Origin of the sequence: Dyadobacter sp. 3J3 (assembly GCF_009801115.1) — a bacterium.
Taxonomy (GTDB): domain Bacteria; phylum Bacteroidota; class Bacteroidia; order Cytophagales; family Spirosomataceae; genus Dyadobacter.
The window spans coordinates 1-57671 of record NZ_VTOL01000024.1; the positions used below are offsets into that span (position 1 = coordinate 1).

A 57671-nucleotide genomic window follows, 5' to 3' on the forward strand; every position below is an offset into this window, starting at 1 on the left:
CAGAAATAAGGTACGGTTAAAGTGTTCCAAAGCCAGACACTTAATCATGATGTTGGCTGTTGGATTGCACAACCTTAGAAATAAATTCAGAAAGCCAATAATAAATCATTCGTGATATTGTCTAATAAACTATAAAAAATAAAAATGAGGAAAAAGTATCAATTATCTTAATTATTTTAGCTGCGATAGTTTCAGCTATAAGTTTCAGATAAAGCACAAAAGTGTACGCTCAATTTGTACTTCAAAATTCTGTAATTCTTTGGGCTGACAATCCGGCAATGACATTTGCATAACCAGAGGTCCCGGATACGATATTTAGGAAACAATTTCAAAAAGAAAACAATGAATAAAAGCAGATTAGAAGCTTTTAGCGATGGTGTACTTGCTATCATTATTACCATCATGGTTTTAGACATAAAAGTACCCGGGCAATCCGATTGGGATGGATTAATGCATCTGTTACCAACCTTAACCAGCTATGTATTAAGTTTTGCATTGGTGGGTGTATATTGGAACAACCACCATCATTTACTAAATTCTTTAAAAAAAATTTCTTCTAATATCATGTGGTCGAATTTGAATTTGCTGTTTTGGTTGTCTTTAATTCCTTTTGGTACAAAATGGATGGGAGAAACACATTTCAATAAATTCACATTGATCCTTTATGCTATTTTATTGGTCATTTGCGGTTTGTCTTACAGCTTACTCCAAAATCAGATCGTTATCAGTCTAAAAGGTACAAAATCCGACTTGCCAGCCATTATTAAGAAACAAAATTTCAAAGTTTTAATATCAGGCGCAGCAGCGTTATTGGCCATTCCAGCGGCTTATGTAGATACCAAAATTTCTTTGGCACTTTTTGCCACTTCTTCTATTATTTGGATCATTCCAAGTAAGGCAATTGAGAACGAACTTTCTAAAAAAGACAAAAATGATACAGATACAAAAGAAACCAGAGCAATTTAATACTACCTTTTTTAATGGAAAATTTGTTGTAAACAAACCTGTGGCTCCGTATTCAAATCATTGAAAAACTTACGTTTAACAAGGGAACCTGAACAAGTCTAATGTTGGATGATGATAGCAGTTACACATTTTATGTTTTAAGTGGTAGCGATTTTGGCTGACAATCAGCCTATTGAAAATATGATGCAGTTAGACTTTCTTACACAATAGAACTTGATATAGATTTGAAAGGCAAGCTTTTATCTTTCAGACGCTTACAAAATTTGATTGACAAACGGTATGGACTATGTAGTAAAGAGAAAAAAAATTTATGTCCTATCCGCATAGTGCAAGAAATACTGTCCTCGTTTTTGCGCTTTAATCATTTTTAATGAAATGGAAGTTGGCAGGCTGAAACTTGCTGCGCCTATCCTTGCTTTCTCGTTCTGGCTTTGAAATTCCTCAATTAGGCTACTTACTGCCATGGGCATCTGCTGACATTTGTATTGTCAATGATGACAAGGAATTTTAAAAAAATAAGTTAAAATGAAAAATGCATTCATTACAGGAGCCAACAAAAGCATTGGTTTTGAAATCGCCAGACAATTGTTGCAAAAAGGATATCATGTATATCTCGGTACCCGGAATTTAGAAAATGGGCAGGAAGCCGTAGAAAAGCTTAAAGCGGAGGGTTTGACCGAGGTGGAAGTCGTAGAAATCAATGTAAGCGATAGTGAATCTGTAAAAGCCGCCAGAGCGGAAATTGGTACGAAGACCGACGTTTTGGATGTCTTGATCAACAATGCAGGCATCAACGGCGGAATGCCGCAAACTGCTTTAACAGCGAACGTGGAGGTGATGAACGAGGTATATAACGTAAATGTTTTCGGCGTTGTAAGGGTTACCCAGGCATTTATTGATCTTTTGAAAAAGGCGGATGAGCCTCGTATTGTAAATGTTTCTTCGAGCCAGGCTTCGCTCACCATGCACAGCGACCCGACTTCGAAATACTATAACCATAAAGGCGCTACCTATCATCCGTCAAAGGCGGCATTGAATATGTATACCATTAATCTGGCTTACGAGTTGCGCGACACGGCATTTAAAGTGAATGCAGTTGATCCGGGTTTTACTTCCACGGATTTCAACAATCACAGGGGAACGGGTACGGTTGAAGAGGCCGGCGCTCGTATCGTAAAATATGCGGTTATTGACGCCAACGGCCCAACGGGTAAGTTTTTTAGTGAAGAAATTAATCCTGCCACAGGCATAATTCCCTGGTAAAAACGGACTGTTTTTAATTATATTCGTAAGATGAAAAAAGATGAACATATTCCGCAAAAATTCAATTCCTTGTCTGATTTTCATCGGGTGCTTGGCTTACCAAAGCCAATGCACCCACTGGTGAGTCTGATCGAAATCGAGACGGTCAATAACGCAGCGGAGGAAGTTGGCAATACTTTTACGCCGAACTTTTACAAGATTGTATACAAAACTAATCTTTGCGGCAAAGCAAAATACGGACAAAGTTATTACGACTTCGGTGAAGGTGGTCTTATATTTACGGCCCCTAATCAGGTTTTTGAAACACCCAGAAAAGGTGATAGTTCAGGTTTTGCCCTGCTGATCCATCCGGATTTTTTTCTGACCTATCCTTTGGCTGTTAAAATCAAACAATTTGGCTTCTTTTCGTATGCGACCAACGAGGCTTTGCATTTGTCGGATCAGGAAAAAGAAACCATTATGTCAATTTTTAAAATCATTGGGGATGAATTAAAAAGCAGAATCGATGATTTCAGCCAGGATGTGATGATTTCCCAGATTGAGTTGCTTTTGAATTATTCCAATCGTTTCTACAAGCGGCAATTCATCACGCGGAAAGCAATAAACAGCGACTTGCTACAAAAACTGGAAGAAATTCTGGATAATTATTTCAACCACGAAAAATCATTGATGCAGGGAATTCCGACGGTTCAATACCTTTCGGAACGCCTGAATGTATCGCCCAGTTATCTGAGCGATATGCTCCGTTCGCTGACCGGGCAGAATGCGCAGCATCACATTCATAATAAACTCATTGAAACGGCAAAGGAAAAATTATCGGCCAGGGACTTATCCGTCAGTGAAATTGCCTACGCACTGGGCTTTGAACATCCACAGTCTTTTAGCAAACTTTTTAAGACCAAAACGAACTTGACACCGCTGGAATTCAGGAATTCATTTAATTGACGGGAAGTATTGCCGGAAATAGTAGCGTTGCTCCCTATTGTAAATCTGACGACGAATTTTGAAAATAGCTTGTTGATTTTATCATATTAAGCGGTCGTTTGATTGATGGTAAATGTAGTGGATTTGGGTGTTTTGGCTGATAATTGATTTTATGTATAACGGAAGTAGTAGTCACGGTAGATCGACAACCCGTAAAAATTCGGCTACAAAATTTACCAACCTCACTACTTTTCCAAACCAGAAAAACAGGAATTTTGCATTATCATTAAATAAAAAAGTATGCAAGATCTGATTAAAGGAAAAGTAGTTGCTATCACAGGAGCAAGTAGTGGAATTGGAAAAGCGATTGCCAAAGCATTAGCTAAAAATGGCGTTAAAGTCGTATTAGGTGCACGAAGAAAGGACCAGCTGTCCAAGATTGTTGAAGAAATCAGGAATGATGGCGGCGACGCTGTTTTTACAATAACAGACGTCAAAAAGAAGTCTGATCTGGTTCGTTTGGTTAGCGTATCCATTGAACAATACGGAAAGTTAGACGTGATCATAAATAATGCAGGCATAAGCCAACTGAGCCGGATCGATGATCTGGATGTAGACGGTTGGGAAGAAATGATCGATATTAACTTTAAAGCTGTTCTATATGGAATGGCGGCTGCAATTCCTGTTTTCAAACAACAGCAATCAGGTCATATTATTAATATCATTTCCACGTCAGGAATAAAAATTGTTCCGATGCAAGGAGTTTATTCGGCGACTAAAAATGCAGTTCGCACAATCACAGAAGCGTTTCGCCAGGAGTCGGATGGAAAGATAAGAATTACCGGAATTTCACCTGGATTTGTAAAAACAGGTTTAGCCGATGAGATGAAAAATCAGGAAATTAAAACAGCCATCCTGAAAAATATGGACGCATTGGCGATAAGTCCGGAAGCCATTGCCAGTGCTGTTATTTATGCTATTAGCCAACCTAAAGAGGTGGAAATTGGGGATTTGGTTATTCGTCCCGCAGCACAAAATTGATTAATTTAGGTATATTAAAATGGGAGCGTGGATATTAAACAAAACATATATCATTTCGATAATATTTCGCAGTTACTGCGTTATCTGGGGCTTCCGGCGCCTTCGCATCCTTTGGTCACCCTGGTAGATTACAACACCGTTTCGATGAATGCTATCGAAAAGGGAATGAAAATCAGCCTTGATTTTTATAAAATCTCATTCAAAAATAAATTCAGCGGACAGCTAAAATACGGACAAGGGTATTATGATTTTGAAGAAGGTGGATTGGCTTTTTTGAAACCAAAACAAATTGTTGTTGCTTCCCAAAATGCAGATAGCTATGAGGGTTATGTATTATATTTTCACCCCGACTTTATAAGAAATTATCCCTTGGGTAATTCTATAAACCAATTTGGTTTTTTTTCGTATTCCGTTTCCGAAGCTCTTTTTTTGTCGGCAACAGAAAAAAATATTATTGGTAATTTGTTCAGTACAATAGCACATGAATTGGGAAATAATATCGACCAATTCAGTCAGGACGTTTTGGTATCACAAATGGAATTATTATTAAATTACAGCAATCGTTTCTATAATCGTCAGTTTATTACCCGAAAGATGATCAGCCACGAAATCATAGTTTCGTTGGATAAATTGTTAGAAGAATACTTTAAAAAAGAGGATGGTTTAAAGTATGGTTTGCCTTCTGTACAATATATCAGCACGGAATTAAATTTATCCCAACGCTATTTAAGCGATATGTTGCGTTCACTCACCGGGCAAAACACACAACAGTACATTCAAAATAAAGTAATTGAAGTTTCCAAAGATTTATTGAGTGCAACTTTACTTTCGGTTTCAGAAATCGCTTTTAAATTAGGCTTTGAACATCCGCAGTCGTTTAGTAAATTATTTAAAATTAAAACTGATTTGACACCTTTGGAGTACAGACACAATTTCAACTAAAAAGTTCTACCGCCAACAAGGTTTGCAAAACGGTCGGCTTATACGATGTTGAATTGACCATTGGAATTTTATTCTGCATTTCTCTAAATGGAATCGCTCGGAAACTACGATTTTACTGGTAATTTCGCCACAACCTGAAAATTCCGAAAACATTCTCACCCTGAAATTTTAACCGCTTTCTTGTTTAGACTACAAGATTCCTCAATTAGCCTACATGCGCCAGTATTCACCTGACGACATTTGTATTTCAAATTTAAAAATAGCAATATGAATATCGTACTTACAGGTTCTTTAGGGAATATTGGAAAATTACTCACACAAGCGTTGGTGCATAAGGGGCATATTGTCACCGTTATCAGCAGTAATACCGACAGAATCAAAGACATTGAATCGCTTGGTGCAGAAGCAGCCATAGGCACAATGCAAGACACTGAATTTTTATCAGCAACTTTCAAAGGTGCCGATATAGTTTATACGATGGTAACTCTTGATCATCGAAGTTTCTTTGATCCAAATGTTGATATGCTGGCGGATATAGCCCGGATCACCGAAAATTACAAACTGGCTATTGAGACGTCGGGAGTAAAAAAAATTGTACATCTTAGTAGCGTTGGAGCGCATACAGACAAAGGAAATGGCAGTTTGCTGATGCATTTCAATGCAGAAAATTCTATGAATCAATTGCCGGATGACGTTTCTATAAAATTTATGCGTCCTACGGGTTTTTTTACCAATTTGTTCAGGTCATTACAATCCATAAGAACAAAAGGTGCCATCATCACAAACTATGGAGGCGACACGAAAGAGCCATGGGTGTCACCCATGGATATTGCTGCGGTCATTACCGAAGAGATGGAAATGCCTTTTGAAGGCAGAATGGTTCGCTACATAGCCAGCGATGAAGTTTCACCAAACGAAATTGTAAAAGTTTTAGGCGAAGCGATTGGAAATCCTGACTTAAAATGGCTGGCCATTCCTGATGAAGAATTGCTAAATGGTATGTTATACGCCGGGATGAATCCGCAGATAGCAAACGGTTTGGTGGAGATGCAGGCCGCACAGGGAAATGGTACTTTATATGAGGATTTTTACCGTAACAAACCCTTTTTGGGAAAAGTGAAACTGACTGATTTTGTCAATGAATTTGCAATAGTTTATCATCAATTGGTTTGAAAAAGCATTGGGTATTGGTGCAAATAAAAGTATTTGATTTGAAACGAAAAATGAAACAGTGTAAACGCGGAAGCGACAAATAGCTCAGTCCTCATTTAGAACACAAATAACTTCATTTTGCACACAGGCAGCATTTATTAACGCATCACCTTTGTGTTACATTAATAAATAAACCAATAAGATGAAGTACAAGATACTGGGAAATACAGGTTTGAAAGTTTCTACCCTTTGTCTGGGGACAATGAATTATGGCGGAAAAGGGTTTTTTGGCTATATGGGCAATCTTGACCAAGACGAAGTCGACGAACAAATCAGAACAGTGACCGAGGCAGGTGTCAATTTTATTGACACGGCAAACATTTATTCCGAAGGACTTTCAGAAGTCATGATCGGCAAGGCCATCAAAAATCTTTCTATAAACAGGGACGACCTGGTGTTGGCGACCAAGGTGAGAGGGTCAATGGGAAAGGGTGAAAATGACAGAGGTCTCTCTAAAAAACATATCATCCAGCAAGTTGAAGGTAGTTTGGAAAGGCTCGGGACCGATTATATTGATCTCTATCAGATTCATACCGCGGATCCGTTAACCCCGATTGAAGAAACCATCCGGACTCTGGACGATTTGGTACGAAGTGGGAAAATCAGGTATTTCGGTGCAAGTAACATGGCTGCCTGGCAGTTGATGAAGGGCCTTGCTTATTCGCAATACAATCATTTGGACAGGTTTGCTTCCCTGCAAGCGAATTATTCCCTGGATGTCAGAGATGCAGAACGGGAAATTGTACCGTTACTGCTGGACCAAAAAGTGGGTATGATGATCTGGAGCCCTTTGAGCGGTGGCTTACTCACGGGAAAATATAAAAGAGGCGGGCAAAAAGAAGCGGGCAGGCTTAGCAGTTTTCCATTTCCCCCTTTTCACGAGGAAAGAGCTTATGATGTTTTGGATGTGCTTGCGCCCATGGCCGAACAAAAACAGATTTCCATTTCGCAGCTGGCACTGGCCTGGTTATTACATCAGCCCGTTGTGAGCAGTGTTATTATCGGTGCCACAAAATTACATCAGCTTCATGATAATTTGAAAGCGGTTGACGTTACATTTACTGCGGAGGAATTATTGCAATTACAGGAAGCAAGTAAGCTGCCGGTTGAATACCCGGCAAACGTTTTGGAAGTGATGACCATGGACAGAGGCGCAGGAATTGATTTTTTAAATGCTTAACTTTTATAACGGCCTTGCAGACAGTATAAATTTACTGTCTGCTTACCTTTGGATATGAAACCGATAACGCCCAATATCAAAAAGATAACTTCGGTAAAAGAACTGCATTCTTTTGCGGGTTTGCCAAGCCCTCTGAATCCCTTGATTACCATCATCGACCATGCGCTCACAAAAAATGCCAGTCAACCGGCCGACCAAAAAATGCTTTTGGATTTTTATAACATTTCGATAAAAAGAAGTTTTAAAGATGAATTAAGGTATGGCAAAAATCATTATGACTTCGATGACGGCACCATGTCCTTTATTGCCCCTAACCAGCTCATTTCCATTGATGGGGATGATGACAGAAATAAGGATGGCTGGTCTTTATTGTTTCATCCAGATTTGATCAGAGCATATCCATTGGGACAGGCCATTAAAAATTATGGATTTTTCTCCTATGCAATTAACGAGGCATTGCACCTTTCAGACGATGAAGAAAAGACAATTGAGGCCATTGTCCAAAACATTCAAAAAGAAATAAATGCAAGGTTGGATCATTTCAGCCAAGATGTTATTGTATCGAATCTGGATCTGCTTTTGAGTTATTGCAACCGGTTTTACAGCCGTCAGTTTATTACCAGAAAAATGGCATCCAGTGACTTACTCACCAACTTTGATCATTTGCTGAACAGCTATTTCTCCGGAAATGCGGATTTACCATTACCAACGGTTGAAAAACTGGCAAGCCAACTCCATGTTTCATCGGCCTATTTAAGTGATATGCTGAGAAGCCTCACCGGGCGGAACACACAGCATCACATTCATAACCGGCTGATTGAAAGGGCAAAAGAGGTTTTAATAACCACAGACCTGAGCGTCAGTGAAATCGCCTATCAACTAGGCTTTGAATATCCGCAGTCATTTAGTAAACTTTTTAAGACTAAAACAAATTTCACACCGCTGGAATTCAGGAATTCGTTTAATTGAAGCAAATTAGTACAGTGTAATGAATTTATCCGGAGATTTTCTTTATGAATCTGAACGGTTCGGGATTGCTTTTCATGGTAGAGCGGGCATTGGGGTTAAGCTTTTTCTTTCGCCCTGTTTTCGTTTTTCCTGTGGTTATAGCGGGGAAAAAGTGTTGATGGTAGCAGTTTTGATGTGTTGGATTTTGTATATTGAAATCGTTAGTCTATAACATTGACTGACAACTGACAGACACAATAATAACTAAACACGCTAAATGAAAATAAAAACGGGTAGCATACAGAATTTCCAACGAAACATTGGCTGACTTTTAAACAAAGAAATCGAGAACGACTAATATGAAGCTTTGGTCATTTATGTTTTATTTTCATAATAAAGCTAAATACACAAATCTGCAAACCTTATATTTTCATAAGATAAAAGTAGATTTGGTTAAACCTGTTTATTATTTGTTGCTGACTTTTGCAGTAAATAAAAACGGAAAAAATGAAAATAATTATCACCGGTTCATTAGGGAACGTCAGCAAGCCACTTGCAACAGAATTAGTACAAAATGGGCATACTGTTAGTGTTATCAGTAGTAATCCTGCAAAACAAAAGGAAATTGAAGCATTGGGAGCAGAAGCAGCCATTGGTTCAATTGAAGATGTAGCCTTTTTGACGCAAACTTTTGCAGGTGCAGATGTTGTATACTGTATGTTACCTCCATTCAAATTCAGAGAAGACCCAAATCTTGACGCAAGAGCTGAGGCTTTTCGACTTGCCACAAATTACACTCAAGCTATAAGGCAGGCAGGCGTCAAACGTGTGGTTCATTTGAGCAGTATCGGGGCGCATTTAGAAAAAGGCAATGGGCTTCTTGCATTTCATTTTATTGCCGAAAAAGTATTCAGGGCACTACCTTCGGATGTTGCCATCACACATATGCGGCCGGTTGGCTTTTACTATAATTTATTCGACTTCATAGAAACCATTAAAGGCGAAGGCTTTCTCGACAGTTTTATTGGGAAAATATTGACAATTAAGTACTATGGTTTAGTGGGTTTTATACAAGGTAAAAGAGGACTTATCATGTCAAACTATGGTGCCGGCGACAAAATGCCCTGGGTTTCCCCAGTTGATATTGCTGCTGCCGTTGCAGAAGAAATTACTAATCCAGTCAAAAATAGAAAAGTGCGCTATGTCGCAAGCGAAGATTTAACTTGCCGCGAAATTGCAGGTATTTTGGGAAATGCCATTGGAAAACCCTATTTGAAATGGGAAACAATTAGCGACAAACAAATGCTCAGTGCTTTACAGCAATATGGTGTTCCTTTTAGCCTTGCCAAAGACATTACCGAAATGAATGCAAGTATGCACAACGGTTTGATTTTTGAGGATTATTATAAAAACGTTCCAACTTTGGGAAAAGTAAAACTGAAAGAATTTGCCAAAGAATTCTCGATCAACTACAACAAAAAATAATTATTTTAAAATTAACCGTAGTATAAAGAGTATAAAACTTAAAATGACCCTCATCGTGAATGATCTTTTCGCATACTTCAAGGATAAAAATGAGCCTTTATTGCTTTTCACACTGCTCTGCTTTATCGGAGGCTTTATTTGTTTTATACTAAGCAGATATAGTACCATTCAGGTTATAGGAATGAGTGCCTGGACAAAGCCATTGAAGTTTTTTATTTCTATAGGAATTTTTGCTTTTACCATGGCTCTGTATTTGGTTTATTTAGACAATCAACGGCTGGTCAATATTTATTGCCGGAATTTTATGGTGTGTTTTTCCGCTGAGTTGATATTTATTACACTTCAGGCAGCACGTGGCAGAAAATCGCATTACAATACAGAAACGCCAATTGACAGAGTGATTTTTGCATTAATGGGATTGGCTCTCATGGTCATATTGATTCATACTATTTTTATTATCACGTTGTTCTTTACTCAAAAACATTTTAATGCCAGTGATGAGATGATTTTAGCAATTCGATTAAGTTTAATAATCACGGTTTTATTTATGTTGCAGGGTTTCACCATGATAAGCCTTTTTAAACACACCATAGGTGCCGAAGACGGTACACAAGGAATACCCGTTTTAAACTGGAGTAAAAACTATGGCGATTTAAGAGTGGCTCATTTTCTAGGTATGCACGCATTGCAAGTCATTCCATTTCTTACATTAATTCTGGCAAGCTCTAAAAGAGACGTATATATTATAAGTATAATCTATTTTTCATTCGTAATATTTACATTGGTTCAGGCTTATCAGGGAAAATCATTTATTAACCAACAGGCACCATGGAAGGTATAAAACCCTATAGAATTAAGACAATCAGTGAATATAATTCGATTTTAGGAGTCGCTAAACCTGCCCACCCACTGATTAGCCTGATCAATCTGGACAATTTTAAGCCCGTCAAAAGCAACATAAAAATCAGCGTAGTATTTGATTTTTATGTTATTTCTTTAAAAAGAAAATCTCAAGGTGCTATCAGCTACTTTTATGGGCAGCAGCCATACGATTTTGACCAGGGAATTCTTTTTTTCATTGCTCCCAATCAGGTTTTTTCGTTTGAAGCGGATGATGACTTTACATCCAGCGGATGGATGTTACTCATCCATCCCGATTTTTTGTGGAATACACCATTAGCCAAATCCATCAAACGGTATGAGTATTTCAGCTATTCTGTAAATGAAGCTTTGCATCTTTCAGAAAAAGAAGAAAACATCATTAATGGAATAATGCAAAATATTGAACTGGAATATCAGGGTAACATTGATGGATTCAGTGAACCACTGATCGTAACACAAATTGAAACGTTTTTAATTTATTCTGACCGGTTTTACAATCGTCAATTCATTACCCGAAAAAAGATAAATCATCAAATTCTGAATCGTTTAGAAGATATTCTTGATGAGTATCTGAACACTGAGGTTATGCAAGGTAAAAGACTTCCCACAGTAAACGATATTGCTGAAATATTAAATATGTCACCTAATTATTTAAGTGGATTGCTCAAAGTGCTGACAGGAAAAAGTACACAAGAGCATATACAAGATAAAGTTATCGAGAAAGCAAAAGAGAAACTATCAACCACCAACTTGTCTGTGAGTGAAATTGCCTACGAGCTGGGTTTTGAATATCCACAGACATTTGGAAACTTATTCAAGAAGAAAACAAACGTTTCACCATTGGAGTTTAGACAATCATTTAATTAGATTTGCAGACTGGGATATTTGTATAGTCCACTTTTTTAACCATATTACTATTCTGATGATTTCGATTATAGTCAGAATGCTAACCGAGTTAATGATAACTTTTGGAACTTTTTTTACCGCAAAAGCGTGCGCCGGAAATTAACCATGTCATCATGATTATGTTTAAATTGAAAACGATATCAATTCGGGAAAAGGTTTATTACAAACAATTTCAAACCAGCCATATTTCCAAAGAATATTCAATATGAATTCGGTAAAAATAATTTTAGAAGTTAGTGGGATCCTCCTCATCATTTTTTCTCTCATTCCCTTGATAAGAAACGATTACTGGATATTTAGAGTCTTTGAATACCCTAGACTTCAGAAGCTTTTCTTAAACCTTGTGGTCATTATAGTTTACCTCTCTCTATTTGTTGTAAGATCCCCGTATGAATTTTCATTTCTGGTACTGCTTACAGGCAACATATTGTACCTGATCTATCAGATTTTTCCGTTTACAATTTTTTCAGAGAAAGCAATACATAATATATCTTCGCGGGATGTTGAAAATCAGATAACAATAATTTCGTCCAATGTTTTTCAGGACAATAAAAATACAGGCGGATGTTTAAAAATGCTTTATAAGCACGACCCGGATGTTATTCTTCTTTTAGAAACAGATCATTTTTGGTATGAACAGACAAAAGAATTGCAGGATAAATATCCCTATAAAATCCTTTCTCCTCAGGAAAATACTTATGGCATGCTGCTATATTCTAAACTGGAATTGATCGACCCGCAGATCAGGTTTCTTGTCGATGATCAGATTCCGTCAATCAAAACCAAAATTAAACTGCCATCCGAAACACAGGTAGTATTTTACTGTGTCCATCCTACACCACCGGTACCAGGTGAAAATAGTCATTCAACCGAAAGAGACAAGGAGCTGTTGACCGTAGCAAAAGAGATAAAAAAAAATAATAAATCCACTATCGTCGTAGGCGATTTAAATGACGTTGCCTGGTCCTATACAACAGCCCTGTTTACAAAAATAAGTGGTCTTCTTGATCCCCGTATTGGCAGGGGTTTTTATAATACTTTCCACGCCAGGCTGCCTTTTCTGCGATTTCCTTTGGACCACGTTTTTTGTTCGACAGATTTTAAATTAGTAAGACTCGCACGTTTGGAGAATTTTTCTTCGGATCACTTTCCGATACTTATTTCTCTGCAATATGAACTTGGTGCAAGCGTTGAACAGGACGAGCCCGTTGCAGATGCCGAGGATATTGAAATGGCAGAGGAAAAAATAAATAAAGATACCTGATTCACTGTGTACCATTCATTCCATAGCATTAGATACAGGCTTACGATCTACTGACGTTGCGTCAAAACTGTTTTTTACCAAAGGATTAAAGTATCACTTGTGATTTTTTTGATAAACAGTATGGCCACCTTTCATCACCATTTTTACATCCAAAAGGGCCTTTGGGAAATCCTTTTCCATATCACCGTTAAAAAATGTCAGGTCGGCCCGCATTCCTTTTCTTATTTCACCGGTATGGTCAGCAATGCCAAGAGCCTTGGCTGCATTGAAAGTAGCATATCTAAGTAATTCATTTGCAGGAATTCCGGCCTCGTAGTAGGAAAGCAGTACGTCAACTGCACCCCTGCCACGCCCAACTTTTAGATCAAGATAAAAATCGGATCCTGCAACAATGGTTACACCCTGGTCGACTGCACGTCTCAGCCGGTCATGTACCCCCTTCAAAAAGTCAGTCGCGTAGTCATCTGCTTCTTTGCCAGTCATACCTACGCCGGCTACCAAAATCATGGCCAAGTCACGAGATACGTCAGTTGGTACCAGATAAGTTCCACGCTGCTTCATCAGAATTAAGGTGGTATCTGATAGGCTATAGCCATGTTCAATCCCATTTACACCGGCTAGTACAGCATCCCGTGCAGCTTTATCAAATGTTGCGTGCGCCGTGACCGACAGTCCGTTTTCATGAGCAGTTTGTGTGATAGCGGAGATTTCTTCTGGCGCCAAAACCCTGTTGTCTGTATTTATACAAACTTTAATCACGTTTACGCCATGTTTGATATGATCAAGAACGGCAGCCCGGGCATCCTCAGCTCCACGTATTTCTCTGTATTCCTGAGTAATCAGAAAACTATCAGCAGGAGCCAGCTTGCCAAACTGGCCACCTGGCGGGCTCAATATAGGTCCCGAACCAAACAGTGTTAGCGAGCCATCTTTTTTTTCTGCCAGTTGTTTTTGTAGTGCTATATCCAGAAACTGACCAGAATTTCCCAAGTCACGTGCTGTGGTTATACCCGAATTCAAAAGTTCCCCGGCAAAAGTTACGCCACGTTTTATCCGCTCGTCAGCAGGCATTTTCGATGCTTGTTCAAATCCATTCTTATCTTGCTTTTGATGAAATAGCAGATGGGTATGCATGTCGATAAGGCCTGGCGTAACCGTACAATTACTTAAATCGATTGTTTTTATACCTGTCGGCTTTTTAAGTCGTGAACCAACATGCTCAATAACTCCATCAACAACCAGAATTTGCTGGTTTTTTAAGAAAGTCTTTTTTTGAACGTCATAAAGCTTGCCAACTTTTATTAAATATCCTTTGGAATTCTGCCCTGAAACAATTGTAGAAATAAAGAATAGCGCAAAAGAAATTATTAATCGCATGGCAAAAAAAGGTGAATTACTGGTAGTAAAGAATTTTCGAAACTGGCAACGCCTCTCAGTAATGTCACTTACTCCCGAACAGGCTAAAAGATCTTTTATTCCCTGACTTTTTTCTGCAATTCCCTTATTTTCGGACCTCCAACAGTAGTATCACAAAAACTTACACCACTAATTTACTCTCAGAAAAAACGATGACCGTGTTGAAGGAATTATTTTTTAACCAGAGATAGTACTTTTTTGAAACTTATGACCATCAAAAAAGCAATCAAGCCCACAATCAAACCGAGCGCCAAGTCCTTTATTGTTGAAGGGAGCTTTGGGAAAAGTTCGTGAAGGTAATGGATGTTGTGTACAAAAATTCCACCTGAAACCAAAAGTAAAGCAACGGTACCAACAGCACCTAAAACCTTGATGATAACAGGCAGCGCATTGACAAGCAAGTGTCCCAATTTTGAAAAGAAACCTTTGTCTTTTGATTTTTTAATCAGTTTATAACCGGCATCATCGGTCCTTACAATAAGCGCAACGATACCATAAACGCCAACCGTTGCCAGAAAAGCAACCACGGAAACCGTTAATATCTGTATGGTTAAAGTATCATCCAAAACACTGCCCAAGGCAATAATGACAATCTCTATTGACAGTATAAAGTCGGTCGTTACCGCAGATTTTATTTTCGCCTTTTCATTATCAGCATTTAAAGCATCACTTTTCGGTGTGTTATCCGGAATTACGGCATGTCCTTTTTCGGCCGCATGAAAGAAGTATTCTATTATTTTTTCAACGCCTTCGTAAGCCAGATAAATTCCTCCTAAAAGTAAAATATAGGTGATAGCTACTGGAAAAAATACATTCAGCAGTAAAGCTATGGGGACAATGATAAGTTTGTTAATCAGGGATCCTTTGGTGATGGCCCATAATACCGGCAATTCCCTTTCTGACAAAAAACCTGTTGCTTTCTCCGCATTTACTGCCAGATCATCACCCAGGATACCCGCGGTTTTTTGCGTTGCCACTTTTGTTGCCAACGCAACATCATCCATTAAAAATGCTATATCATCTAAAATCGCAAAAAATCCTGATGCCATATTTTTATTTTACTTGTAAGAAAATTTTCTGGAATTTGGTCCAAACAAGGTGAGCTAACATTAATCGCATGCCAGGTTTGAATACGAAGGTAATAAATGGATAGTATACAAATTAACGAAAACAGAAGATTCATCATGATTTTGTACAAAACTGCTATCCGGGGTTTGATTTAAGATGGTCTAATTTTTAAATTTCTATTTGAAAATCTAAAAAAAGCATGGATTAGTTGGATAGACTTGTACGGCGTTTGACAAAGTGCCTGCGTAAAGCTTATCACAACATATACGTTGTTGAAAAATGAAAGGATGATTCGACAATAGTTGTCTCAGAAATAACTACGACTATTACATTAACCTAAAAAAATCAGCTCCTCTTTTGAAAGTAAAATGTCAGCTGCTTTAATATTTTCTTACAAATGTTCAATGGATGTTGTTCCTGGAATTGGCAATATGCATTCGGATTGATGAAGCAGCCATGCAATATTGAGCTGAGCAACGGTGATTCCTTTGGCCTCTGCGAGCTCATTCATTTTGTCCTGTCCGGTTGGCAAAGACGTTGAAGTGAAAAGAAAGGAATAAAGGCGATATGATATTTTTCGAACAAAGGAAGTAATTCGCCACCTTGAAATCCGTAAAGACTGTTTGGATCAGTAACCCGCTGGGTATAACTATACATATTCTCTACACTGGCAATTTTACCCATGTCTTTCATCATTTTTACTGTTGTAAAAGTAAATAGTAAGGTCAAGACAAAATTGTGAAGAGTCAAGTAGTTGATTTAATTCATTTTCGGCATTCCGGCTAAAACAAAACGCCTTTCGACTAAATCTGTTTTTGGGCAAGTAATGACCTTTGTATCAACAAAAACAGAAAAATAATTTACTATGAAAGCGATAAGAATTCATGAATTTGGCGGCACGGAAGTACTGAAATTAGAGGATACTGAACGCCCGGTTCCTGCAAAAGATGAGGTTTTAGTAAAAGTATTTGCCAGCGGAATAAATCCTGCCGACTGGGTAATCCGAGAAGGTGGAAATGATTTTTTAAAGCCGTTATTGAGGTTGCCTTTGACATTAGGTTGGGATGCCGCCGGCATTGTGGAAGAAACAGGCAGCGAGGTGACTGGTCTTAATATAGGAGATGAAGTATACGGAGCTCCCAACTTTCCGGGTGACGGAAGTTATGCCGAATATTGTGTAGGGAAAGCCAGTCAGTTTGCTTTAAAACCTAAAAATATTAGCTTCAACGAAGCTTCTGGTGTGCCTTTGGCGGGCCTTACTGCCTGGACTGGTATTTTTGAATTTGGGAAATTACAGGCTGGTCAGCGTATCCTCATCCATGGTGCATCCGGTGGGGTTGGCAGCCTTGCGGTTCAGTTTGCAAAAGCGAAAGGTGCATATGTCATTGGAGTTGCTTCAATTCAGAATCTTGATTATATCCGGCAACTTGGTGCGGATGAGGTTATCGATTATAAAAATCAAAAGTTTGAGGATCTGATTCACGATATTGACGTTGTATTTGACGCGGCACCACATCGGGACAATAATGAGCGGCTCAGATCTGTTAAAGTTTTGAAGGAAGGCGGTATATTGGTAAGCGTAAATGTTGACTTTCCGTTTAATGATGAAGTTACACAAGCACTGGAAAAAATAAATGCGAAAGGTGAATTGATAGCTGTACAGGTTAGGGGAGAGTGGTTACAGGAAATGGCGCAGTTGATTGAGGAGGGCAAAGTAAAGGTTTTTGTGAGTAAAGTTTATCCGATGGAGCAAGTGGCCGAAGCGCATCGTGAAAGTGAAACCTGGCATGTGCGCGGTAAATTGATATTGGAAATAAGAAAAGAAAGTAACCGGATATGAAGCATTTTAAAACGATCAGCGAGTTTCATCAGTTCAGGGATTTGCCCAAACCGCAGCATCCGCTGATCAGCATTATTAATGTTGATACTGTCAGGCATTTACGTGCCGATGAACCGATGAGCCTCGCGTTCGATTTTTATAGTATTGCCATAAAACGGGTGCATAATGCCAAAGTGAAATACGGCCAGCAGCCCTTTGATTTCAATGAGGGTATCATGTCTTTTATGGCACCTAATCAGGTGATTAGCATTGCGATTGAGAATAAGGATGAAGATTTAGTACAATCAGGTTGGGTGATATACATCCATCCTGATTTTCTGTGGAATACCAGTTTGGCAAAAGTTATAAAACGATATGATTTTTGGAGTTATTCCTTTCATGAGGCGTTGTTTCTTTCTGAAAAAGAAGAAGCGGTTATCAATAATATCGTGCTAAATATTGAACAGGAATATCATGCTAACATTGATAAATTCAGCAAGCAGATCATCATTTCACAAATTGAAACTTTGCTGAATTATGCTGAACGTTTTTACAACCGTCAGTTTATTACCCGTGAAAAATCCAATCACCATTTACTGGATCGGCTGGAAAAACTGGTTAGCGACTATTTTAACAATGATGATTTAATAAGCAGAGGCCTGCCAACGGTTCATTACATTGCCGAGCAACTAAATCTTTCTCCCAAATATTTAAGTAGCTTATTAGGAGTGCTCACAGGACAAAGTACGCAGCAATTCATTCACGATAAACTGATAGAAAAAGCAAAGGAAAAGTTGTCAACCACTGATTTGTCGGTTAGTGAAATTGCTTATGCATTGGGCTTTGAACATTTACAATCGTTCAGCAAATTGTTTAAAACAAAAACCAGCCAGTCGCCTTTGGAGTTTCGGCAATCGTTCAACTGACATTTAAATTTCTTTTAATGCAACACTGACTGCGGAAGTATCTCCATCAAACCTGGTTGATCCAGTATCTTTTGGAAGTTTTCTGAATTTGGATAGGGTATATGCATCCGGGGTTTTTCAAGATGTTGTCTGTCCCGCGTTTTTAAATACAACCGCACATTTTGGGTTTGTATCAATCGCATCGCACGATCGTTTTTCATTGTTTCAATATCATTTGGAAATCTTTTCTTGTAGCTAAAAAACAAAGCTGCAAAAAACAGAAATCCAACAATCTTGACTGCAAAGTTAAATTTTTGCCCGATGAAAAATACTTCGGTTGCGCGTATCACAAACCAGGCATTCCCGGCCAATCCCGGCAGAAGAATATCGGTATACTGCGACGAAACTTCAAAAAGGTCGTGTCCTCTTCCAAAAGCCAGAGCCAAAACCTGCGCACCGGTCCAGATAAAGCAACCGAACATCAATAGGTCACACCTTGTAAAACGGCGCGTAAATAACAGCAATGGCATGGTAATCAGGGTGGGCAACCATAGCAAGCCCATATGCAATTTATGATCTGCAAGTGGCCAGTCCATGATCCGAATTGTTGTTTTAAGCATTTCCGTCATGTTTTGGGCATGTAGGAAATTATGCCCTGGAACGTAAGGCATCGTAAAATATCCGGCTGCGGCAGTTATAAGGAGAACAAAAATGACAAGCAGGTTTTTCGGTGACCAGTTCTTTTGGACATATCCGTCGGTAGCGTAAACCATGGCTACTGCAATGGGTGTGATAAGGCCAGAGGCCATGGTGATGACACTTAACACACAAAGTCCGGCTATGCTTAGCATGGACCATGTATTTCGAGGGCGGAATACGGCCAGTGCAAGCGCGGATAGTGTAAAAAGATTTAAAAAGTAAAACTGACTTTGAAAACCTATCAATAAATTTTCCCACGAAAAAGGAAGTACGGCACCTGCAACAATCACTGCCACGACCAGCCATCTGAGCCCATATAGCGCGCGCCCTTTGTAAAGCAGCCATATCAGCAGAAGTGGTGTTGACGCTCCCAACAAAATGTTTAGCCTCGCTTCCGCCAGGTTGCTCCAGATACCTGTAAGTTCAAAACTGAGCAGAGTTACAAGTCTTGTGGGAAAGATTCTGTGCTCGTTGTGACGGCTCCAAAGATCCGAAAAAATAAGTGTTCCTTCCGTCCAGGGTTTTAGCAATCGGACCCATTCAGCGTCCCATTAATCCCAGAAAGGTAGTGCAACCGCAAAGTTTTCTACATAATACCATCTTGGAGCAATAATGACAATACAAAGAACAAAAAATGGCAGTTTTGAGTCAATTTTAGATTTACCAATCTTTGCGTTGGGCTTTAATCCAGGTGCCCGCTCAAACATTTTTATTCGAAATCAAAATGAAAACGGTTTGTTTAGTAAACCTTGTATTAAAAAAAGTAACTTTTAATCGAAAATTTATATGCGGAGTAAAAAACATCGTAAGTAAAAATTTGTTAGGGATATGGTAATTTTTGGAAAAAAATGCCTGTAAATATTGGGGTATAATTACTCCTGTTGAATTAAGAGTTCAAAACTATCAAAAGGGTTGCAAGCAGACGAGATTTTTAACGAAGTTTTGAAAATTTCAAGAATACTTACAATTTAAACCAAAGCTCATCCAATAAATCTCAATTGTTATAAAAATTCCAGTCAGCATTCACGTTTATAGGTAAGCGTTGTATTGGATGGAATCAAATATCATTACGTATCTTTATTTTTTTCGTACATAAATTTCGACAATTTCCTGATTGATATTCAGGCTGTCGATTTTTTCAATTCCGGTCTGGATTAAGGAGTCGTTTTGTATACGTAGTTTGAATTTGAAATCCCGGTTTTCCCAGTCGCGGTAATTGCAATAGTCCAGATGTTCCGAGTAATCTCCATCTTTCAGTTCATAAGTCCCGGCACCTGAATCAAATATTGCAGCCTCGCCTTTGCCTCCATTAAGATCATGTTTGAAAAACGCAAAAGTATTATCATTAAAGATTTTGATCATTTCCTGGCCTTTGACGGGGAAGGTCGAAGCGGTATCTCCTTTGGTGATGACTTTGCTCGAAACCAGTGCCCAGGTTCCTGCAATCGACGGAGCGGTTTCTAATTTTGAATCAGATTTTTCATTGCAACTGACCAGACTGAAAACCAATGCTGAGGCGAGTAATGTAATTTTCATTTGAATTAAGGATGAGCGTTTGAGAAATGGAATTGAAAGTTGGTAGTGACGTCCGCAATTTACTTTTGTTTCAATAAAGTTTTAGAAAATTAGAGAATCTTCCCTTTTGCGAATATGATTTCTTTTACAAAATGTATATTGAATTTTCAGGTTGATAAGTATTTTTCAGTGGTTGGAGGTTTATGTTATTGTTTTAAATTTAATATTTGAAGATTAACGCATAGCTGTCCATTTTCCATGAAGAAGTTTTTTCTGCTGACCATTTTAATCCTGATATCGATTGCTTCCACGCCCCGGAAAATTACCTGGGTTGCCATCGGAGATTCTATTACTTACCTAAATGACCATAAGGATGAGACGGGAAATCGTGTCACAAAAGGTTATATGACGTTAATTACTGAAAAACATCCAAATATTGAATACATCAATCAGGGCCACAACGGCTGGACGGCTGTAAATATCGCCGATAGAGTTGATTCGCTCGGACTTGTAAAAGCGGACGTATACAGCGTGTTTCTGGGTACGAACGACTGGTGGCAGGGGAAAGCCTTGGGTGCAATTTCGGACTATGAGCAAAATACAGGAACAGGCACCGTATATGGTTCATTCCGGATCATCAATACTAAATTGAAAAGCCTGAACAAAAAGGCAAAAGTCATCCTGATCACACCAATGCAACGAGGTGATTTCGTTTATATCAACAGCTTCAAAAACAATGCTTACGGCTCGTACAGGAAAAAAAATAAGCAGGAACTGGAACAGTTCGTCAATGCGATAGTCGAGATAGGGAAACTGGAAAAGTTTCCTGTTGTGGATTTATACCACGATAGCGGCATTACGCTGGATAATGTGGTGAACTTCAAAAGACTGAAAGATCCGCAAACGGGCAAATACGAAAATTACGGATATCCTGCCTATACGGCCGTTCCCTACGATGCCGTGAATGATGAATATCCGTATCCGGTTGAGGCTATAAATATGACTTATGATGGTTTGCATCCTTCGGATAAAGGGTATGAGGTGATTGCGGGGATGGTGGAGAAGGCTTGGAATATTAAGGAATAGAATTTAATGGCTGAAAATACCAGGGCTAAACCCCAGACCAAACCCTAATACCAAACCCCAGGGTTAAAACCCTGCGCAACAAGATTGGCCATGCCTACGGCACTTAGGATATAGCCTGGTGCCAGAGGCTGTGTTATAGCGGATTTTAATCCGTTGATGTGACATGACTAAGGATATAATGTCTTACAAATATAGTTGTAGCACATTAAATCCACAAACTTCATGGCAAACACTTATCATCAAATCTACATCCAAGCCGTTTTTGCCGTTAAATACCGTGATGCTGTGATTGGAAAAGAATGGCAGTCAGAGTTATTTGCGAATATTGGAAACTTGATCAATGAAACCGGTTGTAAGAATATCATTGTCAATGGCGTGGCGGATCATGTGCATTGTTTCTTTGGTTTGAAGCCATCGCAGTCTATTTCAGATGTCATGCAAATTGCCAAAGGCAGATCATCCAAATGGATAAATGATAGTAAATTACTGCCGCACAGATTTGAATGGCAGGAGGGATATGGTGCGTTCAGTTACAGCAAATCCCATATTGATAGCGTTTTGAAATATATTAAAAATCAGGAGGCCCATCACCGAAAACAGATTTTCAGAGAAGAGTATATAGAAATGCTGGATAAGTTTGGAGTAGTTTATGATGAAAGATATATTTTTGAGGGTTTGATTTGACATTTGCTTCTTTCCAGGGCTGAGGCCCTGCGTTAAAAGATTGGCCGTGCCTCTGGCACTATTCCCTAATGCCGTAGGCATGACCAGTTTTGTCGCGCAGGGTTTTAACCCTGGGAAAAGAAAGTTAGCCGTGGGAACAAAGCTGTTAGCCAAGCCAAAAAACAAAGTGCCGTAGGTACGACCAATATAAAACCGATATCGTAGTACCTAACCCAAAGTTTTTAACCATCCACCTAAGCAGAAATCCCTCAAAAATTCTTTACTTGTTGCTACGTAAAAACAAATCCAAGTCTGCGTAATACAAACGAATGAAGAATTTTAAAGAGACTGCAAATTTTATCTGGTCCATAGCGGATTTACTGAGAGGCGATTACAAACAAAGTGACTACGGAAAGGTAGTATTGCCGCTGACCGTACTGCGCCGCCTGGACTGTGTGCTGGAAAAATCCAAAGAAGAAGTTTTGACAAAATATGAGCAGGTCAAAACGATGAATGTGCAAAATGTTGATCCTTTGCTGAATAAAGTATCGGGTTATAAATTCCATAACAGAAGTCCCTACACCTTTGATAAACTGATTGCCGATCCTGAAAACATCGCGGCCAATCTCAGGAATTACATCAACGGTTTCTCGGAAGATGCGCGTGAAATTATTGAGCAGTTTGAATTTGATAACCAGATTACCAAAATGGATGACAATAACCTGTTGTTCATGATCGTGAAACGTTTTCAGGAAGTAGACTTGCATCCCGATAAGGTGAGCAGTATGGAAATGGGTTATCTGTTTGAAGAACTGATCCGGAAATTTGCGGAGATCAGTAATGAAACGGCCGGAGAACATTTTACACCGCGTGAAGTGATCCGGCTGATGATTGACCTGCTTTTCCTGAACGACCGGGAAATCCTGACAAAAAAGGGAATTGTAAAAACGATCTACGATTGCTGCGCGGGAACGGGCGGAATGTTGAGCGTGGCCGAAGAATATCTGAATGAGCTGAATCCGGATGCGCGGCTGGAAGTCTTCGGACAGGAACTAAACCCGGAATCTTATGCGATCTGTAAATCGGATATGATCATCAAGGGACAAAGCGCTGCCAATATCAAAAAAGGAAATAGTATTTCAGAAGATAAATTGCCCGGTGAGCATTTTGATTACCTGATCACCAATCCGCCTTTTGGGGTGAAATGGCAGAAGATTGAAAAATCCGTGAAAGCGGAACATGAAAGCAAAGGCCACGGCGGACGGTTTGGTGCTGGATTACCTTCTGTTTCCGACGGGTCGTTTTTGTTCCTAATGCATTTGATGTCCAAAATGAAGCCGGTTAGTGAGGGCGGTTCTCGTTTGGCGATTGTGTTTAATGGTTCTCCGCTTTTTTCCGGAAGCCCGAGCACGACCAAAAATGAAAGCAGTATCCGGCAATGGATTATTGAAAACGATATGCTTGAAGCCGTAGTGGCTTTGCCAAACCAGCTTTTTTACAACACCGGCATCAGCACCTACATCTGGATCATTTCCAACCATAAGCCCGATTACAGAAAAGGAAAAGTGCAGCTGATTAATGCCGTTGATTTTTCCAAAAAAATGAGCAAATCATTGGGCGACAAACGGAATGAATTATCTGCTGATCATATCAAGGAAATTACCAAACTGTACGGAGAATTTACAACCAGCGATTATTGCAAGATATTTGACAATACCGATTTTGGTTATGCCAAAGTAACCGTGGAAAGACCGGAACGCGACAAAAATGGCAAACCAAAACTGGACAAAAACGGCAAGCCCAAAGCAGACAGCAGTTTGCGTGATACCGAAAACATCCCGTTGAAAGAAGATATCCAAACTTACATGAAACGCGAAGTGCTGCCGCATGTACCGGACGCCTATGTAGACGAAACCAAAACCAAAGTGGGTTACGAAATTAACTTCACCAAATATTTTTACCAATACAAACCGCTCCGTTCCCTGGCCGATATCCGTGCCGATATTTTCGCGCTTGAAACAGAAACAATGGGATTGATTAAAGAGGTAATTGAATAGTTATGGAGAAGTACGAAAAATATAAGGATTCGGGGGTTGAGTGGATTGGTAAAATCCCTAACAATTGGGGTGTCACTAAATTAAAATTTCACACTAATAAAATAATTGATGGAGCTCATTTTACTCCAACGTATATTGACAATGTCAATGGTGTTCCGTTTCTAAGAGTTTCTGACATCCATGAGGTAAATATTGATCTGGATACTGTAAAAAGAATTCCGTTGGAGGAACACAAAGAACTTAGCAAAAGATGTAATCCCAAAAAAGGAGATTTACTATTATCAAAGAATGGAACAATTGGTCTGATGAAAATTATAGACTGGGACTGGGAGTTTAGTATCTTCGTTAGTCTTTGTTTAATTAAGTTTGAGGAATCTCTAACAAACTCATTTTTCTATTACTTTTTTCAAAGTAATATTGTTGAACGCCAAATATTTGAAAGTAGTCAAAAAACTTCGGTAACGAATTTACATCTTGAAAAGATCAAGGAGTTACGCTTGACACTCCCATCATTGATGGAACAAACCGCCATCGCCAATTACCTTGATAAAAAAACAACCGAACTCGACACGCTAATCTCCAAAAAAGAAAACCTGATTGAGCTGCTCAAAGAAGAACGCACCGCCATCATTAACCAGGCCGTTACCAAAGGACTTGATCCGGATGTGGAGATGAAAGATAGTGGAGTGGAATGGTTGGGGGAGATTCCGGCGCATTGGGGAGTGAAGAAGTTGAAATATATTTTTGATAGCAAAAACACAATTCGCGTTCCTCTGAATGCAGAAGAAAGAGGCAATATGGAAAATAAAATTTATGATTACTACGGAGCATCAGGAGTCATAGATTTTGTAGACAATTATTTGTTTGATGAAGAAACTATTCTAATTGGAGAAGATGGCGCCAATTTGTTAACTAGATCAAAAAGATTGGCATTCATAGCAAAAGGAAAATACTGGGTCAACAATCATGCGCATATTCTTAAACCTAAAAATGGAAATATAGAATATTTGTGCGAATTGTTAGAGTTAATCGATTATACAGAATATGTAAGTGGTTCAGCACAACCCAAATTAACCCAGGAAGCTCTTATGTCAATCAATATATTTGAACCTCCGATTGAAGAACAAAATTTAATTTTTAAGTTTCTAAAAACGGAATTTAATAGAATTGATACTATTATTTCCAAAGCAGAGCAAGAAATCACCCTTTTAGAAGAATACAAAACAGCCTTAATCAGCGAAGTGGTTACGGGGAAAGTGAAAGTAGTATAAACATCAAAGATGTCCATAGAAGATTTTTATCAGTTCAAGGACAAGTTGTCAAAGGAACTTACGCAGTTTCATGGAAGATCGGTTTCTGATGGTGATGTAATGACGGCGTTATTTTTGCTGTATGCGGATCACGAGGATATGGAATGGATTGGCGATGTTTGGGATATTGATATCTCCTTTGAACAGTCATTAGCAGCACTTAGTAACTTTGATTTTGCGATGCTAACGCAACAGCAAATTGCAGTTGCTGATGAAGGTATACCTGCTGAATTTGTAATGAACAAAAAGGTTCGTTTCAAAGTAAACGGTTCTATATGGATCATTCATAAGAACGACGCTGATCCATTTCCATCTAATCCACACGCGCACCATGCCGAGCTTAATCAAAAACTGGATCTGAGCAACGGAAACTGTTATGATAAAAAACGCCTCATTTTCAAGATTCCAAAGAAGGAGTTTTTGGTTATCAGAAAAAAGGCGGAAGAAGTGTTCAAAGGCAAATTACCGGATTTAGGATTGTAGATGCCCAAAAATCGAACTGTCTGCGAATCTCCGGGTCTTAGGTTGTGCTACTCCACGATTCAGAGATAATTTCGTATATTTGAATTAAAACAAATCAATAGAATATGGGAAGGGAAATGGCAATGGTTCGTAGTCAAACTGATCTTAAATCAAGTAACCAGGCTACTGATGATTTTGACTATTGGATGAATAAAACCGCCATTGAACGCCTGTCTGCGGTTACCTATCTGGTAAATCAAAACCTGAAACCTTTTCAACGAATGGATAAGAGTCTGGTTTTCAAGAAAACGATGAAATAATGACACTTGAACCAGACTTTGAAGATTTCATATCCCTTCTCAACAAACATAACGTAGAATATCTGATTGTAGGAGGTTACGCTATGGCTTTTCATGGAAGGCCCCGGTACACAGGAGATCTGGATAAATATTTCACAATCAAACGCTGAAAAAATGTTAACGGTTTTAGCCGAGTTTGGTTTTTCTTCACTCATGTTTAGTAGGGAAGATTTTTTAAAGGAAAATATAATTAACCAGATTGGTTATCCTCCATTAAGAATTGATATACTAACCTCCATTGACGGAGTTACTTTCAATGAGGCTTTTTTACAAAAAAAGATGATTCAAATTGATAAGCTTGAAGTAGCGTTCATCGGTCTGAGTCAATTGATTGAGAATAAAAAAGCTAGTAACAGAGCCCAGGACATAGCCGACATTGAGTCTTTAAAAAAGAAAAAATAATGGCAGGCACTATTTAATCATCTTAGTATCTATGTAACTAAATTTTGATTAAATAATATTAATTCTCTTATTTGGGATAACAGTACCCGTTTTGCATACCGTAAGATCTGCTAACGGGTCATTTTTTTAAACAACCTCCCTTTTTCCTGAAAATTTGATTCATGTCTATCCATACTGAACGTACCTTCGAAGCCGCCATTGAAGCAGAATTGTTACAAAACGGAGGTTATATAAAAGGTCATTCCAATGATTTTAATGCAGAGCTTGGCTTGTTTCCGGCTCATGTTTTTACTTTTCTGCAAGAATCCCAGCCCAAAGAATGGGAGAAAATTAGCAACATCCATAAAGCGGATGTGCAGCAAAAAGTCCTGACCCGTTTGCTTAAAGAACTGGATCTGCGGGGAACCCTGGATGTGGTACGAAATGGTTTTACGGATTATGGTGTGAAATTTAAAATGGCATATTTCAAACCGGAGAGTACGCTTAATGCCCAGTCGCAGGAATTATATAAACTCAAACAGCTTACCGTAACGCGCCAGTTGTATTACGAGCGGCAAGGCAGGAATTCCCTGGATATGGTCTTGTCGCTGAACGGACTTCCGATTGCGACCATAGAATTGAAAAACCAGTTTACCGGACAAAATAATCAGGATGCACAAAATCAGTATGTGTATGACCGCGAGCCATCCGAACCGATTTTTCAATTCAAAAAAAGAAGTCTTGTTCATTTTGCCGTAGATGCGGACGAATGTTACATGACAACCAAACTGGCCGGGAAAAATACACGTTATCTTCCTTTCAATCTCGGCCATAATAACGGAGCCGGAAATCCGCTCAATCCGGACGGTTACCGGACGTCCTATTTGTGGGAAAAAGTTTGGGTGAAGGATAGCTTCATGGATATCATCGGTAAATTTATGCACATCAGTTCTGACGAGTATGAATTGAATGGTGTCAAAAAAATAAAGGAAACGATTATTTTTCCACGTTTCCACCAGATGGAAGTAGTTCGAAAACTGACAAGGGACGCGCGTGAAAATGGTGCCGGAAAAAATTATCTGATCCAGCATTCGGCAGGTTCGGGAAAATCGAACTCCATCGCCTGGCTTTCTTATCGTTTGTCGAGTTTGCATAATGCCGCCAATGAGCGCATTTTTGATTCAGTCATCGTCATCACCGATCGGAAAGTACTGGATAATCAGCTGCAAAATACAATCTATCAGTTTGATCATAAAGAAGGCGTTGTCCAAAAAATTGATAAAGATTCGCAGCAACTGGCCGACGCCATCAGTTCGGGCTCACATATCATCATCACGACGTTACAGAAGTTTCCTTTTATTCTGGATAAAGTCGGCGAAATGCCCAACCGGAAATATGCCGTAATTATCGACGAAGCGCACTCGTCACAGGGCGGAGAAGCGACCAAGAAAATGAAGGAGGTATTGTCGGACAAAACGCTCGAACAAGCTGAAAAAGACGAAAGTTATTCTGGCCTGGATGAAGATGCAGAAGATGAGATCAGGAAATCCATGCAAGCCCGCGGCAAACAAACCAACCTGAGTTTCTTTGGATTTACGGCCACGCCAAAACCCAAAACGATAGAAGTTTTCGGAACAGTTTCATTAGATGGAAAACCACGTCCGTTCCATGTTTACTCTATGAAACAGGCCATTGAGGAAGGTTTCATTCTGGATGTTTTGAAAAATTACACGACTTACAAAACCTATTTCAAGCTTTCTAAACAAATAGAAGACGATCCTGACATCAACAAAAAACAGGGAGCAAGAGCCATTGCACGGTTTCTAAGTCTGCATCCGCATAATCTGTCTCAGAAAACGGAAGTGATCGTCGAACATTTCAGGCAAATTGTTGCCAAAAAAATCGGAGGGAAAGCCAAAGCAATGGTTGTTACCGGATCAAGACTTCATGCGGTTCGTTACAAGGAAGAATTCGATAAATACATTCGCGAGCAGCATTACACCGATATAAAAACGATCGTTGCTTTTTCTGGAAAAGTGGTTTATGATGAATATCCCAATGGCGTTACCGAAGTAGAATTAAACGGATTTAAGGAAAATGAATTGCCTAAAAAGTTTGGAACAGACGAATACCAGATTTTGCTGGTTGCAGATAAATACCAAACAGGTTTTGATCAGCCACTGCTGCATACTATGTATGTGGATAAAAAGCTGTCGGGCGTAAAAGCAGTACAAACTTTGTCGAGGCTGAATCGCATGGCAGCCGGAAAGGATGATACCTTCGTGCTCGACTTTGCTAACGAAACGGATGATATTCTGGCTTCATTTCAACCATACTACGAACTGACAACTGTTGATTCCGCTACTGATCCCAACCATTTGTATGATTTAAAAAACGAGCTTGAAAAAGCGCAGATCATCTGGCAGACCGAGGTTGATAATTTTTGCAATGTATTTTTCAAATCAAGAAAAAAGTTATCGGAGAGTGAACAAAAGAAATTATATGCCTTTGTTAATCCCGCTTGTGATCGTTTCAAAGCTTTGCCCGAAACAGCGACAATTGAAAACAGCGAAGCAGCTTCACAGGAAAATTTCAAACATGCCTTACAATCTTTTACCAGATTATATTCTTTCCTGAGCCAGATCATGCCTTTCTCGGATATTGATCTCGAAAAGCTGTTTACTTATGGCAAGTTTTTACTTAAAACGCTCCCCAAAAACAGCAAAGACAGATTTCAGCTTGGCGATGAAGTTTCACTGGAATACTATCGTTTACAGCATATCGGTCAGGTAAATATTTTAATGGAAGACCAGCCCGAATACGGTCTGGACGGAGGAAATGTGTCGGGAATCAGAATGAGCAAAGAAGAGAAGGCGGCATTGTCTGAGATTATTGATGTGTTGAACAAACGGTTTCACACAGAGTTTAATGATGCGGATAAACTATTTTTTGATCAGATAGTTGCAGAAATGAAAACGAATGACAAATTGGCCTTGCAGGCCAGAACTAACTCAATGGACAATTTTGCTTATGCGTTTGATGAACTTCATATCGATGCATGGATAAAAAGGTTTGATCAAAATGGTGACCTTTTCACGAAGGTTATGGATCATAAGGAGTTCGGCAAAGTAGTAAGAGACTATATGCTGAAAAGGGTTTATAATGAGTTAAGAGCATAGTAAAAAAATAAATTAAAAGAAATATGGCTCTTTGGCTTGTGCGTGCCGGGAAATCCGGAGAATATGAACAGAAGTTTTTAAATGAAGATAAAGTCTATCTTACCTGGGATGGGCTTAAAGTGAATTTAGAAAAGGTCGAAACTAGTGACAACCTAATTGAGAATCTAAATGGGATTTACAGTGGCCAAAATCCTAATACTATAAGAAACTGGTCGAATCAAATTTGGGCATTTGCAAAATCGATTCAAAAAGAGGACTGGGTTATTTTACCCAGCAAGTTCGAGCGTACAGTTCATTTTGGTAAAGTTACCGGCCCTTATGTGTATGATGGCAAAGGAAAAAATCCCTATTACCATAGTTTGGGGGTAAACTGGTTTGCACGGGGTGTTCCCAGAACGGCATTCGATCAAGATATTTTGAATTCTTTTGGAGCTTTTTTGACCATTTGTCGTATAAGCAGAAATAATGCAGAGGATAGAATAATTGCGCTATCTAAAAATGGATGGAGAGGATCTCATTCAACAACCATTAGCACAGGTAATATTCCCAATGACTCTGAGGTTATGATCGAGTCTGGAATTATAAATCTCGAAGAAACTGCTAACGACCAGATTGCTGAATTTATTGAACGACGTTTCGCCGGTCATGGTCTTCCCAGAATCATTGAAGGCATTTTAAAAGCCAAGGGTTTTACTGTTTATCGGTCACCGGAAGGCCCTGACAACGGTGTTGATCTTTTGGCAGCTCCGGAACCCTATGGTTTTGGTTCTCCCAGAATTTGTATACAGGTTAAAAGTGGAAATGTGGTAGTAGACCGCCCGACTTTGGATCAACTTGTTGGAGTGATGACTAATGTACATGCCGAGCAAGGGATATTAGTTTCGTGGGGTGGTTTTAAACAGACTGTAAAAAAGGAAGAACGTGATAAATTCTTTAAGGTACGATTTTGGGGACAGAAAGAAATAATATCCGAGTTACTCGAAAATTATTCCAGGCTAAATGAGGATCTAAAAGCTGAAATTCCTTTAAAGCAGGTTTGGACTTTGGTTTTGAAGGATTGAAACTTTAAGAAATGCTCGAATTATATGCTATTAAATATAATTCAATCAAATATCTTATTTCTATATGCAATAACATATAATTCATATATTTTTGTATATAATCGATGCAAAAGCATATAATGAAACCACTATCCGAATTTGTTAAGGCGAAGCGAAAAGAGGTAAACCTCACACAGGAAGCCTTTGCTGAACGTGCAGGCGTTGCGCTTACGGTGGTCAGGAAAATTGAGCAGGGGAAAGAAAATCTCAATCTGGAAAAGGTAAATCAGGTTTTGGCGATGTTTGGACATACGCTGGTGCCGGTTAGTAATAAAGAATTATCCCTGACAAAAGGTAAAATGGATTCATGAGACAAGCTGCCATTTATTATAAGGATATAAGGGCGGGCATTCTGACGGAAACGGATGATGGTGACTATACTTATGCATACAATCATAAAATATGAAAACCCTCAACCAACAACTTCAAGAAATTTACCAGACTTACCTTAACGGCATTTATAGTCAGCCTGAATCTTGGGATGACGGTGTCTCCGCACCGTTGCTTATGAACGTTTTCAGCGACTACGAAAAAATGGAAAGGAAAATTCTATTTGTAGGCCAGGAAACACATAGTTGGGAACAGATGAATTTGAAACCTACTTTACAGGAGTTACAGACAAAGTATTTGAATTTTAACCTGGGCAAATCTGCTGATTACAAAGATGGCAGCCGTTTAAGATATTTAACCAGTCCATTCTGGAATTTTTCGAGAACGCTTTTTCATAACTTGAACAAGGCAAATTTAGAGGTCACAAGAAAAACCAACGGATTTCTATGGACAAATATTTCCAAATTTGATTGCGGCAGTACCACGCCAGATTTCAAACTGCAAAAAGACAACCCAGCGGGATTTCATCTGTTGAAAGAGGAGGTTTCAATTTTGAAACCGGATATCGTAGTTTTCCTTACCGGAACGAAGTATGATTGCTGGATTGATACTGTATTTAATCCTAAAAGGGAGGTTATTATTTCGGAAGGATTTTTGACAAAATTTTCTGTTGGCGATGGTTCTCTTCCTGAGCTTACCTTTCAAACAAAGCACCCACGTACTTTAATCGGTTCAAAAAAAAAGAATATTGCCAATAGATATAAAGAAGTTATTGATAAATTGACAAACTCGGTTATGTATCCTTAATGGCTAACCTCAATTTATAGGAATGAAAATAAAGATAATCTGGATTGCGATTGCGTTATTAGTTTTAATACATTTTGTGATAGAGCTTAAGTATTTCAAAGTTCACAACGAGACTAATGTTGACGATAAAATAATTTTTTTGATCGAAATAGCCGGTAACATAGTAACTACTGCCTTATTTGGATTGATACCTGCCGGACTGATATCACTGATTCCTTTTAAACAAAAGTCGTTCAGTGAAAAATTTAAAATGATACTTCCTTTTTGTCTTTTAGCAGTCATTCTAGTTCTGGTTGTGAGTACTGGTTATATAGCTTATTTAAAAGATGTAAAAGGAATCCAGCTTGGACCGTATCGAAATTAAGTCTTGCTTTTTAACGCATATTATAATGGAAACAGCCTCTGATTTACAAATTCAGAAGAGAGGATTTCAACATAGCAACATTATGAAAGTAGCCTTGTTAATTTTCCTGGTAATCCAAACCCTACACCTCCAAGCCCAAACCCCAACCCAAAAAATCTACCACCAAACCTTCGCCGATCCATCCAACTTCACTATCATGAGTGAAATGGAGAACAAACAGCCGGAGTATATTTTTGTAATAGATAGTACGCTAAGTTGGCCGGCGAATATATTTTGGTCGGGGTGGACGGGAGATGAAACGCTTTTGGAAATCATGACGCAGCCGGGAGAGGTACATGAAAGTTACGATCCCGATTATCTTTACCGGGATCCGGTGATTTACCGATTGTTTTCGGCAAAAGAGCGGGTTGCTTTACGGAAAAGAGCCGGAGCAATGGAGTCAAAGAAAATCAGCTTGAAAGGTAAAAATTACTCCACCGTAAATTCAGGTAAAGATATAAAGCGGTTTTATGTCATGACTTCCGAGCCTGTTTTTACCACGGGCGGAAATTACGCTTTTATTTTTTTCGAAACATTTGATAATGATGATCAGCCTTACGTCTCCCCGGATGATGGGCCGCCATATGATTCGGGCATTTTTGGTCTGACCACCATCATTTTCAAAAAACAACCAGATCAATCCTGGAAGAAGATCAAACTAATCAATCATTTATTGTAATTCTTTTTAATCAATTTGTAATCTTAAAATCCTGATTCACCTTTTCTTCTCCATTCACAATAATTGAAAGTTGATGAAGTCCCGGATAAAACGTTCGCGTGGTAATCAGTTTGAAAGATTGTTTTCGGAAAATATTGACTTTTGCACCGGCTTCGTAGTCCTTCTCACTGATCTTGAATACTTTTCTGGCCAGATGTCCTTTGGATTTTTGATAGTAAATGCCAGATTCCAGCCGCACCATTCTTTTGCTATCATTTTCGTTGGTAATTGTGAAAGAAAATTCTAGGCTATCACCGATTTTTACTTCCGGCGTAGCAATTTTCAGATTGGTTACCGCAATGTTTTTTCCATCCAAACCATACACTTCCAAAATCTCTGCGTGGCCTTGTTTTAACAAAGTCCGGCTGCCGTGTTTGATGATCGCCTCGGTTTCTTTGCTGCCGCCTCTCCATTTCTTTGCAATCGAAAGCACAACATCCGGATGATCTTTGGCGATATCGTTCAGGTTGTTCGCGACGCTTCTTCTTACATATTCCGATGGATCATTTTTGAGATTTTCCAGAATAGGAAACAAAGGTGACGGATCTTTTTTTAATGCCGGAATCGCCATAGCCCAGGGTAATCTCGGCCGGCTTCCTTCGCTTGCAAAACGCCTTACTTGCACATTTTCGTGTTTTGACCAAATCACCATCTGATCAATCATCTTATCGCCATACTTCAAAATAAAAGGCCGCACACCAAATTCACAGCTTATGAATTGCGTAATAAATTCGAGTGGTTTTACAGAGGTTTTGAAATCATCAAGCCCGTAGGTTTCTACATAATCCGCGAAGAAAATGTATTCCAAACCACCACCGATATTTTCTTTCCTTAGTATTGTAATGATTTTTTTAATGAGCTTGGTCGCTTTCGGGTAGTCTTCTGGAAGAAAAACATGGAAAACCCGGGTGGTATGTTTCATCCGTTCTTTCCATTCCATGGCCTTGAATTCTTCGACGAAAATTTGTTTGATGAACTCTTTTTTTTCAAAATCAGGAATAGCTTGTTTCAATATATCAGCAAATTGGTTGTAAAAGGCTGGTGAATAAATATCCTTGATTGCGCTCATGAAATGCGTTTTTAATTGTTTGGATTGGTAAAGTTAAGATTTGAATCCCGGAATCAAGCGTTCAGCGAAATTACGAGGATGGCAAATATGAACAAATTGTGAAGATGTCAGGAGCGTATCAGGATTTGCTATTTTTGCAGTCGCAATTATAAAATCACCTTATGAAAAAATTTATTACTTCCTGTTTCCTTGTAACACTGGCAATTTCAGGATGCCAGACCTCGAAAGTTGGGAATACTTCATCAACAAATAACGACAAAATTACTACCATCGCTTTCGGTTCATGCAGCGATCAAAAACGTCCACAGCCACTTTGGGATGATATCGTAGCCCAAAAACCGGATGTCTGGATTTGGCTGGGCGACAATATTTATGGCGATTCCGAAAGTATGGATACATTGAAAGCGAAATATGACAAGCAAAAATCAAATCTTATATACCAGCAGCTTCGCAGCCAGACAAAAATAATAGGCGTGTGGGATGATCATGATTATGGGGTAAATGACGGCGGAAAAGAATATCCGAAAAGAAAGGAAAGTCAGCAGCTTATGCTTGATTTTCTGGACGTGCCCGCTGCCAGTCCGTTGCGTACGCAGGAAGGCGGTTATTCCTCAAATACTTACGGCCCTAAGGGTGAGCGTGTCAAGGTGATTTTGCTCGACGGCCGTTATTTTCGCGATCCTTTGATGAAAGATGGAAAAGATAATATTCCAAATCCGTCAGGCGATATGTTGGGTGAGGCACAATGGGCCTGGCTGGAAAAACAGCTGACAAATTCAAATGCGGATGTACATATCATTGGTTGCGGTGTTCAGTTTATCGTCGATGAACATCCCTATGAAAAATGGGCAAACTTCCCGACAGCCCGGAAACGCTTTCTGGACTTGATTGGAAAAACAAAACCAAAAGGCGCTATAATGATCAGCGGCGACAGACATATTGCTGAAATTTCAAAAGTAAAAGTGCCGGGTCTGAATTATGATCTTTATGATGTGACAAGCAGCGGACTAACACACGTTTCAAAACCGCATGAAGAACCAAACAAATATCGCGTGGGCGAAATGATAGCAAAGCTGAACTACGGCCTGATCACGATTGACTGGAAGGCAAAACCGTTGAAAGCTGAGGTGAAGATCAATGGTGATAATTCAGAAACGTATCTGGTTCAGGAGATTAAGTTTTAAATTGATAAAGTCGATCGTCCTGAAAACCGCAAATATATGTCGGGTTTTCAGGACGATTTTTTTGTAATCACAAAAAAATGTTGCCGTTAAATAACTAATTCAGTTATTTAATCTTATAAAAATTCTATATCCTATAAATGTATTTACATTGAGCGAATATCTTCCTCGTTGTGAAAAAATTTGTAGTATTATCTTTCCTGGGCATCGCTTTGTCCGCTTTTGCCTTATTTGAAGTCAATGTTTTTGATTTTCATCATTTATTTGAAAGATGTGAAGGCAGTGACCATTGTAGAATCTGCACCAATTGCGCCAGATGCGCATATTGCAAGGGTTCTGGCACCTGCGGTGTTTGTTACACACCTCGCGCCGTTGTAAGAAGAAGTGCTCCTTCGAGAAGAAACCGGTCAGAAAGTTCAGTTTCTTCAAACCCTGTTCATTCATTTGATTCACGGACTCCTTCTCTAAAGCGCTATTATTTACGAAAATCATCAGCCAGGAAATATTCTTCTACCAAAGTATCTACAAACCTTGATCAGCCCGAACCTGAATCCTTTTCTACGGAAGAGGAAAAGGAATCAAGTGTAAAATCCAGTTCTTTACTAACGAATAAAAAGGAATTGGCTGAAAACTCCCAATCAATTTATGATACGCCAACGATACCGGCAGAAAAAGAATCTTTCACCCTGGATATTCCAGAAAATGCGGATTTTGTGCGTATAACGGCTTCCTCTGCCCATTTACGGGAACAATCCAATACGAAATCCAGTATTCTTCAAACGCTTAATCACGGAGATTTATTGATAAAATTGAAATCGGTCAAAGGCTGGGTGAAAGTTCAGGCGCTGGATTCAGGAGAAATTGGATATGTCTTTGGGGGTTTGTTGAAATAATCAGCGTTTCCGTTCGTACTAATTCTGAAAATTCGTTGCGAAAAGTCTATTTATTTGCCTGGAAGGTATTCTAAGGAAGAAATGTAGGCTGCAACCAACAAATATTTCTATATTGGTAACCAATTAGCCTCAATACAATATTATAATCGATGAAGAAATATTTTTATTTGTTTGCTTTACTAATCGTCACATTTGGCTGCTCTAAAAAAGAGCATAAAGAAGAAAAAGAACCTGAGAAGCAAGTTGGCAAGGTTAACTTTTTCATGGAAACCTCTGGTAGTATGGCCGGTTATTTTAATGGCTCAACTGATTTTGTCAAGGTGATTCCAAATCTTTTAGTGGATATTGAAGGAAAGGAATCTTTTGGTAAGGCGCCTCTTAAACTTTATTATGTCGCTGATTCTCTGACACCTTATTCGGGATCTACCAAAGATTTCATTCGCGAAATTTCCACGACAAAAGTCGCTAACGAGAAAAGCTCGGAAATGCATAAAATTCTGGAAATGATCGCCAGTAAAACGGATTCGAACGACATTTCGCTTTTCGTATCCGATTGCATTTTATCCTATCCCGATAATGTAATCAAAACCAATTCTGAAATTAACAAACAAAAGGCACCGGGAGAATTAAAGGCTTTGGTGAAATCTACTTTTTTGAAATTAAAAAGAGATAATATTTCGGCTTCACTTTACGGGTTTAACTCAGCTTTTTATGGTAACTATTATACCTATCAAAATGCGAAATTGAAGCTGGACGGGCAGGAGAGACCTTATTATCTATGGGTTATCGGTAACAAGGAACTTGTTGGTAAATTCAATAGAAAACTGGCTGATCTGAACAATTTCAAACCAGTGCTGGATCTCAACTTTGGATTGTTTGATAAAACAATTGAAGATTTTGAAACATTTTATACTTACGAAAGAGCAGGAAACTGGAAAGCAGAGGACAAAGGAATTTCTGACCTGGAAGCAACTAAAAAGAAACCTTCCGCCTTTGCAATTGCAGTAGATTTGTCCGCGCTTCCAAACTCGATCAGTGCTCCGGAGTACTTGAACAAACATTTGAAAACATCCTCCGGAAATCTTGACTTCAAGATCAAAAATATTCTATTGACCGACGATCTGGATAAGTCGAAATTGAAACCAAGAGAAAAGGAGTTTCTGGAAAAAAATACGCACGTGATCGTTATTGAAGTTTCTGATATCTACAAAGACAAAGGAAATATTGAACTGAAACTTCCGCTCGTTTATGATAACGGATACAAGGCAATGTCGACGATGGACGACAGGGTTCTGGATTCCATTCCAGGGAAAACCTTTGCGTTTGAACACCTGATCGATGGGGTTCGTGAGGCTTATGAAAATTCAAATGACAACTTTATTCACATTTCAATACCTGTAAAAAAATAGCTTCCATGTTTGAATTTCTTTATGAGCTGCTTTGCGGCCAAAATCCGGATCCCATTTTTGCAACAGACATTTATCCTTTTGTAGGTTTGTTTACCCTGGTTTTTGCCTTTGTTTTCACACTTGTATTTTACATTATTTTGGGCCGGAGCAGGCCTGTTTGGGATAAAACAGTGCACTGGGTCATCACAATGGTTATTTTGTTGATCATCGCATTTGGCTTTGCCTACAACCATGCGCAGACGGTAACGGAGGAGGACGAGAATTCTTTCTTCTACACTTTCGCAATGGTCAACACGCTCTATGCGTTTATTTACTATATCCTGTTTTCAATCCTGTTGAAAAGATTCTCGATTTTCGCCAAACGCACTCCCTTTTAACCCGTCGATTTAGCACAGATTATGCCTACAAGAAATACTTTTGTTTTTGGAATTGGTGGAACAGGGGCGAGGATCGTTCGCTCGCTGACAATGCTGCTGGCCGCAGGTACAAAACTCAATGATACCAATAAAATAATCCCCATCATCATCGATGTGGATGCTGATAATGCTGATACGAGCCGGGCACTGGCAGCGCTTAAAACCTATAAGTATATACGCTCAAACGGTTATAGCAACACCGAAGAAATTCGAGATGGTTTCTTCAATGCTAACCTGAATACGTTGAGTTCTATCACGCCTGAAAACGACTATTCAGAAGGCCTGGATGATTCATTTCAGCTTCAATTTGAAAATCTTGAAAAGTCGTTCATCGAATATCTTGACCCGAAAGGCGAGCTTGTAGGTGATATCAATATGGATTTGCTGGAAGCGCTTTACGATAATTCCAGTCACGACGATCCGAATACAGAGCTTAATCTGAAACTGAATCAGGGTTTTAAAGGCAATCCAAACATCGGTTCTGTTGTTTTTAACAATCTATCCAATACAAAAGAATTCAAGTTTGTATTGAAGAGTATTGGCGAAAATGACAGGATATTTATTGTCAGTTCAATTTTCGGGGGAACAGGTTCTTCCGGATTTCCGCAGCTGGTGAAATTGCTGCAACAGGAAGAAAAACTGCGTGGAAATAAATATGGCGCACTTACCGTAATGCCTTATTTCAATGTTACCGATGATAGTAAAAGTGCTATCAACTCGGATATGTTTAATTCCAAAACCGAAGCAGCGCTTTCTTATTACCTAAAATATCTGAATGGCAAAATCAACTGTTTTTATCAGCTTTGGGACCGACCGCTAAAACAATACGAAAACAAACAAGGTGGTATTGAACAGAAAAACAGCGCTCATTTAATAGAATTAATTGGAGCGACGGCCATCATCGATTTTGTGAATAAACCGGATGGAAATTTTGCTTCAAAAGGTCAGACGCAATACTTTGATTTTGGAATAAAAAAAGAAGATCAGGTGATCGATATTCGCCATTTTTATCCAAATACTGCCAAAACGGTTATGGAGCCGCTGACGCTGTTGACGTACGCCATGAAAATCTATCTGGAAACAATTCCGGAAATGCGCAATGAGGCCTTTTACAAAGAATTAGGCCTGGGCGATAAATACAGTAACAACGAGCTCTACCAAAATCTGACGGCTTTCTTTTCAGTTCATTACAAAAACTGGCTCGTGGAAATGTCGGGGAATGAGCGGACTTTTCAGCCCTTTAATTTAACTCAGGATTTGAATGCGTTGGTGCGGGAAAAACCTATTGAGGTCAAAAAGGTGCTTGGAATCGTGACCAAGCCGGGAATTTCAGAAGCATTTTTGAAAACCGAACTTGGAAAACTGGAAGATGAATTGAAGAAAAGTATCCCGGATCAGGACAAACGTTTCTTTAAACTGCTCAACCGTATTGCTATGGAATGCTACAAAAAACTGGAAGCACTTCCATCCATGATCTAAATCTTACGCCATGTCTTCATACATATTTAGAAAATATCCGGGTTATAACCCAAACGAAATACAGGATTGGAGCCAAAGCACGGGAATAGATCCTGCCAGTTTTGATCCGGAAAATATAGCTTTTGGGAGGGGAGCTTCCAAAGCGGGAACGTCCATTCCTTCGCCTATGGCGCGGCTCGAACTTTTTGATACTGCCTTCCAAATTGTTGCTTCGGATCGTGGGAATCTGGATGGAAATACAATCTATCATCAATTGGTTTCCGATTGTCTGGATGTATTCCAGCTATTATTTAATTCGAAAAATTCTGAAATTGGTTCTGGTAAAAAGATATGGTTTAAAGAATGGAAAGTTCAGGAAAACATTGGCCGACTGAAAGAAAAGGGTCAAAATCATCCGCACAATTTGCTGGCAAAATCACTTGAACAGATTTTTAACGACAAAGACAGTGGCAGATTTTCGGATATGGACAGTCTGTTCCTGATATTTTATGAGAATAAATTATTGGGTGGAACTTCGCCGCTCTCGTTGTTTTTTACGACGCCAAACTGGGCGAGGTATATCAAAAATAATGATATCAAAACAATTCCTCAAAGTTCTGACGGCAAGTTGTTTTTCAGTAATGATTATCGTCCGCTGTTCAAAAGAGACCAGGAATTTGTTGAATATATTTATAAACTTTCTCTCCAATTCAAACCGGCATTTGCCAAAGCGGATGGATTTCGGAAGTATCTGAACAAAACGGTAGATCGCTATTTCCCTGATTTCAGACATCAGTTTCCTGATTATCAGCAGTCAGGCACAAGCCTGATGGATGACGATTACAGCAAGATAAAAACAAATGTTGATGGTAAGTTTTTGACTGTCAACGGTCTTTTCTTCTTTCATCAAAAAGAGGAAAAAGAAAAAGAAAAGATAAAATCGGTCAGCGACTTTATTATCCGGGCAACGGAGTCAAAATATAAGGACCAGTATAATGATAAAAACGAGCAGCAGCTTGTAGAGCCGCCGTTAGTTTTGGTTGATGGAATGAATATTCCGGGAGATTACATGGAGAAAAATATCGCCTGGAATTCTTCCACCCGGATCAAGGATTTTTATCACAGAGGTGTTCCTCTTTTTGAAAGAAAATTGCCGCAAGGAAATGCGCTTACCACGGTAACTTATCCTTTTCTTACCATTGATGATTTTCTTGAAGATGCCTTGGTAGAAATGCCGTTTAACATCAACAGAGGAAAGTTTTATACTGGTTTTGGAGGAGATTTTAAATATTTGCTGCCGATCAGAAAGGAATATTTTAACTTTTTCAGCCTGGCCGATTTGAAAAATAATTTGTCTATCGAAGTGAATGACGGACAGGTTACAGCGAATCTTAAAATACCCGTAAAAAACCGAAAAGGAGTTTCTGAAATCGTTTTTTCGAGGAAGTATGAGAAAGGAAAATCCATTGTTGAGTACCGGTCCGATTTAGGAATTTTCCCGTTTTACCAGATCAATGACTCCGATCCGAGATTAAAGGATCTGAATGATTATACGGTTTTGCTGGCGGAAAGGAATGAAAGAATGACGCTGAAAACATTGGAATTTTATTCTTTCAAAAACTTTGCTTCCGACTCGACGAATCTTAATGCAACTGTTGATGAGCGGTCAAACTGGTCTGACATCAATGCAGGGAATTCAGGTTCAACGTCACGGTTTTACAAGATAAAAGAGGCTTTTGATTATATCCAGCTTGCCTATTCGGACCCAAACGGCATTGATTCCGGCGGATTAATTATCCCAAATTTCGAAACAAAAACCTTTAACAAAGACAACCTTACTAAAGCGTTTACATTTGCCATCGATTTTGGTACTTCAAATACGCACATTGCCTACATGCAAAACGGTGAAGCTTTGCCGAAACCGTTTGATATCGGCGAACCTGACCAACAAATGGTTTTGCTAAATGCGCCGGGCAGGAATGAATCGGGAGGAAACAAATTCGACTCTTACGGTAATTCCGGTTGGATGGATTTGACATTAAGGAGAGAGTTTTTACCGCCTGTTTTGGGAGCCGGACAAAATATTTCCTACCCGTTTAAAACGGCAACTTGTGAGATTGTTTCCTTTAATAATATCCAGAACAAGTCTTTATTCAGTCATATCAATATTGGTTATTACATTGACCAGGAGGAAGTTCAGGCAAGTAATGTGAATTATACTACCAATTTGAAATGGTTGTTGGAAAACGATAATAATGATTCAAATAAAAGCCGGGTAAGTGCTTTTTTGAAACAACTGTTGCTTCAAATCAGAGCGAAAATAATCCTGAATTATGGTAATCCGGCTGATCTGAAAGTGGTCTGGTCTGTCCCGTTGAGTATGGAGCGTGGGATTAAGTCGGAGCTGAGAAAAGTGTTGGATGGTGCTTTTAAGGACGTTTTCAAAAATTCAGGGTCCAAATTGCTTGATCCGATTCCGGAATCAGTAGCGCCTTATTTCTTCCTTACAAAATCGGATACAGATATTCAGGATACCGCCAATGTGGTAAATGTGGATATCGGCGGTGGAACTACCGATGTGATGATGTTCATGGAGTCTTCAGGGAACCGGATTGACAAATATTTAACAACTTCCTTCCGTTTTGCGGGTAGTGATATTTGGGGGAATGGATACCGTAATAAGCTGAAAGACAATGGTTTTATCAGGAATTATCTGGGTTATCAAAAGAAGAATAATATCAGTCCGAATGAGATAAAATATTTCAACAAGGTTAAGGACGATACTAACCTCAGCGCGGACGATTTGGTAAGCTTGCTGTTCCGGTATGACGATTTCAAATTCAGTGATTCGATCACGATCGGAAATCCGGATCTGCTGATCATTCCTTATTTGCATTACAGTGCTATTATTTTCCATTTGGTACAATTAATCGAAATTAAGGATTATCCTTTGCCGAGATATTTGTCATTTACCGGAAAGGGAAGTCAGTATATAAAACTGCTTTGTGGTGGCGATGAACGTGATCTGGAAGATTTTACCCGATTGTTGATCAATGCTTACACGACCAAAACGCTGCAATCCGGATTTAAAATTCACCTGAATTCAAATCCAAAAGAAATCACAGCCAATGGTTCAATATTGTACGCTCTGGCTTCGGAAGATGAGAAAGAAAAGTATAGAAAAAACATGGATTTCATACATCCGGGTTTTGATCCGAAGACGAATTCGGAACTGGAATTAAAGCTTTCAACCGGTGCTGGCAAGTTTAATATTTCCGATACTTTTGAAATCGATAGTACGCTGAACGTTGCGGTGCTTAATAATCTTAATGAGTTTTTGGAAAAAACATTGAGTAATTCCGATATCTCTAAATTCCTGAAAGACTTTAAGATCAACGGTTTGAAAGAATCGTTGCGACTTTTGCAGTGGAACCATAATATTTTTAATGGTGAAGGTTTGATCTATGATAGTTACCGGAAAGTTTTACAGGATCTGCACAAACAGGAAGGCGAAAATGAGATTTCAGAATCACTGTTTTTCTTTGCCTTGAAGGATGCCCTGTACCGCCTTTCAAAAAGTATAACGGAAATCAAACCAGTTGCTTAATGAAGAAGTCTGTTATTTCATTATTGTTCCTGCTTTTAAACGTAACAGTAAAGGCGCAAACAGGAGGAGGTAAACAAATTGAAGATGCAAAGTTTCAGATTGTAAAAGCCAGTGTTGAATTTTTAGCTTCTGATAAAGTAACGTTCAAGGAGGCAAAACAAACGCAATGCGCCGATTGCAAAAGTTACAAAGATCTTTTACAATTCGTTCAAAAAAATAAAATCACAAAAGCAGACGAATTAATTAACGAATGGAAGGATGCAGAACTTGATGGCAATGCTTCAAACTTGAAAAAAAGCCTGACAAACTTTAAAGATCGCATAATCAAAAAAATATCGACAGGTTCAAAAAGCAGCCGAAAAAAGCTGGTGAATTATAATTCTTATGAAAGCAGCCTTGATTCAATCATAGAAAATATTTCTATTTCTGAGTCCATTGAAGATGTTCCCGATATTGTAAAAGTACAAGAAGAGCCAGAACCTGTTGTTAAACCAAAAGTAACGCAACCAGAAAAAATAATGTCAGAAAAATCTTCGGAATCAACTAGTTTTTTTGCGTTTTTACCAGACATTTCAAAAGATATGTCGTACAGTATTATTCTGCTTTTATTAGTTGGAATCCTGTTTTTGTTATGGGTACTTCGTAATAAAAGCCAGACTATGGAAAGAAACAGCAGAGCATTGCAGGATCAGCTTCATAGAAGTGGAAGTACAGAATGGCAGTCAAAAAATATGAGTAATGAGCTAAAAGCCGTTCAGCAAAAATTGAAAATTGCCGAAGAGGAAATTGCCATTCTTCAGGATAATGTAAGAGCCGAAATGGAAAGAAATGAACGACTTTCTGCTGTGCCGGAAGTTGAACAACCGGTTCCACAAATAGTTACTTCTCCATCGGAGCCGTCGATAAAATATGCACGATATGCTGACCAGGGAGATGGCTTTTCGGTTCAGGAATTGTTGGACGAAGAGGACAGCGAAACAATATTTGAGTTGACTTTTTTATCTCCAAATACGGCGGCTTTTAAAATATCAGGTAATCAAAATGCGCAGCGTTATGCGCTTTCAAACTCTCCTTATTTTCTTGGCAAAACGAGTCAGTATGATACTTTTCCATCTGGTAATAGTTTGATTAATACGGATATACCTGGTGAATTAAAACTGCAAGGTAATAAGTGGCTGATTGTTAAGCCGATCCAGATCAGTTTTAGTTAATAGTAATATTCGAACAATGGCGTTAATTGAAAATCTGAAACAGCAATTAAAGGACTTGCTGATTTTAAATCATGGAGATATTAAAATAACCGAATATCCCAATCTGGTGTCTGACGGGAGAGAGCTTGATCTTAACCTTGGACAATTAAATCAGCTGATACAACAGATTTATTCAGATATAGATTGGAGACCTTATGAGATCATTAATACAAAACTTGAACTGGTTTTTCGCAAAGGAATTCTATCCACAGATCAATTTGAAGAAATAATTTCGCTTGTAGGAAATAGTGTAAATCGAAATGTTGTTGAACATTACGTTGTTGCTGAATTAAGCAAAAGAGGATTCAAACCTCGTGAGATTAATCACGCCGATCCCTTGTCAATCCAGAATAAATGGATGACCGATTTGGTTTGGGATGATTATAAGGAAAGTCTAATTGAAGTAGAATGGCTTGGTCAGAAAGCGAGCTCGCTCAGTAAACTAGGCACCATCTCATTTGACAATAGAGACGACGCAAAATACTTTTTAAGAAACGGAAATTACCTCCCCGGACTTGTAACTGCTTTGACAAAAAGTGCTTCCAAAGCAGATGAATTTGCCAGAATTATTGAGGAAGAATTTGATTCCGAAAAGCGTTATCTACGAACCCTCTATAAGTTAAATCCTAATTTGCCATTTCGTTTCGAGGACGAATTATTCACCGACGTTTCTGTATTATTACAAAAAGCCTGTGAGACTTCACAAGGATACCAGGCCCTTTTAGAATCGTATAGAAAAGGAATACTTCAAATCTGGATTCAGGAAGCCGATCCAGTTGTAGCAGCAAATTTTTCCAACCAATACGACCTTAACAGTTTTCTTAGGTTCCTGTATAAAACGGATGCTACACTTCCTTTTTTTATTGAAAATCACCGTTTTTTGTCGCCTGACGGATTAGCAGAATATGCTAAAAAAGATTTTACAATCTGGCCCGCCATCGCGGAATCCATGGCTGCTAAAAATATTCAGGAATGGTTTACAGGTATTAGGAAAGACGATTGGAATGATCAGATAAGCGATAGTTACGCATTCCTTTCGCACGCCGGATACTACACCGAGCCGGAAATAAGGCTTGCCATGGTTCAGGCTTTATTTCATATTATAAATCTTCTCTCAGATAAACCAAGACTTAAACTTGATCAGGAAAAGGTGCAACTTTTGTCTGTAACTGGCGGCGTTGTTCTAAACCACAGCGTCAAAATAAGTTTAAAAAATGAGGGATATGTTAAGGTAAAAGTTTATTTCAAATTCATAAAAGAAGGCATTTTATTGAGTAAAGATATTTTGGAATTTAATAATCTGGAAGGCAAAATCACTGATAAAATTGACATCGTAATCGATACTTTTTTACTTCAAAAAGATCAGCTTTACAATCTGGAACTTGTCGTTTCCTCGGTCTATGAAGACATCATAATACCGGTTGAAATAAATGTTGTTTTCCCGAAAAAAGCATATATCACTAAGCTTGTTTTGTATGGTTTTATGACGGCTTGTTACTTCGGGGCTTTCAGATTTTTGCTTGGCATTTTTTTAAATTATAACGGTTGGCTGGTAGACAATTCAAAAATTGGAAGTCCTGATGACGTTATAGGAGAGTCGCCGCTATTATCTTTTTTAGTATTGGCTCTGTTTGTTTTAGGAGGTCTGTTATCTTACAAACTGGTTAAAAAATACGAGAAGATATGAAAGACGGGAAATCAGTATTCGTGGTATTAGCACTGACCGTTTTTATAGTCTACGTGATGCGCAATTTCCTGGGAAGTTTAAGTGCATTTTTCTTTGTTCCAATGGATAATTTATTATTCATTTCTCACAGCATTCCGCCAGTTGTGATGTGGATGATTTTTGGACTCTTAATCGGACTTATCTACGGTTCATTCGTGTCAATCAAAAAGTTTAAGCTTGATTACAAGCTACTTGTATATCCGGGATTGGCTTTACTTATTGGTGTAAGTTTGATTTTACTTGCTTCATTTGTAGCCGATAAGATGGGTGGAGAATCAAATTCTAATTCCAAAATGGAGGTTGCTGACGGTGGAAATCGTAAATATTTATCATCCGCAAACCGAGTCAAACTGGATAAAATATTAGAAAAGGGAATACTGGCTGTGGAGAATGAAAGATATGAAAGCGCAGAAGAGCTTTTTATTAAAGCCGCATCACTTGGAAAAGGCGATGCACGATTGGATAGCCTGGCCAAAGTTTACACCAATATTGCCAAAGATAAATGCACGCTTTTTCAACGGGATTCTCAACTAAAATACATTCCCAATTACTATTATAAATACGCAGCCGCCCTCACAAACAAACCTCCCAAAGTATGCAAATAAAAATTTACCTCCTCGTTATTTTATCAATCGTTTTCCTCTCAACTACCACCAAAGCTCAGGAATTATTTCCCAAAAAAGAACTTTATCACATCTGGATATTGGCCGAACAAAAGCTGGATGCCGGACAGTTTGATGACGCCTTGCGTCTGTACAACACGCACAAGGAAAATCTGAATTTTGCCATGAAAATTCGTCAGATATCACGTATAAAAGAAATCTCTTACGAAGCTGAAAAACTTCGAAAAAGAGGCAATTTCGCAGAAGCCGTCGACAAATATAAAGAATATCGAAAACTTAAAGATGTACCGACATTAGGCATTTTTGAGAAAAAAATAGAAGACTGTCTGACTCAGATCAACAAAGGAAAGCTTACGGAATTAACCGCACAGCAACGTGTTATCACAGGTTTTGAATGGGCGCATCGTGGCCGGGAAAAGCTGAGTTTGCTGGATACGTTAGGAGCGAAGCGCGATTTTAATAATGCCAGGATTTTGGGTGGAAACCGGAATAATATTCTTCGGGAACAATACATAGAAGGAAATCGTATAACAGAAGCGTTAGTAAATTGGGGACAAGCAAAAGTTAACTTTGATAAAACCAATCATTCCAAAGCCGAAGAACTGGCTTTCCTGACCACGTATCGTGATATCAGAAATGTAGACGTGCCGGATATTGAAGTGAAAATGAAGGAATTGAAAGCGGAAATTGATGGGAATAATTCATTAACCAAAATAGCCAGGATCTGTGACACGGATTTGTTGATTAGTTATGTAAATAATCATATTGAAAATGTGTCTGCTTCGGCACCATTACTGGCACGACTCAATGAATTCAGAAGTACGCAGAAGAAAATTAATTTACTGAAAGCGAATAAGGATAATGCTGCAACCGTAAAAAGCGCCTACGAAAGTCTGCTCACCTGGACGGAGGATTTTCCCGAAGAAATACGTGGCGATATAAAAGCCTGTATTGATAACGAGTATACATCTTATAAAGCTACCATTCCTGAAACCGCTAGTCTTCCGGCTTCCAATTGTTCAGGATTAGATGATTATTTGCAAGGAATCGTATTGATCAGACGGGAGTTGTCCAATTGCAATACGGCAAAAGCGCAGGCACTGTGGAAAAAAAATGTGACTTATATTAAAGATTGCAAGGATTCAAGGGCCATTTTATTGTCAAGTAAAAGTCTGAAAGATTCTGTATTTATGATGGTCAGGAATGATAGCCTTTTGACTGTTTATCGTGGTAAAATTCAAAAGTCTGTACAAACCGGAAATTGCGCTGAAACTGCTGAAATTTATAAACAAATGAAATCCTTGCGTGTTTGTAATCAGGATATTCTTGATGAAGAGATTGAAGCTGGTTTGGCAGAAACTAAAAATTGTCAGACCAAATCATGGTGGAGGCCAGAGCTTACCGGAAGTTTTGCAAGGAATATGCCTAAATATTCGGTTGGCGGGACAGCCAGGAAAATGGGAAATGGCTGGTCAGGTACAGCGGGTGCTCAGCTTACTTTGATTGATCATAAAAATCCTATTGATTTTACGATTGGTGCAGAGTATTTTAATACCAGTTATTACACCGAGCAATCCGCCGGATCTGTCATGGAGAATTTCACTTTAAGCGGCGCGAATTTACTGGTAGCTATCAAAATTCATAAACCAAATACCAATCCTGATAAAATCAGACCCTATCTGAAAATCGGTTCAGAAATGCTTATTCCGACTTCTTATGAATATGAAAGTTTTTCAGTATTTCAAAAAGTAAGTGGTACCGACCAGCTGAAGAAAACAATGTTGTCTGTTACAGGAGCTTTCGGAATGGAAATCCAGAAAAAACATTTCGGAGTTTTTGCGGAAGCTTTTGGCAATTATGGTTTGGGAAACAGCATTTATAATTCAACTTTATCCCATGTAGTTACAGCACAAAATCAAAAGATTGAAGCCCGGATTACCAAGTTTGGCATCAGGGTAGGTTTTCGATTGTGGTAAAATTCAGGTTACTTCTTTTTCTAAATTAGTTATTTATAACTATTTCATAATCAACAATAAAGCCATAAATTTATATTGAAAATCACCCCAGAGCTGACTTGGTAAGTTCTGGGGAATTACATCATTTATAAATTTTGGTGTTATGAAATATCTTCTACTTTTCACATTTGCCTTTTCGGCCCTGACCGGATTTTCACAGAAAATGATTTCCTGTGATTTTAGTACAGTTTATCAAAGGAATTTGCTTCATGATAAGAATTTTGAGTCTGATTTAATCAAAACGGAATCGAAGCTCAAGGAATATTTAACGTCAGGTAATTCTTCCAGAACTGCCGCTGTGGTGTATACACTCCCGGTCGTTTTTCATGTCATCACAAATGGTGGGTCAGTTGGAGCACCGGATAATCCTACGGATGCGGCCATCATGGCAACGCTGAAATTACTCAACGATACGTGGAGTAAAATTGGAGCGTCTTACGGAGGTGCAGACATGCAGATAAAATTTGCATTAGCCCAGCGTTCTTCAACGTGCAGCAGCACTTCCGGAATCAACCGGGTGAATGGAAGCGGAGTTTCAGATTACCCGGCCAATGGTATCACAACATCGATAGGAGGGAATGAGGCAACTGTGAAAGGTTTAAGTCGTTGGTCATCTGCTGATTATATCAACATTTGGATTGTTACGAAAATTAATGGCAGTGATACTGCCCCGGGCGGTTTCGCTTACTTTCCGGAACATGCGGACTCGCGTATCGACGGTATTACGATTCTAGCCGGAACTGTGGATGGTATCAATAAAACCATTGCGCATGAAATGGGACATGTTTTTGGTCTTTATCATACTTTTCGTGTAACCGATCTGGATGAAACAAGTTGTCCGCCAAGCACGGATTGTGCAAATACCGGCGATATGATCTGCGATACCGAACCCACTAAAAATGTTGCCTGCGGAACTGCGCCAAATGAGTGTTCCGGAGCTGCATACCTGATTGCAGATGCTGGATTGAATTACACGGTTTTAAACAATTACATGGGTTACGGCACTTGCCAGTTCATGTTTACAGAGGGTCAAAAAACAAGAGCCCGCGGATTTTTGGAATTATTCCGGCCAGGGCTTATTTATTCCAAAGCGCTATCTCCTTTGGCTGCTTCTCCATCTGTTAGTCCTCCGTTGACAGCAACAAATGGTCAGTCTGAATTTTATGGTGTGGAGCGGGTTAAATTTGGCGGTATTGATCTTTACTCGGGCACTGCTTTGCAGGACAATGGAAATCTGATAAACCGTACCTGCAATCAAAGGGCTACCGTAACCAGCGGCTCTTCAACTTCACTTACGGTTACCAGTACTTATGCAAATCCTGAATATCTGCGGGTTTATATTGATTATAATAATGACGGTGATTTTCTGGATGAGAATGAATTGGTGATGTCCGGTGACTGGGTTCCTTCTATGACCGGGAATATTACGATTCCATTATCCGCTCCAACCAATGTTCCGTTGCTAATGCGTGTTGTTGCTGATGATGTTTTCGGCTCCCCACCAACTGCAATTGCTTTGAATGGAGATGGACAGGCGGAAGATTTTACCGTTACTATTGGTGGGGCTCTTCCGGTAACTTTGCTTTATTTTAAAGGTGACTTGCTTGCTAATCAGCAGATAGGTTTGAATTGGGAAACTACTTCGGAGGGCAATAGCCGTGCCTTTATTCTGGAAAGAGGAAGTAATTTAATTGGTATGCAGCAAATAGCAAACATTGATGCAGCTGGAAATACTACCGAAAAAAGGGCTTATCAATTCATCGATTCCAGCCCGTTAAAAGGAATAAATTATTACCGGTTGACAGAAATTGATTGGGATGGAAGTCGTTTTGTATTCCGGGCTATCTCAGTGGAAACAAAAACAAATGCGCTGTTATTCCCAAATCCATCCGTTAATAATCAGTTCTTTTTACAAATTCCTGTTGATACAAATGTCAAAGTATATAACATAATCGGTCAGGAAATTTTCTGTGATACGGCAATAGAAAATGCTGATTTGTTGAAAGTTACAGCCAGACAACAACTGGCTCCCGGAATTTATTTTGTCTCACTTAAAGGTTCGGATTTTACGAAATCAATTCGTTTGGTAATTCCCTGAGTGTAGTTTTATATGGGCATCTTGAAAATTAGTTGGTCAGTGAAAATGAATCACCCGCAGTGAAAATGCTGAACTGCAAATCTTTCATTTTGATTAATCCCCGATCGGTAATTTTTAAATCAACCGGTCGTTTTATAACAATAACTTGACTTTCACCAACCACTTTTACCTTATTGCCAGTCACGACAATGGCAGTCGATTCATCTATACCGATACAAGCGAGATCCGGATATTTGGCAATAGCAGAAAGCAGCCGGTTATAACGGCTTCTGACTACAAAATGTTGGTCAATAATGGCGTTTGTTAACAAGTCAAGTCCTGGTTTTATGTCCAGGTTTTTATCTTGCAGTTTTCTGAATGTGGATTTCAAAGTAGTATCGCCAACCAGTTCATTTCCGGTTATCATCAATTTGCTCATTACCGCTGCTCCGGCACTGCTTCCGGAAATGGTAGCGCCTTTCTGGTAGGCTTTGTGAATGGCTGTGTAAACAGGTGTATTCAAAACGATCTTCATAAAACGTTCCTGATCTCCGCCGCTGATAAAGATCAATTTGGCATTTTCCAGGGAATCAAGCCACTTTTTATTATTTACATCCGATGCTTTAAAATTCAGATTTGCAACCACATTGCTGCAAACCGTTTTCATATCCTGGTTGAAATAATAAAAGGAAGTATCTGCGTTCAGTCCCGACATAGGCAATAACACAACATAATCCGTAGGTTTTAAACGGGAAGTGGCGACCATCTCCCGCATTAATGATGCAGGCCGGTCGCCACCTCCTATGATAAATAAATTGCCTTTCGCCACTTGCGCATAACCCGCGCCGGAAAAGAATGTCAATGCTGTAAATATCGCCGTCAAAAGTTGTTTCATGCCACAATATAGCAGAAAACGAGGATTATCAATGGTGCTATTTTATCAATTTGACAAGAAATGAAAACCTATTTCGTTGGTTTTTTAAATATCGAATCGTCCACTTTTCCATTGACGATCACTTTGTTGGTAACAAAAGTCATCGTTCCCATTTGTGGGTTTGCGATATCCATAGCGTTTGGAAATTTAACGCCGTCAACTTCCTTATAATCTGAAAAGTCGATTTCGCCTTCCTGACCATTCATCTTTGCTTTTACTTTTGTAAGAAGATAAGTCGTTGCATCCAGATATTCATCCATAGCCTGACCGTCCTTTGTAGTCAGTTTAATATGATAAACGTCTTTTTTGTCAACTTTTTCTTTTCCAACCAATTCAACTGTGTTTCCTTTTTCTTTATAATTTACCAAACCGCCGAAAGGATCCAGCTGTCCAACTTGTTGTTTCACCTGATCTGCCGGCATATCTTCCGGTTCTCCGGTTCCACCCATCATCGTCGGGCGAATCATCCAGCCCGTTGTTCCGTCAACAACCTGCACCATGGAATTTCCCATCACCGTCGATTCGCTGCGCATGGATTTGCCAACCACAATCGTCGTTTTACTCGGGATTTCCATTCCTTGTACAGAAAGTGAACGTTCGGTAACAACGTTGGTAACGGCTTTTATTTTATCCAGTCCACCAATTGCTGCAACGTGTTTGTCAACAATTTCGTCTACAGTCTGGCCGAAGGAATTTGCTGATATTAAAGCGGCAACCACCGCAACTAAAATTCTGTTTGTTTTCATTGTGAAGTTGATTTAAGTATAGATCAGTTTGTTAGTAAGGTTTCAAAGTTAGAAGATTATTTTGGAGCGCCAGCTCCCGGAGCTGCTCCTCCTGACTGCGTCTGTCCGCCACCTTCACTTTTCACGTCGTCGTTGTTAACAGACTTCGCTTTTCTCTTCGGTGCGTCCATCGTCATTTTGCCAATTTTATAGCTGAACGTCAGACGGATACCGCGATTATAAAGATAGACGTTGTTGATTTGGTTGAACTGGTCCGAATTAAGTTCTGTACGTATTCTGTAACGATTACTCAGGAAGTTTTCAGCAGCTAAGCCAACGCTTCCCTTTTTGTTTTTGAACTCCTTTTTCACCCCCACGGTGTAGAATCCAAAACCACCCTGTTTTCCCTGTAACTGAATCGAATTTCCCTGCATAAAACCGAATGCCTGGGCTCCCCAGCCATTTTTGAAAGTAGCCTGAGAGAAAATACCTCCACTGATGTTCAAACCTGAATTGCTTATGTCGCGCGAAACGCCATCTCTACTAGTTGTTTGTCCGGTTAGTGTCGAGTAAAAGGCGTTCGAGAAAAGTCCTACATTAATTTTGGATGTCGCAGCTACGTTTGCAAAAAGGTTTACTCCATATGCATGCTGCTTTCCAACATTCTCGTAAGTGGTTACCACCGCTCCCGAAATAGAATCTGATGGCTGACGAACCTGAGAAATCGCATTGTTTGTAATACGTCCAAAGAAAGTCGCATTCACGAAAGTTTTCTTGATATTTTTACTTACGCCAATTTCAAAGTTATTAGTCAGCTCAGGGCGTAATTTCGGGTTTCCAATTGTAATGTTCTGCGGATTGGAAGCATTGTAATTTGGATTCAATTGCTGTAATCCCGGACGTTGAATACGACGGTTATATCCAAGTTTCAAAGTTGCCCCCTTTATTGTTTTGGAAGCATTTACACTTGGTACCAATACGCCGTAGTTTCCTACACCAAGCGAGCCGCCATCTTTTGTACTCGCATCAATAAAGGTATGCTCGTAACGAAGTCCCCCTTTAAAAGTGTAGCGTTTTTTTGTTGTATAAGTATAGGAAGAATATCCTGCCGCAATGTTCTGATGGTACAACAAATCACCCTCAGGCTGTTTTGTGTCTGTTTGATATTCTCCGGTTGGGGAAGCAAACAGATAACTATATCCACTCGTTACTTTTCTTAATATCCCCTTTCCCCCAAATTCAAGTAACTGGTTTTTCTTGATCGGTGTTTGGTAATCGGTTTGCACCGTGAATTCTTCATTGATGCTTTTGTTTAAGTTACGCTGGCGACTGAATATTTCTTTGTTGTTGTTTAAAATATCTGCATCGAAATTGTTCGATAGGTCGTTGCGGCTGTAAAGGGTTGAAACGCTCCATTCCTGCTGAGGCTTGAAGGTATGCAGGTAATCAATATTGGCGTCAACTGTTCCGGAAAGGTTTTTGGTGTCAACGTTTCTTCCAGAACTTGATGTTTCAACATTGTTTTCATAAAGTTTTGTAACAAGGTCTTGCTGACTGATCAAATTGCGCACACCATACCGCACACCAGCCGTAATACTCTGATTTTTGGCAAGATCATAATCAAAACCCAGGTTATACTGACCAAATAATCCTTTGCTGGATCCATCACCTGTTTGTCTTGTCAATGTTGTAACATTGTCCACGATACTGGTTTGGTTGAGCGTCGTTTTTGTTGGTGTATTATAAGTTCCACGTCCAAAGCCACCTATGGTAAATCCGGCTTTGCCTTTTCTGTACCCACCATTAAGCGATAGCAGAGAGCCTCTGTTTCCTACACCCGAATCAACATTCAGATTTAATCCCTGCAAACTGTTCTTTTTGGTAATGATATTAATAATACCGCCTGAACCTTCTGCATCATATTTTGCCGACGGGCTGGTAATCACTTCCACCGTTTTGATCTGATCCGCAGGAATTTGTTTCAAAGCGTCAGCAACACTGCTGGCGATGATCGTACTTGGTTTGTTATTGATAAGAACTTTGATGTTCTGGCTTCCGCGGAGCGAAACATTTCCATCAAGGTCAACTGTCAGAAGAGGAACTTTACGTAATATGTCGGTTGCGTCGCCACCTTTTGCGGTGATGTCTTTTTCTGCATTGTAAACAAGCCGGTCCACTTTTTCTTCAATTAAAGCAGATTGTCCAGTCACTGTGACTTCATCCAACGTTTTTGTGTTGGAGGTAAGTTTTACTGTGCCCAAATCCAGTTCCTGTCCTTTGGCAAGTTTAATGTTATCAATGGTTTTATTTCCGTAGCCGATAAAAGAAATCAGGATTTTGAAATCGCCGTTGATGATTTTGGTTAAGGAAAACTTGCCTTTTTCGTCGGCAACAGTTCCGTCAATTGCCTGCCCGGTTGTTTTGTTGTAAAGAGCAATACTGGCAAATTCCACTCCTTTGGCAGAAGCAGAATCCAGAATGGTCCCGCTTATTTTGGCTGTTCCTTTTGGTGTCTGGTCACCTGCGGTGCCCGGTAATGCTTTTGGCGTTGTTGCTCCGCCCGATGGGAATTGGGCAAAAGCAGGCGAAATAATCGCAGCCAGAATGATAATGATAGTCAGGAAAAATTTACGCATGTTCATGTGATTGGTATTTAACGCCATAAAGGTGCGACGGAAACCGGTTTTGCGGAAGTAAAATGTGACCAACGCAAGAATTCACTGGATGGATAACACTTTTTGACCGATGGGCGATTTTTTCCTTTTTATCACTTTTGACGGGAAAACTTTAAGATAACGTACTATTTCCTGTGCCAGATTGTTTTTGGAAAAGTAACTTGCTAAATTACAATTAATTGAATTATGGATTAAGAGCAAAATTTTAATCGGATATTTTGACAATTTGAAGTATAATGTTAATTTGATAAAATGCAGCCTAACAACGCTTAACTAGTATATTAAATGAACCAATCTGATTCCCGAAAAGGGACAAATTCTGTATGGGGCGGAGAAACGGAACATTTTCCGAACGGCGCCGTTACATCTCCAATTTATAACAGTGTAGCCTTCGCTTACGATGATCTGGACGAATGGCACGCCGTGGCGACCGGAAAAGCAGAAGGACATATTTATAGCCGTAACACAAATCCGACAGTACATGTCCTCGAGGAAAAAATACGTATTTTAGAAAGTGCAGAGGCTGCAACTTCTTTTGCAACTGGCATGGGCGCGATAAGTAATACTTTGTTTGCCCTGCTTGGTCCGGGAAAAAGAGTTGTTTCCTTAAAAGATACTTACGGTGGAGCGAGCCGTCTTTTTTTAGATTTTCTTCCTGCTTATGGTATCAATGTCACGCTTTGTGAAACAATCAATCATGAAGAAATAGAAACGGAAATAGCAAAGGGCTGTGATCTGGTTTATCTGGAAACACCTACAAATCCTACGCTTAAAGTGGTGGATCTGAAAAGATTGTCAGCGGCGGCGCATAAGGTTGGGGCTGTCGTGGTTGTGGATAATACTTTTGCAACACCAATCAACCAAAATCCGCTTTTGCTGGGAGCTGATCTGGTTCTGCACAGCGCTACCAAATTTCTATGCGGACATTCTGATGCTATGGGCGGCGTGTTATGCGGAAGTGCTGAACTGGTAAAAAAGGTGTTTTCTTTCAGGGAAATAAATGGTGCCAGTTTGCAGGCGGATCCGGCCTATATGATTGCACGAGGAATGAAAACGCTGGAATTACGGATTGAACGCCAGAATGCTTCCGCGATGAAAATTGCAAGATATTTGAAGGCCCATGATGCAGTTGAAGAAGTTTTTTATCCGGGATTGGAAACACATCCGGGACATGAAATTGCCAAAGCGCAAATGTCTGGTTTTGGCGGCGTAATGAGTTTTGCATTGAAAGGAAATTATGATACGGTAAAAGCATTTTTGCCAAAATTAAAACTGGTGCATTTGGCTGCCAGCCTAGGATCAGTAAGTACATTAGCCGGGCCGCCAAGAACGACAAGTCACGTGGAATTGACCGAAGAACAACGTGCATTGCTTGGAATTCCTGAAAGTCTGATCCGTTATTCTGTTGGTATTGAAAATGTTGAAGATTTAATCAACGATTTGGAACAGGCGTTGGCTGCAATTAAAACAGAACAAATGGCTTTGTTATGATTGGAAAGAATATACTTAAAACCTTTAAAATTTCCTGTGTTTGTGTATTACTAGGGTCCCAGGCGGATGTGGCTGCGCAAACAGTACAGCCGGTTCCGGCTCTAACAAATGTAATGAATCCAAGGCTGGATCATGAGCTTGAACGCATTGCCAAACTTGCCAAAGGAAAAGTTGGTGTTTCTGCGGTACATCTGGAAACCGGAAAACATATCAGTCTAAATCTCAAAGAATTGTTTCCAATGGCCAGTACCATTAAGGTGGCCATTGCAGTTCAGCTTTTTACCAAAATTGAAAAAGGAGAACTTTCCCTGATGACGATGGTGGATCTTCAGCCGTCGGATTATCATCCGGGCAGCGGAACATTGGATGTGCTTTTTGCAAAACCTGGTGTACAACTTTCTGTTCAAAATCTATTGGAACTGATGATGGTGATCAGTGATAATTCTGCGACGGATATTTTGCTTCGATTGGTTGGAGGCACAGAGGCGGTGCAGAAACGAATGAACGCGCTTGGAATCAAAGGAATGTCAATTGATCGGACTATTATTCAGTTAATTGCTGACGAAGAAGGAATTACGCTGCCACCGGAAGATCAGTGGACGCTAGGTTTCTATGATAAATTATGGAAAAATACGACCCGTGAATCCCGTGATGCAGCCGAATTAAGATTGCAAAAAGACCCGCGTGATACTTCTTCTCCGGAAGCTATGGTGAATTTGTTAACCCAGATCTACACGGGGAAGGCTTTGAAACCGGAAAGTCGTGACCTTTTGCTTGCGGTTATGGAAAGATGCAGGGGAGGTGTTGCCCGACTGAAAGGATACCTGCCAGC

At 39.3% G+C, this 57671-nt stretch carries 51 protein-coding genes (1 of these 51 running past the window's edge); 41 read left to right on the forward strand and 10 right to left on the reverse strand.

All coding sequences use genetic code 11. The features are described from left to right. Window positions 1–342: 342 nt before the first annotated feature. The 12 genes from FZF08_RS29485 to FZF08_RS29540 all read left to right on the forward strand — a co-directional run bounded on the left by FZF08_RS29485 (window position 343) and on the right by FZF08_RS29540 (window position 13013). Window positions 343–966, forward strand: coding sequence for a TMEM175 family protein (locus tag FZF08_RS29485; RefSeq protein WP_159477756.1), 624 nt, complete (start codon window positions 343–345; stop codon window positions 964–966). Window positions 967–1491: 525 nt separating this feature from the next. Continuing rightward, the gene (locus FZF08_RS29490; RefSeq protein ID WP_159477761.1) at window positions 1492–2229 is read left to right on the forward strand and encodes an SDR family oxidoreductase; all 738 of its coding nucleotides are present in this window, start codon (window positions 1492–1494) and stop codon (window positions 2227–2229) included. Window positions 2230–2259: 30 nt separating this feature from the next. After that, window positions 2260–3174 (forward strand): AraC family transcriptional regulator, encoded by a 915-nt coding sequence (locus tag FZF08_RS29495; protein ID WP_159477764.1) that lies wholly within the window; start codon window positions 2260–2262, stop codon window positions 3172–3174. Between the two features lie 279 nt (window positions 3175–3453). Further along, on the forward strand, window positions 3454–4194 hold the full coding sequence (locus FZF08_RS29500) for an SDR family oxidoreductase (RefSeq protein WP_159477767.1): 741 nt from the start codon (window positions 3454–3456) through the stop codon (window positions 4192–4194). 27 nt (window positions 4195–4221) lie between these two features. After that, window positions 4222–5136, forward strand: a complete 915-nt coding sequence (locus FZF08_RS29505) for an AraC family transcriptional regulator (protein ID WP_159477770.1) — start codon at window positions 4222–4224, stop codon at window positions 5134–5136. A 267-nt stretch (window positions 5137–5403) separates the two neighbouring features. Then, complete coding sequence (locus FZF08_RS29510) at window positions 5404–6309, forward strand: NAD(P)H-binding protein (protein WP_159477773.1); 906 nt, start codon at window positions 5404–5406, stop codon at window positions 6307–6309. A 181-nt stretch (window positions 6310–6490) separates the two neighbouring features. Next, entirely contained in the window at window positions 6491–7528 is a 1038-nt protein-coding gene (locus FZF08_RS29515; protein ID WP_159477776.1) for an aldo/keto reductase, read from the forward strand. Window positions 7529–7582: 54 nt separating this feature from the next. Then, entirely contained in the window at window positions 7583–8497 is a 915-nt protein-coding gene (locus FZF08_RS29520) for an AraC family transcriptional regulator (protein WP_159477779.1), read from the forward strand. Window positions 8498–8983: 486 nt separating this feature from the next. Then, a complete protein-coding gene (locus tag FZF08_RS29525; RefSeq protein ID WP_159477782.1) occupies window positions 8984–9961 on the forward strand; it encodes an NAD(P)H-binding protein in 978 nt (325 codons plus the stop codon). Window positions 9962–10004: 43 nt separating this feature from the next. Continuing rightward, window positions 10005–10802 (forward strand): hypothetical protein, encoded by a 798-nt coding sequence (locus FZF08_RS29530; RefSeq protein WP_159477785.1) that lies wholly within the window; start codon window positions 10005–10007, stop codon window positions 10800–10802. Further along, complete coding sequence (locus FZF08_RS29535; protein ID WP_159477788.1) at window positions 10790–11710, forward strand: AraC family transcriptional regulator; 921 nt, start codon at window positions 10790–10792, stop codon at window positions 11708–11710. Before FZF08_RS29530 ends, FZF08_RS29535 begins: the two co-directional genes overlap by 13 nt. Before the next feature lie 244 nt (window positions 11711–11954). After that, window positions 11955–13013, forward strand: coding sequence for an endonuclease/exonuclease/phosphatase family protein (locus tag FZF08_RS29540; RefSeq protein ID WP_159477791.1), 1059 nt, complete (start codon window positions 11955–11957; stop codon window positions 13011–13013). A 93-nt stretch (window positions 13014–13106) separates the two neighbouring features. Here the strand turns inward: FZF08_RS29540 and FZF08_RS29545 are convergent, their stop codons facing one another. The 4 genes from FZF08_RS29545 to FZF08_RS29560 all read right to left on the reverse strand — a co-directional run bounded on the left by FZF08_RS29545 (window position 13107) and on the right by FZF08_RS29560 (window position 16226). Beyond that, entirely contained in the window at window positions 13107–14390 is a 1284-nt protein-coding gene (locus FZF08_RS29545) for an amidohydrolase family protein (protein WP_159477794.1), read from the reverse strand. A 209-nt stretch (window positions 14391–14599) separates the two neighbouring features. Beyond that, complete coding sequence (locus FZF08_RS29550; protein WP_159477797.1) at window positions 14600–15478, reverse strand: DUF808 domain-containing protein; 879 nt, start codon at window positions 15476–15478, stop codon at window positions 14600–14602. Between the two features lie 410 nt (window positions 15479–15888). After that, the gene (locus FZF08_RS29555; protein ID WP_159477799.1) at window positions 15889–16008 is read right to left on the reverse strand and encodes an aldo/keto reductase; all 120 of its coding nucleotides are present in this window, start codon (window positions 16006–16008) and stop codon (window positions 15889–15891) included. Then, the gene (locus FZF08_RS29560; protein WP_159477802.1) at window positions 16005–16226 is read right to left on the reverse strand and encodes a hypothetical protein; all 222 of its coding nucleotides are present in this window, start codon (window positions 16224–16226) and stop codon (window positions 16005–16007) included. The genes FZF08_RS29555 and FZF08_RS29560 overlap by 4 nt, the downstream gene beginning before the upstream one ends. A 136-nt stretch (window positions 16227–16362) precedes the next feature. Between FZF08_RS29560 and FZF08_RS29565 the strand changes: the two genes are divergently transcribed. Continuing rightward, on the forward strand, window positions 16363–17337 hold the full coding sequence (locus FZF08_RS29565; RefSeq protein ID WP_159477805.1) for an NADP-dependent oxidoreductase: 975 nt from the start codon (window positions 16363–16365) through the stop codon (window positions 17335–17337). Further along, window positions 17334–18242, forward strand: coding sequence for an AraC family transcriptional regulator (locus FZF08_RS29570; RefSeq protein WP_159477808.1), 909 nt, complete (start codon window positions 17334–17336; stop codon window positions 18240–18242). Before FZF08_RS29565 ends, FZF08_RS29570 begins: the two co-directional genes overlap by 4 nt. Window positions 18243–18256: 14 nt before the next feature. On the opposite strand, the gene FZF08_RS29575 is transcribed toward FZF08_RS29570, so the two are convergent. Continuing rightward, window positions 18257–19450 carry a hypothetical protein gene (locus FZF08_RS29575; RefSeq protein ID WP_159477811.1) on the reverse strand — a complete coding sequence of 398 codons (1194 nt, stop codon included), beginning with the start codon at window positions 19448–19450 and terminating at the stop codon, window positions 18257–18259. A 547-nt stretch (window positions 19451–19997) separates the two neighbouring features. Beyond that, window positions 19998–20456, reverse strand: a complete 459-nt coding sequence (locus FZF08_RS29580) for a hypothetical protein (protein WP_159477814.1) — start codon at window positions 20454–20456, stop codon at window positions 19998–20000. A 237-nt stretch (window positions 20457–20693) separates the two neighbouring features. On the opposite strand from FZF08_RS29580, the gene FZF08_RS29585 reads away from it, so the two are divergent. The 14 genes from FZF08_RS29585 to FZF08_RS29645 all read left to right on the forward strand — a co-directional run bounded on the left by FZF08_RS29585 (window position 20694) and on the right by FZF08_RS29645 (window position 33251). Continuing rightward, window positions 20694–21521, forward strand: a complete 828-nt coding sequence (locus FZF08_RS29585; protein WP_159477817.1) for an SGNH/GDSL hydrolase family protein — start codon at window positions 20694–20696, stop codon at window positions 21519–21521. Between the two features lie 222 nt (window positions 21522–21743). Next, window positions 21744–22205 carry an IS200/IS605 family transposase gene (tnpA, locus tag FZF08_RS29590; RefSeq protein ID WP_159477820.1) on the forward strand — a complete coding sequence of 154 codons (462 nt, stop codon included), beginning with the start codon at window positions 21744–21746 and terminating at the stop codon, window positions 22203–22205. A 308-nt stretch (window positions 22206–22513) separates the two neighbouring features. After that, a complete protein-coding gene (locus FZF08_RS29595) occupies window positions 22514–24241 on the forward strand; it encodes a class I SAM-dependent DNA methyltransferase (protein ID WP_159477823.1) in 1728 nt (575 codons plus the stop codon). A 2-nt stretch (window positions 24242–24243) separates the two neighbouring features. After that, window positions 24244–25512, forward strand: coding sequence for a restriction endonuclease subunit S (locus FZF08_RS29600; RefSeq protein WP_159477826.1), 1269 nt, complete (start codon window positions 24244–24246; stop codon window positions 25510–25512). Between the two features lie 9 nt (window positions 25513–25521). After that, a complete protein-coding gene (locus FZF08_RS29605; protein WP_159477829.1) occupies window positions 25522–26034 on the forward strand; it encodes a hypothetical protein in 513 nt (170 codons plus the stop codon). 104 nt (window positions 26035–26138) lie between these two features. Beyond that, window positions 26139–26333: a hypothetical protein gene (locus FZF08_RS29610; RefSeq protein WP_159477832.1), complete on the forward strand. Its 195-nt coding sequence runs from the start codon at window positions 26139–26141 to the stop codon at window positions 26331–26333. Beyond that, entirely contained in the window at window positions 26333–26482 is a 150-nt protein-coding gene (locus FZF08_RS31660) for a hypothetical protein (protein ID WP_200837195.1), read from the forward strand. The genes FZF08_RS29610 and FZF08_RS31660 overlap by 1 nt, the downstream gene beginning before the upstream one ends. A 4-nt stretch (window positions 26483–26486) precedes the next feature. Next, on the forward strand, window positions 26487–26774 hold the full coding sequence (locus FZF08_RS29615) for a hypothetical protein (RefSeq protein ID WP_200837196.1): 288 nt from the start codon (window positions 26487–26489) through the stop codon (window positions 26772–26774). A gap of 161 nt (window positions 26775–26935) precedes the next feature. Then, a complete protein-coding gene (locus FZF08_RS29620; RefSeq protein ID WP_159477835.1) occupies window positions 26936–29932 on the forward strand; it encodes a type I restriction endonuclease subunit R in 2997 nt (998 codons plus the stop codon). Window positions 29933–29955: 23 nt separating this feature from the next. Further along, complete coding sequence (locus FZF08_RS29625) at window positions 29956–30993, forward strand: restriction endonuclease (protein ID WP_159477838.1); 1038 nt, start codon at window positions 29956–29958, stop codon at window positions 30991–30993. Window positions 30994–31112: 119 nt separating this feature from the next. Then, window positions 31113–31343, forward strand: coding sequence for a type II toxin-antitoxin system Y4mF family antitoxin (locus FZF08_RS29630; RefSeq protein ID WP_159477841.1), 231 nt, complete (start codon window positions 31113–31115; stop codon window positions 31341–31343). Between the two features lie 91 nt (window positions 31344–31434). Beyond that, entirely contained in the window at window positions 31435–32169 is a 735-nt protein-coding gene (locus FZF08_RS29635) for a hypothetical protein (protein ID WP_159477844.1), read from the forward strand. Between the two features lie 22 nt (window positions 32170–32191). Continuing rightward, window positions 32192–32533 (forward strand): hypothetical protein, encoded by a 342-nt coding sequence (locus tag FZF08_RS29640; RefSeq protein ID WP_159477847.1) that lies wholly within the window; start codon window positions 32192–32194, stop codon window positions 32531–32533. 25 nt (window positions 32534–32558) lie between these two features. Beyond that, complete coding sequence (locus tag FZF08_RS29645) at window positions 32559–33251, forward strand: hypothetical protein (protein ID WP_159477850.1); 693 nt, start codon at window positions 32559–32561, stop codon at window positions 33249–33251. A 10-nt stretch (window positions 33252–33261) separates the two neighbouring features. Here FZF08_RS29645 and FZF08_RS29650 read toward each other — a convergent pair whose 3' ends face one another. Continuing rightward, the gene (locus FZF08_RS29650; protein WP_159477853.1) at window positions 33262–34359 is read right to left on the reverse strand and encodes a DNA alkylation repair protein; all 1098 of its coding nucleotides are present in this window, start codon (window positions 34357–34359) and stop codon (window positions 33262–33264) included. Between the two features lie 161 nt (window positions 34360–34520). Here FZF08_RS29650 and FZF08_RS29655 point away from each other — a divergent pair, with 161 nt between their 5' ends. The 11 genes from FZF08_RS29655 (at window position 34521) to FZF08_RS29705 (ending at window position 51035) form a co-directional block, all read left to right on the forward strand. Next, window positions 34521–35543 (forward strand): alkaline phosphatase D family protein, encoded by a 1023-nt coding sequence (locus tag FZF08_RS29655; RefSeq protein ID WP_159477856.1) that lies wholly within the window; start codon window positions 34521–34523, stop codon window positions 35541–35543. A 170-nt stretch (window positions 35544–35713) separates the two neighbouring features. Further along, window positions 35714–36433 (forward strand): SH3 domain-containing protein, encoded by a 720-nt coding sequence (locus FZF08_RS29660; protein WP_159477859.1) that lies wholly within the window; start codon window positions 35714–35716, stop codon window positions 36431–36433. Window positions 36434–36582: 149 nt separating this feature from the next. After that, the gene (locus FZF08_RS29665) at window positions 36583–37842 is read left to right on the forward strand and encodes a hypothetical protein (protein WP_159477862.1); all 1260 of its coding nucleotides are present in this window, start codon (window positions 36583–36585) and stop codon (window positions 37840–37842) included. Window positions 37843–37847: 5 nt separating this feature from the next. Further along, entirely contained in the window at window positions 37848–38219 is a 372-nt protein-coding gene (locus FZF08_RS29670; protein WP_159477865.1) for a hypothetical protein, read from the forward strand. Between the two features lie 21 nt (window positions 38220–38240). Further along, window positions 38241–39737, forward strand: coding sequence for a hypothetical protein (locus FZF08_RS29675; protein WP_159477868.1), 1497 nt, complete (start codon window positions 38241–38243; stop codon window positions 39735–39737). A gap of 10 nt (window positions 39738–39747) precedes the next feature. Next, entirely contained in the window at window positions 39748–43323 is a 3576-nt protein-coding gene (locus FZF08_RS29680) for a hypothetical protein (protein ID WP_159477871.1), read from the forward strand. After that, the gene (locus FZF08_RS29685) at window positions 43323–44534 is read left to right on the forward strand and encodes a hypothetical protein (RefSeq protein WP_159477874.1); all 1212 of its coding nucleotides are present in this window, start codon (window positions 43323–43325) and stop codon (window positions 44532–44534) included. Before FZF08_RS29680 ends, FZF08_RS29685 begins: the two co-directional genes overlap by 1 nt. 16 nt (window positions 44535–44550) lie before the next feature. Next, window positions 44551–46260: a hypothetical protein gene (locus tag FZF08_RS29690; protein WP_159477877.1), complete on the forward strand. Its 1710-nt coding sequence runs from the start codon at window positions 44551–44553 to the stop codon at window positions 46258–46260. Beyond that, on the forward strand, window positions 46257–46904 hold the full coding sequence (locus FZF08_RS29695; RefSeq protein ID WP_159477880.1) for a hypothetical protein: 648 nt from the start codon (window positions 46257–46259) through the stop codon (window positions 46902–46904). Before FZF08_RS29690 ends, FZF08_RS29695 begins: the two co-directional genes overlap by 4 nt. Next, window positions 46895–48898: a hypothetical protein gene (locus FZF08_RS29700; RefSeq protein ID WP_159477883.1), complete on the forward strand. Its 2004-nt coding sequence runs from the start codon at window positions 46895–46897 to the stop codon at window positions 48896–48898. Before FZF08_RS29695 ends, FZF08_RS29700 begins: the two co-directional genes overlap by 10 nt. Window positions 48899–49040: 142 nt before the next feature. Beyond that, window positions 49041–51035, forward strand: coding sequence for a zinc-dependent metalloprotease (locus FZF08_RS29705; protein WP_159477886.1), 1995 nt, complete (start codon window positions 49041–49043; stop codon window positions 51033–51035). Between the two features lie 28 nt (window positions 51036–51063). Here the strand turns inward: FZF08_RS29705 and FZF08_RS29710 are convergent, their stop codons facing one another. The 3 genes from FZF08_RS29710 to FZF08_RS29720 form a co-directional block, all read right to left on the reverse strand. Then, entirely contained in the window at window positions 51064–51909 is an 846-nt protein-coding gene (locus tag FZF08_RS29710) for a cyanophycinase (RefSeq protein WP_159477889.1), read from the reverse strand. Between the two features lie 68 nt (window positions 51910–51977). Next, a complete protein-coding gene (locus FZF08_RS29715; protein ID WP_159477892.1) occupies window positions 51978–52694 on the reverse strand; it encodes an outer membrane lipoprotein-sorting protein in 717 nt (238 codons plus the stop codon). Between the two features lie 56 nt (window positions 52695–52750). Beyond that, the gene (locus FZF08_RS29720) at window positions 52751–55315 is read right to left on the reverse strand and encodes a TonB-dependent receptor domain-containing protein (RefSeq protein ID WP_409012677.1); all 2565 of its coding nucleotides are present in this window, start codon (window positions 55313–55315) and stop codon (window positions 52751–52753) included. Between the two features lie 318 nt (window positions 55316–55633). On the opposite strand from FZF08_RS29720, the gene FZF08_RS29725 reads away from it, so the two are divergent. Continuing rightward, on the forward strand, window positions 55634–56839 hold the full coding sequence (locus tag FZF08_RS29725) for a cystathionine gamma-synthase family protein (protein WP_159477895.1): 1206 nt from the start codon (window positions 55634–55636) through the stop codon (window positions 56837–56839). After that, window positions 56836–57671: the 5' portion of a class A beta-lactamase gene (bla, locus tag FZF08_RS29730; RefSeq protein WP_229216752.1), read on the forward strand. Its footprint extends 226 nt past the window's final position; only the first 836 of its 1062 coding nucleotides appear in the window; its start codon is at window positions 56836–56838; its stop codon lies off the right edge, out of view. Before FZF08_RS29725 ends, bla begins: the two co-directional genes overlap by 4 nt.

What these genes read in the sequence shown, in the direction of transcription:
- FZF08_RS29485 (WP_159477756.1), top strand. Translation starts at nt 343, where the DNA reads ATGAATAAAAGCAGATTAGAAGCTTTTAGCGATGGTGTACTTGCTATC.
- FZF08_RS29490 (WP_159477761.1), top strand. Translation starts at nt 1,492, where the DNA reads ATGAAAAATGCATTCATTACAGGAGCCAACAAAAGCATTGGTTTTGAA.
- FZF08_RS29495 (WP_159477764.1), top strand. Translation starts at nt 2,260, where the DNA reads ATGAAAAAAGATGAACATATTCCGCAAAAATTCAATTCCTTGTCTGAT.
- FZF08_RS29500 (WP_159477767.1), top strand. Translation starts at nt 3,454, where the DNA reads ATGCAAGATCTGATTAAAGGAAAAGTAGTTGCTATCACAGGAGCAAGT.
- FZF08_RS29510 (WP_159477773.1), top strand. Translation starts at nt 5,404, where the DNA reads ATGAATATCGTACTTACAGGTTCTTTAGGGAATATTGGAAAATTACTC.
- FZF08_RS29515 (WP_159477776.1), top strand. Translation starts at nt 6,491, where the DNA reads ATGAAGTACAAGATACTGGGAAATACAGGTTTGAAAGTTTCTACCCTT.
- FZF08_RS29520 (WP_159477779.1), top strand. Translation starts at nt 7,583, where the DNA reads ATGAAACCGATAACGCCCAATATCAAAAAGATAACTTCGGTAAAAGAA.
- FZF08_RS29525 (WP_159477782.1), top strand. Translation starts at nt 8,984, where the DNA reads ATGAAAATAATTATCACCGGTTCATTAGGGAACGTCAGCAAGCCACTT.
- FZF08_RS29530 (WP_159477785.1), top strand. Translation starts at nt 10,005, where the DNA reads ATGACCCTCATCGTGAATGATCTTTTCGCATACTTCAAGGATAAAAAT.
- FZF08_RS29535 (WP_159477788.1), top strand. Translation starts at nt 10,790, where the DNA reads ATGGAAGGTATAAAACCCTATAGAATTAAGACAATCAGTGAATATAAT.
- FZF08_RS29540 (WP_159477791.1), top strand. Translation starts at nt 11,955, where the DNA reads ATGAATTCGGTAAAAATAATTTTAGAAGTTAGTGGGATCCTCCTCATC.
- FZF08_RS29545 (WP_159477794.1), bottom strand. Translation starts at nt 14,390, where the DNA reads ATGCGATTAATAATTTCTTTTGCGCTATTCTTTATTTCTACAATTGTT.
- FZF08_RS29550 (WP_159477797.1), bottom strand. Translation starts at nt 15,478, where the DNA reads ATGGCATCAGGATTTTTTGCGATTTTAGATGATATAGCATTTTTAATG.
- FZF08_RS29555 (WP_159477799.1), bottom strand. Translation starts at nt 16,008, where the DNA reads ATGAATGAGCTCGCAGAGGCCAAAGGAATCACCGTTGCTCAGCTCAAT.
- FZF08_RS29565 (WP_159477805.1), top strand. Translation starts at nt 16,363, where the DNA reads ATGAAAGCGATAAGAATTCATGAATTTGGCGGCACGGAAGTACTGAAA.
- FZF08_RS29570 (WP_159477808.1), top strand. Translation starts at nt 17,334, where the DNA reads ATGAAGCATTTTAAAACGATCAGCGAGTTTCATCAGTTCAGGGATTTG.
- FZF08_RS29580 (WP_159477814.1), bottom strand. Translation starts at nt 20,456, where the DNA reads ATGAAAATTACATTACTCGCCTCAGCATTGGTTTTCAGTCTGGTCAGT.
- FZF08_RS29585 (WP_159477817.1), top strand. Translation starts at nt 20,694, where the DNA reads ATGAAGAAGTTTTTTCTGCTGACCATTTTAATCCTGATATCGATTGCT.
- tnpA (WP_159477820.1), top strand. Translation starts at nt 21,744, where the DNA reads ATGGCAAACACTTATCATCAAATCTACATCCAAGCCGTTTTTGCCGTT.
- FZF08_RS29595 (WP_159477823.1), top strand. Translation starts at nt 22,514, where the DNA reads ATGAAGAATTTTAAAGAGACTGCAAATTTTATCTGGTCCATAGCGGAT.
- FZF08_RS29600 (WP_159477826.1), top strand. Translation starts at nt 24,244, where the DNA reads ATGGAGAAGTACGAAAAATATAAGGATTCGGGGGTTGAGTGGATTGGT.
- FZF08_RS29605 (WP_159477829.1), top strand. Translation starts at nt 25,522, where the DNA reads ATGTCCATAGAAGATTTTTATCAGTTCAAGGACAAGTTGTCAAAGGAA.
- FZF08_RS29610 (WP_159477832.1), top strand. Translation starts at nt 26,139, where the DNA reads ATGGGAAGGGAAATGGCAATGGTTCGTAGTCAAACTGATCTTAAATCA.
- FZF08_RS31660 (WP_200837195.1), top strand. Translation starts at nt 26,333, where the DNA reads ATGACACTTGAACCAGACTTTGAAGATTTCATATCCCTTCTCAACAAA.
- FZF08_RS29615 (WP_200837196.1), top strand. Translation starts at nt 26,487, where the DNA reads ATGTTAACGGTTTTAGCCGAGTTTGGTTTTTCTTCACTCATGTTTAGT.
- FZF08_RS29620 (WP_159477835.1), top strand. Translation starts at nt 26,936, where the DNA reads ATGTCTATCCATACTGAACGTACCTTCGAAGCCGCCATTGAAGCAGAA.
- FZF08_RS29625 (WP_159477838.1), top strand. Translation starts at nt 29,956, where the DNA reads ATGGCTCTTTGGCTTGTGCGTGCCGGGAAATCCGGAGAATATGAACAG.
- FZF08_RS29630 (WP_159477841.1), top strand. Translation starts at nt 31,113, where the DNA reads ATGAAACCACTATCCGAATTTGTTAAGGCGAAGCGAAAAGAGGTAAAC.
- FZF08_RS29635 (WP_159477844.1), top strand. Translation starts at nt 31,435, where the DNA reads ATGAAAACCCTCAACCAACAACTTCAAGAAATTTACCAGACTTACCTT.
- FZF08_RS29640 (WP_159477847.1), top strand. Translation starts at nt 32,192, where the DNA reads ATGAAAATAAAGATAATCTGGATTGCGATTGCGTTATTAGTTTTAATA.
- FZF08_RS29645 (WP_159477850.1), top strand. Translation starts at nt 32,559, where the DNA reads ATGGAAACAGCCTCTGATTTACAAATTCAGAAGAGAGGATTTCAACAT.
- FZF08_RS29650 (WP_159477853.1), bottom strand. Translation starts at nt 34,359, where the DNA reads ATGAGCGCAATCAAGGATATTTATTCACCAGCCTTTTACAACCAATTT.
- FZF08_RS29655 (WP_159477856.1), top strand. Translation starts at nt 34,521, where the DNA reads ATGAAAAAATTTATTACTTCCTGTTTCCTTGTAACACTGGCAATTTCA.
- FZF08_RS29665 (WP_159477862.1), top strand. Translation starts at nt 36,583, where the DNA reads ATGAAGAAATATTTTTATTTGTTTGCTTTACTAATCGTCACATTTGGC.
- FZF08_RS29670 (WP_159477865.1), top strand. Translation starts at nt 37,848, where the DNA reads ATGTTTGAATTTCTTTATGAGCTGCTTTGCGGCCAAAATCCGGATCCC.
- FZF08_RS29675 (WP_159477868.1), top strand. Translation starts at nt 38,241, where the DNA reads ATGCCTACAAGAAATACTTTTGTTTTTGGAATTGGTGGAACAGGGGCG.
- FZF08_RS29680 (WP_159477871.1), top strand. Translation starts at nt 39,748, where the DNA reads ATGTCTTCATACATATTTAGAAAATATCCGGGTTATAACCCAAACGAA.
- FZF08_RS29685 (WP_159477874.1), top strand. Translation starts at nt 43,323, where the DNA reads ATGAAGAAGTCTGTTATTTCATTATTGTTCCTGCTTTTAAACGTAACA.
- FZF08_RS29690 (WP_159477877.1), top strand. Translation starts at nt 44,551, where the DNA reads ATGGCGTTAATTGAAAATCTGAAACAGCAATTAAAGGACTTGCTGATT.
- FZF08_RS29695 (WP_159477880.1), top strand. Translation starts at nt 46,257, where the DNA reads ATGAAAGACGGGAAATCAGTATTCGTGGTATTAGCACTGACCGTTTTT.
- FZF08_RS29700 (WP_159477883.1), top strand. Translation starts at nt 46,895, where the DNA reads ATGCAAATAAAAATTTACCTCCTCGTTATTTTATCAATCGTTTTCCTC.
- FZF08_RS29705 (WP_159477886.1), top strand. Translation starts at nt 49,041, where the DNA reads ATGAAATATCTTCTACTTTTCACATTTGCCTTTTCGGCCCTGACCGGA.
- FZF08_RS29710 (WP_159477889.1), bottom strand. Translation starts at nt 51,909, where the DNA reads ATGAAACAACTTTTGACGGCGATATTTACAGCATTGACATTCTTTTCC.
- FZF08_RS29715 (WP_159477892.1), bottom strand. Translation starts at nt 52,694, where the DNA reads ATGAAAACAAACAGAATTTTAGTTGCGGTGGTTGCCGCTTTAATATCA.
- FZF08_RS29720 (WP_409012677.1), bottom strand. Translation starts at nt 55,315, where the DNA reads ATGAACATGCGTAAATTTTTCCTGACTATCATTATCATTCTGGCTGCG.
- FZF08_RS29725 (WP_159477895.1), top strand. Translation starts at nt 55,634, where the DNA reads ATGAACCAATCTGATTCCCGAAAAGGGACAAATTCTGTATGGGGCGGA.